General features: G+C 67.9%; 52 protein-coding genes (1 of these 52 running past the window's edge). All 52 read left to right on the top strand.

The window, feature by feature from the left end; genetic code table 11:
• Positions 1-1,191, top strand: partial view of a flagellar assembly peptidoglycan hydrolase FlgJ gene (gene flgJ / locus ACVOKU_RS03120; protein ID WP_197599950.1) — the 3' portion only. Its footprint begins 6 nt before the window's first position; the window shows 1,191 of its 1,197 coding nt (coding positions 7-1,197); its start codon lies off the left edge, out of view; the stop codon is at positions 1,189-1,191.
• A gap of 8 nt (positions 1,192-1,199) precedes the next feature.
• Positions 1,200-3,080 (top strand): flagellar hook-associated protein FlgK, encoded by a 1,881-nt coding sequence (gene flgK / locus ACVOKU_RS03115; protein ID WP_481559043.1) that lies wholly within the window; start codon positions 1,200-1,202, stop codon positions 3,078-3,080.
• The gene (flgL, locus tag ACVOKU_RS03110) at positions 3,077-4,279 is read left to right on the top strand and encodes a flagellar hook-associated protein FlgL (protein WP_053517905.1); all 1,203 of its coding nucleotides are present in this window, start codon (positions 3,077-3,079) and stop codon (positions 4,277-4,279) included. The genes flgK and flgL overlap by 4 nt, the downstream gene beginning before the upstream one ends.
• A gap of 370 nt (positions 4,280-4,649) precedes the next feature.
• Complete coding sequence (locus ACVOKU_RS03105; RefSeq protein ID WP_481559042.1) at positions 4,650-5,867, top strand: flagellin; 1,218 nt, start codon at positions 4,650-4,652, stop codon at positions 5,865-5,867.
• A gap of 72 nt (positions 5,868-5,939) precedes the next feature.
• Positions 5,940-7,172 (top strand): flagellin, encoded by a 1,233-nt coding sequence (locus ACVOKU_RS03100; protein ID WP_065176170.1) that lies wholly within the window; start codon positions 5,940-5,942, stop codon positions 7,170-7,172.
• Positions 7,173-7,258: 86 nt separating this feature from the next.
• Positions 7,259-8,437, top strand: a complete 1,179-nt coding sequence (locus ACVOKU_RS03095) for a flagellin (RefSeq protein WP_481559041.1) — start codon at positions 7,259-7,261, stop codon at positions 8,435-8,437.
• 436 nt (positions 8,438-8,873) lie between these two features.
• Positions 8,874-10,289, top strand: coding sequence for a flagellar filament capping protein FliD (gene fliD, locus ACVOKU_RS03090; RefSeq protein WP_065176168.1), 1,416 nt, complete (start codon positions 8,874-8,876; stop codon positions 10,287-10,289).
• Positions 10,290-10,416: 127 nt separating this feature from the next.
• A complete protein-coding gene (gene fliS, locus ACVOKU_RS03085; protein WP_481559040.1) occupies positions 10,417-10,833 on the top strand; it encodes a flagellar export chaperone FliS in 417 nt (138 codons plus the stop codon).
• A complete protein-coding gene (locus tag ACVOKU_RS03080; RefSeq protein ID WP_481559039.1) occupies positions 10,830-11,123 on the top strand; it encodes a hypothetical protein in 294 nt (97 codons plus the stop codon). The genes fliS and ACVOKU_RS03080 overlap by 4 nt, the downstream gene beginning before the upstream one ends.
• The gene (locus tag ACVOKU_RS03075; protein ID WP_053519588.1) at positions 11,120-11,698 is read left to right on the top strand and encodes a PilZ domain-containing protein; all 579 of its coding nucleotides are present in this window, start codon (positions 11,120-11,122) and stop codon (positions 11,696-11,698) included. The genes ACVOKU_RS03080 and ACVOKU_RS03075 overlap by 4 nt, the downstream gene beginning before the upstream one ends.
• A gap of 91 nt (positions 11,699-11,789) precedes the next feature.
• Positions 11,790-12,422 carry a response regulator gene (locus tag ACVOKU_RS03070; protein ID WP_053519589.1) on the top strand — a complete coding sequence of 211 codons (633 nt, stop codon included), beginning with the start codon at positions 11,790-11,792 and terminating at the stop codon, positions 12,420-12,422.
• Positions 12,423-12,691: 269 nt separating this feature from the next.
• On the top strand, positions 12,692-14,101 hold the full coding sequence (gene rpoN, locus ACVOKU_RS03065) for an RNA polymerase factor sigma-54 (protein WP_481559038.1): 1,410 nt from the start codon (positions 12,692-12,694) through the stop codon (positions 14,099-14,101).
• Positions 14,102-14,115: 14 nt separating this feature from the next.
• On the top strand, positions 14,116-14,493 hold the full coding sequence (locus ACVOKU_RS03060) for a response regulator (protein ID WP_053519591.1): 378 nt from the start codon (positions 14,116-14,118) through the stop codon (positions 14,491-14,493).
• Entirely contained in the window at positions 14,490-15,995 is a 1,506-nt protein-coding gene (locus ACVOKU_RS03055; protein ID WP_053519592.1) for a sigma-54 dependent transcriptional regulator, read from the top strand. The genes ACVOKU_RS03060 and ACVOKU_RS03055 overlap by 4 nt, the downstream gene beginning before the upstream one ends.
• Positions 15,996-16,254: 259 nt before the next feature.
• Entirely contained in the window at positions 16,255-16,620 is a 366-nt protein-coding gene (gene fliE, locus ACVOKU_RS03050; protein WP_053519593.1) for a flagellar hook-basal body complex protein FliE, read from the top strand.
• A 12-nt stretch (positions 16,621-16,632) separates the two neighbouring features.
• Entirely contained in the window at positions 16,633-18,279 is a 1,647-nt protein-coding gene (gene fliF / locus ACVOKU_RS03045; RefSeq protein WP_481559037.1) for a flagellar basal-body MS-ring/collar protein FliF, read from the top strand.
• A 7-nt stretch (positions 18,280-18,286) separates the two neighbouring features.
• On the top strand, positions 18,287-19,273 hold the full coding sequence (gene fliG / locus ACVOKU_RS03040) for a flagellar motor switch protein FliG (RefSeq protein ID WP_053519595.1): 987 nt from the start codon (positions 18,287-18,289) through the stop codon (positions 19,271-19,273).
• Complete coding sequence (locus ACVOKU_RS03035; protein ID WP_053519596.1) at positions 19,270-19,911, top strand: FliH/SctL family protein; 642 nt, start codon at positions 19,270-19,272, stop codon at positions 19,909-19,911. Before fliG ends, ACVOKU_RS03035 begins: the two co-directional genes overlap by 4 nt.
• Complete coding sequence (locus tag ACVOKU_RS03030; RefSeq protein ID WP_481559036.1) at positions 19,908-21,293, top strand: FliI/YscN family ATPase; 1,386 nt, start codon at positions 19,908-19,910, stop codon at positions 21,291-21,293. The genes ACVOKU_RS03035 and ACVOKU_RS03030 overlap by 4 nt, the downstream gene beginning before the upstream one ends.
• Before the next feature lie 3 nt (positions 21,294-21,296).
• Positions 21,297-21,764, top strand: coding sequence for a flagellar export protein FliJ (gene fliJ / locus ACVOKU_RS03025; RefSeq protein WP_065183030.1), 468 nt, complete (start codon positions 21,297-21,299; stop codon positions 21,762-21,764).
• Positions 21,761-22,852: a flagellar hook-length control protein FliK gene (locus ACVOKU_RS03020; RefSeq protein WP_481559035.1), complete on the top strand. Its 1,092-nt coding sequence runs from the start codon at positions 21,761-21,763 to the stop codon at positions 22,850-22,852. The genes fliJ and ACVOKU_RS03020 overlap by 4 nt, the downstream gene beginning before the upstream one ends.
• A 111-nt stretch (positions 22,853-22,963) precedes the next feature.
• Positions 22,964-23,482, top strand: coding sequence for a flagellar basal body-associated FliL family protein (locus ACVOKU_RS03015; protein WP_481559034.1), 519 nt, complete (start codon positions 22,964-22,966; stop codon positions 23,480-23,482).
• 10 nt (positions 23,483-23,492) lie between these two features.
• Entirely contained in the window at positions 23,493-24,497 is a 1,005-nt protein-coding gene (gene fliM, locus ACVOKU_RS03010) for a flagellar motor switch protein FliM (RefSeq protein WP_065176161.1), read from the top strand.
• Positions 24,494-24,829: a flagellar motor switch protein FliN gene (gene fliN / locus ACVOKU_RS03005; protein ID WP_053519602.1), complete on the top strand. Its 336-nt coding sequence runs from the start codon at positions 24,494-24,496 to the stop codon at positions 24,827-24,829. Before fliM ends, fliN begins: the two co-directional genes overlap by 4 nt.
• Complete coding sequence (fliO, locus tag ACVOKU_RS03000; protein WP_481559033.1) at positions 24,826-25,233, top strand: flagellar biosynthetic protein FliO; 408 nt, start codon at positions 24,826-24,828, stop codon at positions 25,231-25,233. The genes fliN and fliO overlap by 4 nt, the downstream gene beginning before the upstream one ends.
• A gap of 1 nt (position 25,234) precedes the next feature.
• A complete protein-coding gene (fliP, locus tag ACVOKU_RS02995; protein WP_074898838.1) occupies positions 25,235-26,017 on the top strand; it encodes a flagellar type III secretion system pore protein FliP in 783 nt (260 codons plus the stop codon).
• 93 nt (positions 26,018-26,110) lie between these two features.
• A complete protein-coding gene (locus ACVOKU_RS02990) occupies positions 26,111-26,380 on the top strand; it encodes a flagellar biosynthetic protein FliQ (protein WP_053519605.1) in 270 nt (89 codons plus the stop codon).
• A gap of 13 nt (positions 26,381-26,393) precedes the next feature.
• On the top strand, positions 26,394-27,185 hold the full coding sequence (fliR, locus tag ACVOKU_RS02985) for a flagellar biosynthetic protein FliR (RefSeq protein WP_053519606.1): 792 nt from the start codon (positions 26,394-26,396) through the stop codon (positions 27,183-27,185).
• Positions 27,186-27,348: 163 nt separating this feature from the next.
• On the top strand, positions 27,349-29,481 hold the full coding sequence (locus ACVOKU_RS02980) for a putative bifunctional diguanylate cyclase/phosphodiesterase (protein WP_481559032.1): 2,133 nt from the start codon (positions 27,349-27,351) through the stop codon (positions 29,479-29,481).
• Between the two features lie 72 nt (positions 29,482-29,553).
• Complete coding sequence (locus ACVOKU_RS02975) at positions 29,554-31,788, top strand: CocE/NonD family hydrolase (protein ID WP_481559031.1); 2,235 nt, start codon at positions 29,554-29,556, stop codon at positions 31,786-31,788.
• Between the two features lie 83 nt (positions 31,789-31,871).
• Positions 31,872-33,002 (top strand): flagellar biosynthesis protein FlhB, encoded by a 1,131-nt coding sequence (gene flhB / locus ACVOKU_RS02970; RefSeq protein WP_053520068.1) that lies wholly within the window; start codon positions 31,872-31,874, stop codon positions 33,000-33,002.
• On the top strand, positions 32,999-35,104 hold the full coding sequence (gene flhA, locus ACVOKU_RS02965; protein WP_481559030.1) for a flagellar biosynthesis protein FlhA: 2,106 nt from the start codon (positions 32,999-33,001) through the stop codon (positions 35,102-35,104). The genes flhB and flhA overlap by 4 nt, the downstream gene beginning before the upstream one ends.
• A gap of 145 nt (positions 35,105-35,249) precedes the next feature.
• The gene (gene flhF / locus ACVOKU_RS02960) at positions 35,250-36,902 is read left to right on the top strand and encodes a flagellar biosynthesis GTPase FlhF (RefSeq protein ID WP_481559029.1); all 1,653 of its coding nucleotides are present in this window, start codon (positions 35,250-35,252) and stop codon (positions 36,900-36,902) included.
• Positions 36,889-37,776 (top strand): MinD/ParA family ATP-binding protein, encoded by an 888-nt coding sequence (locus ACVOKU_RS02955; protein WP_481559028.1) that lies wholly within the window; start codon positions 36,889-36,891, stop codon positions 37,774-37,776. The genes flhF and ACVOKU_RS02955 overlap by 14 nt, the downstream gene beginning before the upstream one ends.
• A complete protein-coding gene (locus ACVOKU_RS02950) occupies positions 37,773-38,516 on the top strand; it encodes an RNA polymerase sigma factor FliA (protein ID WP_053520064.1) in 744 nt (247 codons plus the stop codon). Before ACVOKU_RS02955 ends, ACVOKU_RS02950 begins: the two co-directional genes overlap by 4 nt.
• 57 nt (positions 38,517-38,573) lie before the next feature.
• A complete protein-coding gene (gene cheY / locus ACVOKU_RS02945) occupies positions 38,574-38,966 on the top strand; it encodes a chemotaxis response regulator CheY (protein ID WP_053520063.1) in 393 nt (130 codons plus the stop codon).
• Entirely contained in the window at positions 38,966-39,571 is a 606-nt protein-coding gene (locus ACVOKU_RS02940; protein WP_481559027.1) for a protein phosphatase CheZ, read from the top strand. Before cheY ends, ACVOKU_RS02940 begins: the two co-directional genes overlap by 1 nt.
• Before the next feature lie 2 nt (positions 39,572-39,573).
• The gene (locus tag ACVOKU_RS02935; protein WP_481559026.1) at positions 39,574-41,406 is read left to right on the top strand and encodes a chemotaxis protein CheA; all 1,833 of its coding nucleotides are present in this window, start codon (positions 39,574-39,576) and stop codon (positions 41,404-41,406) included.
• Positions 41,407-41,552: 146 nt separating this feature from the next.
• Positions 41,553-42,293, top strand: coding sequence for a flagellar motor protein (locus ACVOKU_RS02930; protein ID WP_053520060.1), 741 nt, complete (start codon positions 41,553-41,555; stop codon positions 42,291-42,293).
• A gap of 1 nt (position 42,294) precedes the next feature.
• Positions 42,295-43,308, top strand: coding sequence for a flagellar motor protein MotD (gene motD / locus ACVOKU_RS02925; protein ID WP_481559025.1), 1,014 nt, complete (start codon positions 42,295-42,297; stop codon positions 43,306-43,308).
• A gap of 4 nt (positions 43,309-43,312) precedes the next feature.
• Entirely contained in the window at positions 43,313-44,095 is a 783-nt protein-coding gene (locus tag ACVOKU_RS02920; RefSeq protein WP_481559024.1) for a ParA family protein, read from the top strand.
• On the top strand, positions 44,092-45,087 hold the full coding sequence (locus tag ACVOKU_RS02915) for a chemotaxis protein CheW (protein ID WP_481559023.1): 996 nt from the start codon (positions 44,092-44,094) through the stop codon (positions 45,085-45,087). The genes ACVOKU_RS02920 and ACVOKU_RS02915 overlap by 4 nt, the downstream gene beginning before the upstream one ends.
• Positions 45,088-45,205: 118 nt before the next feature.
• On the top strand, positions 45,206-45,514 hold the full coding sequence (locus tag ACVOKU_RS02910; RefSeq protein ID WP_481559022.1) for an STAS domain-containing protein: 309 nt from the start codon (positions 45,206-45,208) through the stop codon (positions 45,512-45,514).
• On the top strand, positions 45,511-45,876 hold the full coding sequence (locus ACVOKU_RS02905) for a response regulator (RefSeq protein ID WP_005409521.1): 366 nt from the start codon (positions 45,511-45,513) through the stop codon (positions 45,874-45,876). The genes ACVOKU_RS02910 and ACVOKU_RS02905 overlap by 4 nt, the downstream gene beginning before the upstream one ends.
• Before the next feature lie 44 nt (positions 45,877-45,920).
• Positions 45,921-47,930 carry a chemotaxis protein CheA gene (locus tag ACVOKU_RS02900; RefSeq protein ID WP_053520424.1) on the top strand — a complete coding sequence of 670 codons (2,010 nt, stop codon included), beginning with the start codon at positions 45,921-45,923 and terminating at the stop codon, positions 47,928-47,930.
• Between the two features lie 345 nt (positions 47,931-48,275).
• Positions 48,276-50,519 (top strand): methyl-accepting chemotaxis protein, encoded by a 2,244-nt coding sequence (locus ACVOKU_RS02895; protein ID WP_481559021.1) that lies wholly within the window; start codon positions 48,276-48,278, stop codon positions 50,517-50,519.
• Between the two features lie 202 nt (positions 50,520-50,721).
• Positions 50,722-51,195, top strand: coding sequence for a hypothetical protein (locus ACVOKU_RS02890; protein WP_481559020.1), 474 nt, complete (start codon positions 50,722-50,724; stop codon positions 51,193-51,195).
• Between the two features lie 3 nt (positions 51,196-51,198).
• Positions 51,199-53,391 (top strand): methyl-accepting chemotaxis protein, encoded by a 2,193-nt coding sequence (locus ACVOKU_RS02885; RefSeq protein ID WP_481559019.1) that lies wholly within the window; start codon positions 51,199-51,201, stop codon positions 53,389-53,391.
• Between the two features lie 141 nt (positions 53,392-53,532).
• Positions 53,533-54,306 (top strand): flagellar brake protein, encoded by a 774-nt coding sequence (locus tag ACVOKU_RS02880; protein WP_053520423.1) that lies wholly within the window; start codon positions 53,533-53,535, stop codon positions 54,304-54,306.
• Between the two features lie 137 nt (positions 54,307-54,443).
• Positions 54,444-54,935, top strand: a complete 492-nt coding sequence (locus ACVOKU_RS02875) for a chemotaxis protein CheW (protein WP_074902654.1) — start codon at positions 54,444-54,446, stop codon at positions 54,933-54,935.
• Positions 54,936-55,070: 135 nt separating this feature from the next.
• A complete protein-coding gene (locus ACVOKU_RS02870; RefSeq protein ID WP_053520421.1) occupies positions 55,071-55,454 on the top strand; it encodes a hypothetical protein in 384 nt (127 codons plus the stop codon).
• Positions 55,455-55,556: 102 nt separating this feature from the next.
• Positions 55,557-57,671, top strand: a 2,115-nt coding sequence (locus ACVOKU_RS02865) for a methyl-accepting chemotaxis protein (protein ID WP_481559018.1), incomplete at its 3' end; no start/stop codon positions are given.

Genomic DNA, 57,671 nt, shown 5'->3' with positions numbered 1-57,671 from the left:
ATCACCCCCGCCTTCGAGCTGAATCCGGCCCAGCAGAACGACCCGGCCAGGATCGACAAGGTCGCGCGGCAGCTGGAAGGCCAGTTCGCGCAGATGCTGGTCAAGAGCATGCGCGATGCCAGTTTCGGCGACTCGCTCTTTCCCGGTGAGAACAAGATGTTCCGGGAGATGTACGACCAGAAGATCGCCGAGGCGATGACCCGTGGCAAGGGACTCGGGCTGTCGGCCATGATCACCCGCCAGCTGTCCGGAGCGACCGCCGAAGGACCGGCGCTGGATACCGGCATCGGCGCTGCGAAGGCCAGCCGGGCCTATCAGCTCAACGCGCCCGCCAAGGCGGCGCCGTCGCTGCCACTGGAGGACGCCGGCCAGGCCGTACGCATGCTGCAGCAGATGGCCGCAGGTGCACAGCAGGACGCATCGGCCGCCATCGCACCGATGGAACAGGCGCTGGACCTGATCGCCGGCCGCGAAAGCAGCAGCGTCCACCGGTCGCTGGGCACCGATGATCCGTACATCGCCGGGCTTGACGGCCCCGACTGGGCAGCCCGCAACGACCAGTGGGCCGCCACCGCCAGCAACCGTGGCAGCGGCACTACGACCGATGCGCTGGCGACCCGCACCGCGGTTGCCCAGCTGGGTGCGCATACCCCGGAAGGCTTCGTCGCCAGCATCTGGCAGCACGCACAGAGCGCAGCCCGGGAGCTGGGCGTGGACGCCCGCGCGCTGGTTGCGCAGGCCGCATTGGAAACCGGCTGGGGCAAGCGCCAGATCAAGCACGCCGATGGCAGCACCTCGCACAACCTGTTCGGCATCAAGGCCAATGGCTGGAACGGGCAGCGTGCGGTGGCCGGCACCCATGAGTACGTCGATGGCGTGCGCCGTAATGAAACCGCAAGCTTCCGCGCCTACACCTCGCCGGCCGAGAGCTTCGCCGATTACGTGCGCCTGCTGAAGACCAGCCCGCGCTACCAGCAGGCCCTGCAGGCCGGCACCGATGTGCAGGGCTTCGCCCGGGGCCTGCAGCGGGCCGGCTATGCCACCGATCCGCGCTACGCGGCCAAGATCGCCGCGATCGCCGGCGGCCCGACCATCGAGCGTGCCGTCGCCGCCGTGACCGATGCCGGCAGTCGCCTTGGCCAGACCTTCGCCAGCACCGCAACAGCGGCGCTGGGTATCACCCGTCGTTGAGGAACCCCATGTCCAGCGTACTTTCCACCGGTACCGGTGCCCTGCTCGCCTTCCAGCGCGCCCTGGCAACCACCAGCCACAATGTGGCCAACCTCAACACGCCGGGCTACAGCCGGCAGAAGGTCAATTTCGCCACGGCCGATCCGCAGAATTTCGGCTACGGCACGGTGGGCAACGGCACGCGCATCACCGACATCCGGCGCACTGCCGACCAGCTGGCGATCTCGCGCCTGCTCGACAGCAGCGGCGAGCTGGCACGCCTGAAGCAGTTGTCCGGCATGGCCGACCGAGTCAACGCCCTGTTCTCCGACGCCGCCACCAACGTCGCAGGCGTCTGGTCCAACTTCTTCGATTCGGTCAGCGGCCTGTCTTCCAATGCCTCCGGCACGGCCGACCGGCAGAGCATGCTGGACGGTGGCAAGGCCCTGGCCAACCGTTTCGTGCAGCTCAATACCCATCTGAACAACCTCAACAGCGAGGTCAACAACGGCCTGCTCGCCGGAGCGACCGAGGTCAACCGGCTGGCGCAGGAGATCGCCCAGATCAACGGCGCCATCGGCACCAACATCGCCAGCGCGGCCCCGGACCTGCTCGATCGCCGCGACCAGCTGATCTCGCAGCTGATCGGCTATACCGGTGGCACCGCGGTGATCCAGGACGGCGGCGTGATGAACGTCTACACCGCCGGCGGCAACGCACTGGTGGTCGGCACCACCGCCACCCGGGTCACCACCGTGGCCGATCCGTACCAGCCCGAGCGCCTGCAGCTGGCACTGGAAACGCAGGGCAACACCATCACCCTGGATCCCAAGGCCGTCGGCGGCCAGATCGGTGGGCTGATGGAGTTCCGCGACACCGTGCTGACCCCGGCGCAGGCGGAACTGGGCAAGCTGGCGATCGGCCTGGCCGACAGCTTCAACCAGGTCCACCACCAGGGCGTGGATCTCTACGGCCAGCTCGGCGGCGACTTCTTCAACATCGGCACGCCGCGGGTGACGGCCAACAGTGGCAACAGCGGGACGGCCAGCATCAGCGCCAGCTTCGGCGATCTCGGCAAGCTGGACGCGCAGAACGTCGTCCTGCAGTTCGATGGCACGCAGTGGAAGGCGAGCCGCGCCGACACCGGCGCCAGCATTCCGTTGACCGGCACCGGCACTGCGGCCGATCCGCTGATGATCAACGGCGTCGAGCTGGTGGTCGGCGGCACGCCGGCAATCAACGACCGCTTCCTGCTGCAGCCCACCGCCGGCGTGGCCGGCAGCCTGGAGATCGCCATCACCGATCCCTCGCGCATCGCAGCCGCGGCTGCCGTGAAGGGCGCCGCCGCCACCGCCAATACCGGTACGGGCAAGCTCAGCGGCGTCTCCGTGACCGATGCCGGCAACGCGGACCTGCGCAATCCTGCGGCGATCGTCTTCACTTCCGCCACCACCTACACCATCGATGGTGGCCCGCCGCAGACCTACACTCCGGGCCAGACCATCAGCGCCAACGGTTGGAGTTTCGTTCTCGACGGTGCACCGCGCACCGGCGACACCTTCAACATCACCCCGACCCCGGCCGGCTCTTCGGACAACAGCAACGCGGCAAGGCTGGCCAAGGTGGAGAGCGCCAAGGCGTTCAGCAGCGGCACCGTCACCCTGAACGGCGCACTGGGTGGGCTGACCACCCAGGTCGGCGCGGCCGCGCGCTCGGCCGAGTACTCGCTTGAAGCGCAGCTGGTGATCAACGAGAAAGCCCAGGATGCACGCGATGAGATCTCCGGCGTCAATCTGGATGAGGAGGCGGCGAACATGCTCCGACTGCAGCAGGCCTACCAGGCCGCTTCACAGCTGATCTCCACTGCCGACAACATGTTCCAGACCATCCTGGGAGCCGTCCGCCGATGAGCAGCCGCATCTCCACCGGAATGATGTTCAACCAGTCGGTGACGCTGATGCTGGCCAAGCAGGCCAAGCTCAATCACCTGGAGCAGCAGATCGCCACCGGCAGCAAGATCGTCAGCGCCAAGGACGATCCCGTGGCCGCGGGCACCGCCGTGGGCCTGGACCGCAGCCTGGCGGCACTCGAGCGCATGGGCCTCAACGCCGGCAACGTGCAGAACCGGCTGGGCGTGCAGGAGAACACGCTGGCCCAGGTCAACGACCTGATGGGCCGCGTCAGCGACCTGACGCTGCAGGCCAGCAATCCGGCGCTGAGCGCTGCAGACAAGAAGACCCTGATCACCGAGCTGAATCAGATCCGCGATGGCCTGCTGTCGCTGGCCAACAGCAGCGACGGTACCGGCCGCTATGTATTCGGTGGCACCCATGACGGCGATCCGCCGTTCGCCAAGATCGACGGCAAGGTGGTCTATCGTGGCGACCAGACCCAGCGCCAGGTGGAAGTGGGGCCGGACACCTACGTGCTCGACGCCCTGCCCGGCAGCGAGATCTTCATGCGCATTCCGACCGGCGATGGCTTCGTCGACGGCAGCGCCGCCGCAGGCAACACCGGCAAGGGCGTGCTGACCAACATCACCCGCGACGGCAGCGACAGCTGGAACGGCCAGGCCTTCAGCGTGCGCTTCACCGCCAGCGACCAGTACGAGGTGCTGGACGCAACGGGCAACGTGACCAGTACCGGCTCCCTGAAGCCCGGCGACGAACTGGAAGTGAACGGCGTGCGCCTGCAGATCACCGGCGCTGCCGAGCCCGGCGATACCTTCAACGTGCAGCCGGCCGGCAGCCGCGACATCTTCGCGACGATGGACAAGCTGATCGCCGCACTCGACGCCGATACCGGCAGCACCGCACAGCTGGCGGCGCAGCAGAACCAGCTGCAGAGTGCATTGCGCGACGTCGGCCGCGCGTCCGAGCGGATGATCGATTCGCGTGCTGCCGGCGGCTCGCAGCTCAAGGCGCTGGACAATGCAGCGGACATGCGCGAAGCCAACAGCGTGACGTTGAAGACCACCCTGTCACAGATGCGCGACCTGGACTACGCCGATGCCCTGAGCCAGTACCAGTTGCAGAGCACTGCGCTGCAGGCTGCACAGACGATCTTCTCGCAGATGCAGTCGATGTCGCTGTTCAACAAGATCGGCTGATCCGCTTCCCGCACACGCTCATGAAGGCCGCGATGCCCTGCATCGCGGCCTTTTTCGTTTCCGCAGCACCCTGCCGCTGCCTCGCCCGCCGGTGCGCCGCGCGCGTTCATTCACGACCCGCGCGCCCAGGTCCGCCCCACCCGGCGCTGCCAGCCGCGCCCGCCACCCCTGCCCGCCCCCCTTCCAGGGCGGTGAAACCCCGGAAAAACAGCGTCCTGCGGCCTTCTTCCGGCACATCGGAATTCACGCCTAAAGGTTGTTGACAAAGCGCCGTTATTCATTTGGCAACGGCGAAGCACACAGCCAAACAAAAAACAGGCGGCGCTTCGTTCCATTCACCTACGGGTTCCAAATAAGAGGAGACGACCCCATGGCACAGGTAATCAACACCAATACGATGTCGCTCAACGCTCAGCGCAACCTGAGCACCAGCGGCAACTCGCTGGCCACCACCATCCAGCGCCTCTCGTCCGGCCTGCGCATCAACAGCGCGAAGGACGATGCCGCCGGCCTGGCGATCTCGGAGCGTTTCAGCACCCAGATCCGCGGCCTGGACGTGGCCATCCGCAACGCCAACGACGGCATCTCGCTGGCCCAGGTCGCCGAAGGTTCGCTGAGCGAAGTCGGCAACAACCTGCAGCGCATCCGCGAACTGGCCGTACAGGCCTCCAATGCCACCAACTCCAGCAGCGACCGCAAGGCGCTGCAGGCCGAAGTGACCCAGCTGGTCAGCGAAATCGACCGCGTCGCCAAGCAGAGCGACTTCAACGGCACCAAGCTGCTCGACGGCAGCTTCACCAGCCAGCTGTTCCAGGTGGGCGCCAATGCCGGCCAGGCCATCGCCATCAACAGCGTGGTCGACGCCAAGGCCAACTCGCTGGGCGCGACGACCTTCGTCGACGCCGGCAGCGCCACCCTGGATGACGCAGCCGTCGATGCCGCCGCAGGTACGCTGGCCAACATCACGGTGGGCGGTGTCAGCATCGGCGACGTCACGTTCGACTACACCACCCCGCCGGGCGCGCCGGCCACCGCCGCCGAGATCGCTGCGGTGCGCAAGGTCAACCAGGACAACGCCACCAAGGCGCTGGCTGCTGCCCTGAACGGCAAGATCGGCGAAACCGGCCTGCATGCCGCGCAGTCCACCACCGCGGGCGAAGTCACCCTGACCTCGGTCAAGGCCGACAACACCGTGGCCGGTGTGACCGTGAAGATGGGGCCGACCGCCACCGCAACCGATCTGAACGCCCCCGCCGCCGGCACTTCCGCTGCCCACGTCGCCGACATCCAGATCGATACCGTCGCCGGCGCCCAGCAGGCCCTGGAGATCGTCGACAAGGCCCTGGAGTCGGTCAACAGCGTCCGCGCCGACCTGGGCGCTATCCAGAACCGCTTTACCTCGGTGGTCGCCAACCTGCAGACCTCTTCCGAAAACCTGTCGGCCTCGCGCAGCCGCATCCGCGATACCGACTTCGCCAAGGAAACCGCCGAACTGACCCGCACCCAGATCCTGCAGCAGGCCGGCACGGCCATGCTGGCCCAGGCCAACCAGGTGCCGCAGAACGTGCTCAGCCTGTTGCAGCGCTGACATGAGCCGCTCCCGGGGCACGTCGGGGGCGTCTGACCCAACTCACGTGCAACCGCTCAAGGACCTCTCCTCATGGCACAAGTCATCAACACCAACACGATGTCGTTGAATGCTCAGCGTAACCTGAGCACCAGCGGCAGCTCGCTGGCCACCACCATCCAGCGCCTGTCCTCCGGTTCGCGCATCAACAGCGCCAAGGACGACGCCGCTGGCCTGGCGATCTCCGAGCGCTTCGGCACCCAGATCCGCGGCACCGATGTGGCCATCCGCAATGCCAACGACGGCATCTCGCTGGCCCAGGTCGCCGAAGGCTCGTTGACCGAGATCGGCAACAACCTGCAGCGCGTCCGCGAGCTGTCGGTGCAGGCCGCCAATGCCACCAACTCGGCCAGTGACCGCAAGGCGCTGCAGGCCGAAGTGACCCAGCTGGTCAGCGAAATCGACCGCGTCGCCAAGCAGTCCGAGTTCAACGGCACCAAGCTGCTGGACGGCTCGTTCTCCAGCCAGCTGTTCCAGGTCGGTGCCAACGCCGGCCAGGCCATCGCCATCGACAAGGTGGTCGATGCCAAGGCCGACGCGCTGGGCAATGCCGTCTTCGACGCCAACACCATCGCCATCGACGAAGGCGATAGCGTCGCAGCCGATGCGGGCAAGGAAATCACCTATTCCGGCCTGACCATCGGTGGCGGCGGCCTGACCTCGGCGATCAAGATCGCCGACGTCAAGATCACCTCCACCGGCGACGCCGCCAAGGACCAGGCTGCCCTGGCCGCGGCGACCGTGACCGCGATCAACGCCAAGATTGGTGAGACCGGTGTCTACGCCGAACTCGACGGCACCACCGCCGGCCAGATCAACCTGACCTCGGTGAAGGAAAGCGTCGACAAGGACGGCAAGTTCGTCGCCATGTCGGCCACCGCGGGCACCAGCGCCGGCGTCACCGGCTTCGACAGCGCCGCCGCCACCGCCAGCACCGGCGCATCACCGGGCAAGCTGCTGAAGGACGTCGACATCAGCACCGTGAAGGGTGCCCAGCAGGCGCTGGAAGTGGTCGACAAGGCACTGGGCTCGATCAACAACACCCGCGCCGACCTGGGTGCGATCCAGAACCGCTTCACCTCGGTGGTCGCCAACCTGCAGACCTCGACGGAGAACCTGTCCGCCTCGCGCAGCCGCATCAAGGACACCGACTTCGCCAAGGAAACCGCTGAACTGACCCGTACCCAGATCCTGCAGCAGGCCGGCACAGCCATGCTGGCCCAGGCCAACCAGGTACCGCAGGGCGTGCTCAGCCTGCTGCGCTGATCCACACCGCGATCGACTCCCGGGCGCCTGCCAGACCGGCGCCCGGACCCTGAACCACGCACCACCTCCGCCAAAGGAAATGCACCATGGCACAAGTCATCAACACCAATACGATGTCGCTGAATGCTCAGCGCAATCTGAGCACCAGCGGCGCCTCGCTGGCCACCACCATCCAGCGCCTGTCCTCAGGCTCGCGCATCAACAGCGCCAAGGACGACGCCGCCGGCCTGGCGATCTCCGAGCGCTTCGGCACCCAGATCCGCGGTACCGACGTGGCCATCCGCAATGCCAACGACGGCATCTCGCTGGCCCAGGTCGCCGAAGGTTCGCTGACCGAGATCGGCAACAACCTGCAGCGCATCCGTGAGCTGTCGGTGCAGTCGTCCAACGCCACCAACTCGGCCAGCGACCGCAAGGCGCTGCAGGCTGAAGTGACCCAGCTGGTCAGCGAAATCGACCGCGTCGCCAAGCAGTCCGAGTTCAACGGCACCAAGCTGCTGGACGGCTCGTTCTCCAGCCAGCTGTTCCAGGTCGGTGCCAACGCCGGCCAGGCCATCGCCATCGACAAGGTGGTGGACGCCAAGACCGAATCGCTGGGCACCGCGACCTTCGCCACCGGCACTACGGCTGCCCTGGCAGCGGGCGGCGACGGCGCACGCATCACCGGTACCGTGATGGACGTGGATATCGGCACCGTCGAGATCAAGGCCGGCGCGACCACCGAAGAGGCCGCCAAGGCCGTGGCCACCGCCATCAACGCCAAGATCGGTGAAGCCGGCATTTACGCAGAAGCCAACAGCAACGGCACCCTGAAGCTGAGCTCGGTGAAGGAAGGCAAGGATGTCGTTGCCGCTGACATCGCGCTGGAGCGCAGCAACCTGACGGCCGCAACCGGCGTGTGGAGTGCAAAGACTGCAGTCGCGGCCTACGCCCCTGGCACCGCCACCGCTGCCAGCGTGCAGAAGCTGGACGTGAGCACCGTGCTCGGCGCCCAGCAGGCGCTGGAAGTGGTCGACAAGGCACTGGGTTCGATCAACAACACCCGCGCCGACCTGGGTGCGATCCAGAACCGCTTCACCTCGGTGGTCGCCAACCTGCAGACTTCGACGGAGAACCTGTCCGCCTCGCGCAGCCGCATCAAGGACACCGACTTCGCCAAGGAAACCGCTGAACTGACCCGTACCCAGATCCTGCAGCAGGCCGGTACGGCCATGCTGGCCCAGGCCAACCAGGTACCGCAGGGCGTGCTCAGCCTGCTGCGCTGATCCACGGCAAGAAGGTGCCGCTGCCGCCGGTCGAACCGGCGGCAGCGGCAACCCGACAGCCACGGCGCACGCAGGCGCGGGCCATGCCCGGCCCGGGACGCTTCCCGAACCGGCTTGGCATCGCCCGCCCCTGCGGACCTCTGTTTCAGCGCTGTACCTTTGACTGTACGCACCGGGCGGCTTCGTCTCCCCCCGATTGTCAGTAGCCTGATCCCTCCCCTGCTTTGGGGGAGGGTTTTTTGCAGACTCCCGGCAGCCTGCGTCGTCCCGACCGCACCCTGCCCCGTCACTCCTGCAACCTGCATGCCAAACCTGCCGTCCGGCACTGGCACGGCGCATGCATCAACGAAGTCCTCAAGACCCAGCGGCGCAGGCCGCTATTTTCGTTGACGACGGGCGGCCGCAGCGCGGCGCCCGGATTACCAGGAGAAACGACGTGGCAGACTTTGGATACGGTGGCATCGGCTCGGGCCTGGACATCTCCAGCATCGTCAGCCAGCTGGTCGCGGCCGACCGCAAGCCCGCCGACAATGCGCTGAACCTGCAGCAGTCCAAGACCAAGATGCAGCTGTCGTCGATCGGCACCGTCACCGCGGCCTTCGACAAGCTGAAGACCGCCCTCACTGCACTGAAGGCCACTACGGCCTTCGACACCCGCACGGTCACCGCCAGCAAGGGCGGCAGCGGCGGTACCGACGAGATCCTGACGGCCAGCGTGGCACTGTATGACGTCGGCACCAGCAAGGCAGCCGCGTCCAATGGCACGCACATCATCGACGTCAAGTCGCTGGCGACCGCACACAAGCTGATCGCCGACACCTCCGTGCCCAAGACCGATACGTTCGCCGCCGGAACCTTGACGTTGACCGTCGGCGTCGGCGACAAGGCCAAGACCATGAACGTGGAGGTCGAGGAAGGCGACACGCTGACCACGATCCGCAACAAGATCGACGCCGCCGGCCGCAAGGAAGGCGTGCAGGCCACTCTGATCAGCTCCGGCGACAACCAGTACCTGTCGATCGCACAGGAAAAGACCGGCGCGGCAAACGCGATCAAGCTCGAGTACGCCGGCAGCGACCCGAAGCTGGGAGCGCTGGTCGGCAGCCTGAAGCAGAACACCGCCGCCGCCGATGCCAAACTGACCATCGACGGCGTTGAAGTGGTGAGCGCCAGCAACACCGTGGCCGACGCCGTGCCGGGCCTGACTCTGAACCTGAAGAAGGAAGGACAGAGCACGGTCACGATCAGCACCGACACGGCCGCGGCGACCAAGGTGATGCAGGATTTCGTGACCGCGTACAACGCGGCCATCGCCGCCATCAACACCGAAACCAAGTACGACGCCAAGACCAAGGAAGCGGCGGCCCTCACCGGCGACGCGCAGATGCGCGGCGCCGCCAGCCAGCTGCGCTCGGTGATGTCGGGCGTACTCAAGTCGCTGTCCGGCGATGGCCTGGACGCCAAGGCGATCGGCCTGCAGACCCGTGGCTACCCCAATGCCGATGGCAGCCTGGTGCTTGATACCACCAAGTTCGCTGCCGCGCTTGCCAGCCAGCCGGAGAAGATCCGCCAGGCGATCACCGGCGATGCCGGCGGTGCCGGCCAGCTGTACTCGCTGGTCGACGGCTACGTGAGCACGACGGTCGGCAAGGAGGGTGCGTTCGTGGCCCGCACCAAGGGGCTGAACAATACCCTGGACAGCATCGACAAGCGCCGCAAGGACCTGGATACACGCATGGTCGGCGTGGAGGCACGGTACAAGAAGCAGTTCCTCGCACTGGACAGCCTGATGGGCAAGCTGCAGCAGAGCAGTTCGGCGCTGCAGCAGCAGCTGGCGCAGTTGAACGGTTGACGGACGTGCGCGGCACTCAAGTTTGGTGCCGAACGCACCGATAACGGACGCAACAGCAATCATCGCGGTACTGCCGGCAGTGATCGTCACGATCCTGCTGCAGCACCCAGCGCAAGGAGAATCACGAATGTACGGTTCCAGCCGTCAGTACGCCGAGCAGTACCGCCAGGTGGGTGTGACCAGTGCGGTCACCGATGCCGATCCGCACAAGCTGGTGGCCCTGTTGCTGGCGGGCGCGCTGGAGCGCGTGCGGCGCGCACTGGCCAGCCTCGAGCGCGGCGACCATGCCGGCAAGGGCAAGGCGATCGGCGAGGTCTGCGCCATCGTCGGCCACCTCAACGGCTCGCTGGACCATGAGGCCGGTGGCGAGATTGCCGGCAATCTTTCGTCGCTCTACGACTACGTGCTGCAGCGCCTGACCGAGGCCAACCTGCACAACGACCGCGCCGCCCTGGACGAATCGCTGCAGCTGCTGGGCGAGATCGACAGCGCCTGGAACGCGATTCCGCACGAACAGCGCCGTACGGCGGCGGTGGCATCATGAGCCTGCAGGCACTGCATGCGCAGCTGGACGCGTTCGAGAAGGCGCTGGGTGAAGATGCCTTCGACACCGCTGACAGCCTGCTCGAAGGCCATGACAGCAAGCTGCACGCGCTGTTGAGCCAACCGCTGGCGGCCGCCGACCATGCAGCCCTGACCGCACTGTTCGAACGCCAGCAGAGCCTGCTCACCCTGCTGCGCCATCGCCGTGACGCGGTGGCCGTGCAGCTGCACGATGGACGGCGCTCCCTTCGCGCCGCGCACGCCTACCTGCAGGCAGAATCGCTGGCATGACCCTCCTGCCGACCACGTCGCTGCATCACCCGGCCGAAAGCGAGCTGTTCGACGAGACGCTCAGCTGCGAACTGGCGCTGCCGGTCGAGTTCCAGGCCGGCAACGCGGCAGGACGTACCAGCAGCGCCGAAGGCCTGCTGCGCAGCCTGGCGCTGGTCGAGGACAGCCGTGTCGATGAACACGACGAGCGCAGCGAGGCCAGCCTTCCGCTGCAGCGGCTGGAAGCCAAGCTGGATCTGGCCATGGTGCTGCTGGGCCGGCTCGTGCGCCAACAGGGCCCGGCATTGACCCTGCGCCCGGTGCGCTGGTCGCGGCGCGGCATCCGCCTGCAGCTGGGCCCCCGCAGTGGCGCGGCGCCGGGCCAGGCCGGCGTGGTCCGCGTGCAGCCCAGCGACTGGCTGCCCGACCACATCGATCTGCCGGTGGAAGTGGTTGCCGAGGCCGCCGACGGCAGCGGAGGCCACTATCTCTGGCTGCGTTTCCATCGCCTCGGCGACGGACTGGAAATGGCCATGGAGCGGCATCTGTTCCGCCTGCACCGTCGTCAGGTGGCCGAAGCAAGGCGGGCGCGCTGAACCCTGCCCCGCCCGCCCGCAACGGATGACCCTTGGCTCGCCCGTTCAGCTAAGTTAAGGTGGACTCCCCTCCCGGACCTCCAGCGTGCCTGTGCGAGTTCTCATCGTCGACGATCACACCCTGGTCCGCGCCGGCCTGGCGCGGCTGCTGCAGGGGTTTGCCGACGTGCAGCTCGTGGCCGAGGCCAGCAACGCCGAGCAGGCCCTGCAGCTGGCCCTGCAGCACGCGCCGGACGTGGTTCTGATGGATCTGTCGCTGCCCGGACGCACCGGCCTGGAAGCACTCAGCGACATCCGCATGCGCGCACCCGGCACCCGGGTGGTGATGATGACCATGCACGATGATGCCGCCCACGTGCGCGACGCACTGGATCGCGGTGCCGTCGGCTTCGTGGTCAAGGATGCCGCTCCGCAGGAACTGGAACTGGCGCTGCGCGCTGCACACGCGGGCCAGGTGTTCCTGAGCCCGCAGATCTCGGCGAAGATGCTGGCGCCCATGCTGGGCCGCGAGAAGCCCACCGGTATCGCCGCGCTGTCACCCCGCCAGCGCGAGATCCTGCGCCGCATCGGCAAAGGCGAAAGCAACAAGGAAATCGCCGCCGATCTCGGCATCAGCGTCAAGACCGTGGAAACCCACCGCGCGCGCATGATGGAGTCGCTGGGGTGCCGCCGCGCCAACGACCTGCTGCTGCTCGCCGCCCGCCACCAGCACGAGCTGGAGTGACTACGCCATCCGGATGACGGGTTCCCGTCACCCCCACAGGCACTGACGGAATCCCGTACACGCCGGCACGACGCCCCGACCGCGTACGCAACAGGGAATCAAGGACTTGCGACCGGGGAACGTCAACATCCCGCGTCCATGTCAGGAAAACCCCTACACGCTGTCGGGTAATTCACTAACCACCTCAGGAACCCCCTGATTCCGGACCCGCCGGATCAGAAGCAAGATGCGTTCCACAAGGCGTCGGGGAGCGACGCCGGGGAACCACGATGAAGGCTGCACTCTCGGCCCAGCTGGGCCAACAACTTCACCTCACCCCGCAGCTGCTGCAGTCGATCCGGCTGCTGCAGCTGGACGGACTGCATCTGGAACAGGAAATCCAGCGCCTACTCGACTCCAACCCGATGCTGGAGATCGAGGATGCCGAAGCACCTGCACCCGAACCCGGCGACGCCGGCGCCACCACGCTGGAAACCGCGGCGTTCGACGAGCTGCCGGAGTCCTCGATGTGGGACGTTGCCGGCGCCAGCTGGCAGGACGGCGACGACGACCGGATGGCACGCATCGCGGCGGGCGAATCGAGTGATCCGCAGCTGCGCGTGCTGCAGCGGCTGGCACTGGACCTGGACGACCGCGAGCTGGCGGTCGCCGCCTTCTGGCTCGAGCATTGCGATGACACCGGCTATCTGCAGGCACCGCTGGCACAGCTGCAGCTGCTGGCCAGCGCCCAGTTCGACATCGCCGCCGATGGTGTCGAAGCGGTCCGCCAGCGCCTGCTGCATGGCGAGCCCGCCGGCATGGCCGCGCGGGACCTTCGCGAAAGCCTGCAGGCCCAGCTGCGCAGCCTGGACGGCGTGGTTCCCGCGCGGCATCTGGCCACCCGCATCCTTGCGGGCGCGCTCGAGCCGCTGGCCGCGCACGACTACCCCGCCCTCGCCCGCCTGCATGACGCCGAGATCGGTGACGTGCGCGAAGCAGTGCGACTGATCCTCTCGCTGCAACCCCGCCCGGGTGACAACCTGCTGCCGGAACGTAATGCCGTGGTGGTACCGGACGTGGTCGCCTGGCACGCCGACGGCCAGTGGAAAGTGGCCCTCAATCCGGCGACCAGCCGCCGCGTATCGATCAACACGCAGTACGAACAGGCGCTGGCCGACAGCAACGAGGCTGCACCGGCGCTGCGCGAGATGCTGCAGGAAGCGCGCTGGTTCAGCCGTGGCCTGTCGATGCGCTATGACACCCTGCTGCGTACCGCGCGGGTGATCGTCGAGCGCCAGGCCGCGTTCCTGGTCCGGGGCGAGGAAGCGATGGCGCCGCTGACGCTTAAGGAAGTGGCGGAGGAGATCGGCATGCACGAGTCCACCGTCTCGCGCATCACCACCGGCAAGTACCTGCAGACCCCGCGTGGCACCTTCGAGCTGAAGCACTTCTTCGCGGTGCGCCTGGAAGGCGCCAGCGTCTCCGGCCAGGCGGTGAAGGCCATGGTGCGCCGCCTGATCGATGCCGAGCCGGCCGGTCGGCCGCTGGCCGATGAGGCCATCGCCGCCCTGCTTTCGCGCCAGGGGGTGAACATTGCCCGCCGAACCGTCGCAAAATACCGAGAACAACTGGATATCGCCCCGGCCCGCGAACGGCGCCGGCTCAGCGCCAGGCAACCGCAGCTGGCCCGGGTGGGCTGAAAAGGATGTTGGACATGAACACGCTCACGGTCCTGCTGGTCGATGACCACGAAGGTTTCATCAACGCAGCGATGCGCCATTTCCGCAAGATCGACTGGCTGCAGATCGTCGGCAGTGCCGGCAACGGCCTGGAAGCGATCGAGCGCTCGGAGACCCTGCGCCCGCAGGTGGTGCTGATGGACCTGGCGATGCCGGAAATGGGCGGCCTGCAGGCGACACGCCTGATCAAGTCGCAGGATGACGCCCCGTACATCGTCATCGCCAGCCACTTCGATGACGCCGAGCACCGCGAGCATGCACTGCGCGCCGGCGCCGACAATTTCGTCAGCAAGCTGTCCTACATCCAGGAAGTGATGCCGATCCTGGAAGGCCTCAGGGAGGATCGATCGTGAGCGAGTCGCGCATCCTGGTGCTGGACAACGACGCCGTGCGTGCCGAACGCACCGTTGCCCTGCTGGAATTCATGGACTTCAATCCGCGCTGGGTTTCCGACGCGGCAGACTTCGACCTGGGGCGGCAGCGCCAGAGCGACTGGATGGCGGTGATCGTCGGCAGCCTCGACGACAGCGCCGCCAGCACCGCCCTCTACGCATGGCTGGGCGGCAGCAGCCTGCCGCCGCCGGTGCTGCTGGCCGATGGCGAGGCCAGTGCCTTCGCCCACCGCCACGGCCTGCATGAAGCCAACATCTGGCCGCTGGAGACGCCGCTGCGCCATGCGCAGATGGAAGCCCTGCTGCGCCGTGCCAGCCTCAAGCGCCTGGATGCCGAGCACCAGGCGGGCGCCGTGCAGGAGCAGGGACCCACCGGCAATGGTGCCGCTGTGAGCGCGCTGCGCACGATGATCGACCAGGTCGCGGCATTCGACACCACCGTCCTGGTGCTGGGCGAGTCGGGCACCGGCAAGGAAGTGGTCTCGCGCGCCATCCACCAGCGCTCGCCGCGCCGCGACGGGCCATTCGTGGCGATCAACTGTGGCGCCATTCCAGCCGACCTGCTCGAGAGCGAACTGTTCGGCCACGAGAAGGGTGCCTTTACCGGCGCGCTGACCGCGCGCAAGGGCCGCTTCGAAATGGCGGAGGGCGGCACCCTGCTGCTGGATGAGATCGGCGACATGAGCCTGCCGATGCAGGTCAAGCTGCTGCGCGTGCTGCAGGAGCGCAGCTTCGAGCGTGTCGGCGGCAACCAGACCATCCGCTGCAACGTGCGGGTGATCGCAGCGACCCACCGCGATCTGGAGAGCCGGATCGCCGACGGCAAGTTCCGCGAAGACCTGTTCTACCGCCTCAATGTGTTCCCGATCGACGTGCCGGCCCTGCGCGAACGGCGCGAGGATCTGCCGGCACTGGTGGAAACCATTGCCGCGCAGCTGGCGCGCACCGGCCGTGGCGAAGTCCGTTTCACTGCCGAAGCCCTGCAGGCGCTGGCGGGCTACGAATGGCCGGGCAACGTACGCGAGCTGACCAATCTGGTCGAACGCCTGGCGGTGCTGCATCCGGGTGGTTCGGTACGCGTGCAGGACCTTCCCGCGCGCTACCGGGGCGACGCCCTGCTGGCCCCCGTCAGCACCCCGGCGGCGGTACCGGCAGCACCCAGCGAAGAGCGATTGGACCTGCGCAGCTTCTCCTTCCACACCCCCGGCAGCGGCGGCCAGCCGTCGCTGGAGCACGGCATCGCGGTCAACCGTGCTGCGGCTGCCACGGCCCTGCCCGACGACGGCCTGGACCTGCGCAACCACATGGCCAGCATCGAGCTGGGCCTGATCAATGAAGCGCTGGAGCGGACGCAGGGGGTGGTCGCCCACGCCGCGCAGCTGCTGGGCCTGCGCCGCACCACCCTGGTGGAAAAACTGCGCAAGTACGGCATCGAACGCGAGCAGGCCGAACTGGCCAGCTGAGCGTGATCGCCAGCATGAAGGGGGCACGAACGCCTGGGCTTGCCCGGGCGTTCGTGTATCCGGCGGCCGCCGGCAAGGCCAAAAAACCGACGCCGGTTCACTGACACCGGCAGACGACGACAGCGTATCGGCACGCCAGCTCGCCCGTCCTCCGCCGAACGCAAACTTCCGTCACGTTTCTGAACCACTCAGGCGTTCCGGCACGGCACTTGCAGTGATCCCTGCAGATTCCCCATCCCTGTTCCTGGAACCGTTGCAGATGTCCCACTCCGTCACTTCGATCCTTTCGCAGATCCGCACCTACCAGTCCCAGATGGGACAGCCGGTGCTCAATCCGCTGGCTGAAGCGCCGCGCAGCAATGCCCTTCCTGGTGCGGTGCTGGATGCGCCGCAGGTGCAGCCGGCCAGCTTCACCGAGACCCTGCGCGGTGCGATTGCCGGCGTCAACAATGCGCAGCAGACGTCCGGCGCGCTGGCCAAGGCGTTCGAGATGGGCGAACCCGGCGCCGACCTGGCCAAGGTGATGGTCGCCTCGCAGCAATCCCAGATCGCCTTCCGCGCCACCGTGGAAGTCCGCAACCGTCTCGTCCAGGCCTACCAGGACGTGATGAACATGCCGCTGTAAGGAACTTGACGCATGGCACTGACGCTTTCCAAGGACAGCCTGAACGCCGAGAAGGCGGGGCAATGGTTCGACCGCCTGCAGAGCCTGCAGATCACCCGTCGGCTGGGGCTGATGGCGATGATCGCAGTGGCGGTGGCGGCGGGCCTGTTCGTGTTCTTCTGGTCGCAGAAGCCCGGCATGGTTCCGCTGTATACCGGCCTGGACCAGAAGGCCACCGCTGAAGCGACCGACCTGCTGCGTGCGGCGCAGATCCCGTTTGCCCTGGACCCGGCAACCGGTGGCATCACCGTGCCGGAGAAAAACCTGCATGACGCCCGCCTGAAGCTGGCCGGCTCCGGCCTGACCGACAGCGGCAAGCTGGGCTTCGAGCTGATGGAGCGCGATCCGGGCTTCGGTGTCAGCCAGTTCGTGGAAAGCGCGCGCTACCAGCACGCGCTGGAAACCGAACTGTCGCGCACCATCAATACGCTGCGACCGGTGCGTGATTCACGCGTGCACCTGGCCATCCCCAAGCCCAGTGCCTTCACCCGCCAGCGCGATGTCGCCAGTGCTTCGGTGACCCTGGAACTGCGCGGTGGCCAGCAGCTGGAGCGCAGCCAGGTGGATGCGATCGTGCACATGGTCGCCGCCAGCATTCCGGACCTGTCGCCGGAACGGGTGACCGTGGTGGACCAGAGCGGGCGCATGCTCAGCATCAGCGACCCGAACAGCGAAGCGGCGGTCAACGCCGCCCAGTTCGAGCAGGTCCGCCGCCAGGAGACCTCCTTCAACCAGCGCATCCGCGAGCTGCTGGAACCGATGACCGGCCCGGGCCGCGTCAATCCGGAAGTCAGCGTGGACATGGACTTCTCGGTCACCGAGGAAGCGCGTGAGCTGTACAACGGGGAGCCGGCCAAGCTGCGCAGCGAACAGATGAGCGAGAACACCACCAGCACGCCCGGGCCGCAGGGCGTGCCTGGCGCCACCAGCAACACGCCGCCGGGCCAGGCTGCGCCGCCGCAGACCGCGCAGGCGCCGAGCGAAAGCAGCAAGAACGCCACGCGCAACTACGAGCTGGACCGCACGCTGCAGCACACCCGCCAGCCGGCCGGCCGCATCAAGCGCGTGTCGGTGGCGGTGCTGGTGGACAACGTGCCGCGCCCCGGCGCCAATGGTGCACTTACCCCGCAGCCGCTGTCGGCTGCCGAACTGACCCGCGTGGAGGCACTGGTCAAGCAGGCCGTCGGCTTCAGCGCCGAGCGCGGCGATACGGTCTCGGTGATGAATGCCCCGTTCGTACGCGAGACCACGCCGGTGGAAGGCCCGGCCTGGTGGGAGCTGCCGTGGGTGCACGATGCCGGCCGCATGCTGCTGGGGGCCATTGTGGTGCTGGCGCTGCTGTTCGGCGTATTGCGTCCGGCGCTGCGTGCCATCACCGGCCAGGCGAAGAAGCACGACCCGCTGGCACTGGAACCGCATACCGCGGACGTGCAGCTGGTCGATGACGATGGCAGCCCGCTGCCGGCCCTGGGTGCCGAGCGCGCTGGCCTGGGTGGACCGGAGGCGCTGGCCCTGCCGGTGGACTCCTACGAGGAACGACTGCGGATGGCCCGTGAAGCCGTGAAGACCGACTCCAAGCGCGTGGCCCAGGTGGTCAAGGGTTGGGTGGCCAATGACTGAGGTACCGTTGACCGGAGTGCAGCGCGCCGCCGTGCTGCTGCTGTCGCTGGGTGAACTGGACGCGGCCGAAGTGCTGCGCCACATGGAACCCAAGGAAGTCCAGAAGATCGGCATCGCGATGGCCACCATGTCCGACATCACCCGCGAACAGGTGGAACGGGTGATGGACCAGTTCGGCCAGGAGCTGGGCTCCAAGACCTCGCTGGGCGTGGGGTCGGACGACTACATCCGCAACATGCTGGTGCAGGCCCTGGGCAGCGAAAAGGCCGGCAACCTGATCGATCGCATCCTGCTGGGCCGCAACACCACCGGCCTGGATGCGCTGAAGTGGATGGATCCGCGTGCGGTCGCCGACCTGGTCCGCAACGAGCATCCGCAGATCATCGCCATCGTCATGGCCCACCTGGAAACCGACCAGGCCGCCGATGCGCTGAAACTGCTGCCCGACCGCACCCGCGTGGACGTGCTGCTGCGCATCGCCACCCTCGATGGCATTCCGCCGAACGCACTCAATGAACTCAACGAGATCATGGAGCGCCAGTTCGCCGGCAACCAGAACCTGAAGTCATCCAACATCGGCGGCGTGCAGTGCGCGGCCAACATCCTCAACTTCATGGACAGCGGCCAGGACCAGGCGATCCTGGGCGAGATCGCACGCATCGACGCGCCCTTGAGTGGCCGCATCCAGGACCTGATGTTCGTGTTCGACGACCTGGTGGATCTGGACGACCGCGAGATGCAGCTGGTGCTGCGCGAAGTCAGCGGCGAGCGGCTGGGACTGGCCCTGCGCGGCGCCGACATCAAGGTGCGCGACAAGATCACCCGCAACATGTCCCAGCGTGCCGCCGAAATCCTGCTGGAGGACATGGAGGCCCGTGGGCCGGTGCGTCTGTCCGACGTGGAAGGCGCTCAGCGCGAGATTCTGGCCATCGTCAAGCGCATGGCCGATGAAGGCACCATCACCATCGGCGGCAGCGCGGAGGCCATGCTGTGAGCACGGTCGTGCGCTGGCTCGCCCCTGACCTGCTGGCCCAGCCGGAACCCGTGCTGGAACAGGAGGACGCGTCCGGGCATGCCGGGCCGGACCCCGAGCACGAGCCGGAACCGCCGCTGCAGTTGCCGACCCTGGAAGAGATACAGGCCATCCAGGACAGTGCCGAGAAGGAAGGCTTCCAGCACGGCCATGCAGAGGGCTATGGCCAGGGCCAGGCCGAGGTGCGCCGGCTTGCCGCGCAGATCGAGGGCATCCTCGACAACTTCAGCCGCCCGTTGGTCCGCCTGGAGAACGAGGTGGTCGGTGCGCTGGGAGAGCTTGCGGTCCGCATCGCCGGTGCCCTGGTCGGTCGCGCCTACGAGGCCGAACCGGCGCTGCTGGCACAGCTGGTCGGCGAAGCCATCGATGCGGTCGGCGGCAGCACGCGGGAAGTGGAAGTGCGCCTGCACCCGGACGACATCGCTGCCCTCGCCCCCTTGCTCACCCTGCCACCGCAACAGCGGCTGGTGGCCGACACCAGCCTCAGCCGCGGCGACCTGCGCGTGCATGCCGAGGCCGTGCGCATCGACGGCACTCTCGAAGCTCGCCTGCGTGGCGCGCTGGACGCGGTGATCCGCCAGACCGGAGCGAACGCATGACGCCCGAAACGCCACTGCCGCCGCCTGCGGCCGACTGGGCCCTGGCCCGCAATCTGCGCTTGGCCCGTCGCCTGGACGGGCTGCGCGTGGACACCGCGCACGGCCGTGGCCTGATCCGCGAAGGCGTGCTGCGCCGCGCGGTCGGGCTGACCCTGGAAGCGGTGGGCTGCGAAGCACCGCTGGGGGCCAGCTGCAAGGTCGAAGTGGTCGACGGTGGCTGGGTGGATGCCGAAGTGGTCGGCTTCGCCGGTGAGCGCACCTACCTGATGCCCAGCGCCGAACTGCATGGCCTGTTGCCCAACGCGCGGGTCGTGCCGTCGGCGCGGCGCGGCGGCGTGGAAGTGGGCGAAGGCCTGCTCGGCCGGGTGATCGACAGCGATGGCGTGCCGCTGGACGGCAAGGGCCCGATCCGTGCCGAAGGCCACGTCGGCATGGCCGGTGTGTCGATCAATCCACTCGCGCGCGAGCCGATCACCCAGCCACTGGATGTGGGCGTGCGCGCCATCAACGCACTGCTGCCGATCGGCCGTGGCCAGCGTGTCGGCCTGTTCGCCGGCTCCGGCGTCGGCAAATCGACACTGCTGGGCATGATGACCCGCTACACCGCTGCCGACGTCATCGTGGTCGGGCTGATCGGCGAACGCGGCCGCGAAGTGCGTGATTTCGTCGAAACCACGCTGGGCGAGGAAGGCCTGCGCCGCGCGGTGGTGGTCGCCAGCCCGGCCGACCGGCCACCGCTGGCGCGCCTGCATGGCGCCTACCGTGCAACCGCCATTGCCGAGTGGTTCCGCGACCAGGGCCTGAACGTCCTGCTGCTGATGGACTCGCTGACCCGCTTCGCGCAGGCACAGCGCGAGATCGGCCTGTCGGTGGGCGAACCGCCGACCACGCGCGGCTACCCGCCGTCGGTGTTCGCAAAGCTGCCCGCGCTGGTCGAACGCGCCGGCAACGGCGCCAAGGGGCGCGGCTCCATCACCGCGTTCTACACCGTACTGACCGAAGGCGATGATCCGCAGGATCCGATCGCAGACGCCGCACGCGCGATCCTCGACGGCCACATCCTGCTGTCGCGCCGGGTCGCGGACAGCGGCCTGTACCCGGCCATCGACGTGGAATCGTCCGTCAGCCGCGTGGTCACGGAAATCGCCGACGAACCGTGGCGCCTGCGCATCCGCAAGCTCAAGCGGCTGGTGTCGGCCTACTCGGCCAACCGCGACCTGATCGCCATCGGCGCCTACCAGCGCGGCAACGACGCGGCCACCGACGAAGCCCTGGAACGCTGGCCGGAAATCATGGAATTCCTGGGACAGGACGTGGCCAAGGCCGCGGATCTCCCGCACAGCCAGGCGGCGCTGCAGCGCCTGGTGGAAAACGAGGTGTAAGCGATGAACCAGTCCAAGCGTATCGACCCTCTGCTGAGGCGGGCACAGGAACATGAAGATGCGGTCGCCCGCGACCTGGCCGAGCGCCAGCGCCTTCTCGACACTCACCTGTCGCGTCTGGACGAACTGCGACGTTATGCCGAGGAGTACGCCAACGCACAGATGGCCGCGACCAGTCCCGCCCAGCTGTTGAACCGGCGCGCGTTCCTTGACCGCCTCGACAGTGCGGTGGAGCAGCAGCAGCGCACCGTCGACGGCAACCGCGAGAAGGTCGAAGCCGAACGCGCGCGCCTGATCCTGGCCAGCCGGGACAAGGCGGTGCTGGAGCAGCTGGCCGCGAGCTATCGCGCACAGGAAAAGGTGGTGACAGACCGCCGTGACCAGCGCGAGATGGATGACATCGGCGCGCGTCGCTCCCGCCTGGCACAGGCCGAGGACCAGGACGGCGCAGACACCGGAGGCCGTTCGTGACGCCCGCCGCGCTTTCCGGCAGCAGCACGACGACCCCTCCGCCCGGCGTGGGCAGCAGCCCGTCGCGCACGGCACGCAGCGAAGGCGGCAAGGACTTCGGTCAGCTGCTGCAGGGCGGCGCGCCCGTCCCGCCCACGGACAGCTCCGCGCCGACCGGCGTTGCGGCCACCGGCAGCGATGACGCCGCCAGCGTGCGGCCCCCCGCCAGCGATCAGGTCGAAAGCGAGGCCGCTGCGCCACCGGCCGGCAAGGGTGCGACCGACCAGGACGCGACGACGGAAACCGACGAGGCGCCCTGGCCGCCATTCGGTCTGGCCGGGCTGGTGCTGGCCGCTCCACTGCCCGCCGACCCTGCGGCCAGCATCCCACCGTCCGCCGCGAACACGGCGCCGCCGGCCCTGGCGGCGACCGCCGTCCCCCCATCGCCGGTTGCCGCGTCGCCTGCCGCCGTGGTGCAGTCACCCGCCACGGGCGTCGATGGCGAGGACGGCGCACTGTCCCTGCCTGTCCTGCCGACGGGCGACGCCGCGCTGGAGCGCAGCGGTGACACCGACAGCACGTTGCAGGGTGATCGTGCCCCGCCTGCACCCCTGCAGGCGCCCCTGCCCGCCGCGCTGCAGGATTTGAAGGCGACGCTGTCCAGCACCGCGGTCTTCAACGGCGAACCGACGCCGAAGCCCGTGCTTGGCGACGATGGATTCGACCAGGCGATCGGCGCCCGCCTGGGCTGGCTGGCCGACCAGAAGATCGGTCACGCCCACATCCGACTGAGCCCGGACGATCTGGGGCCGGTGGACGTACGCCTGCAGCTCAGCGGTGACAAGGTCCACGCCAGTTTCAGCAGCCCGCACGTGGATGTCCGCCAGGCGCTGGAAAGCAGCCTGCCACGCCTGCGTGAACTGCTGGGCGAACAAGGCTTCCAGCTGGCCCACGCCGATGTCGGCCACCAGTCGGGCGGCGGTGGCGCACCGGCCGGCCAGGCCGGGCAGGAGGCAGGTCGGGGTGACGGAGAACCGACGCGGGGTGATGCCAGCCTGCCGGCCACCCCGTTGATCCGCCAGCGTGGCCTGCTGGACGCCTACGCCTGACGTGCGCGACCGACGCAGGCCCTGCCGACGGATTTCCGTCGCACCCTGTTCCCGGTGCATCGGCACACCCCTTGCATATCCCGGTGAAGCAACCCTCAGGAGCTTCACCTCGTGGCCGCAGCCGCTGACAAAACCAAGAAGAACGTCGAAAAGGACAAGGCCCGCACGCCGCGCAGTCCGATCCTGATCACCGCGCTGGTGGCCGTACTGGCTGCCGCTGCCGCCGGTGGCGGCGTGTGGTTCTTCACCCAGTCCACGCAGGAAGAAAAGACCAGCCAGGCGCCGAAGAAGAAGGACGCCACGCCGGCACCGGCGCAGTACTTCGCGCTGGAGCCTGCGTTCGTGGTCAACCTCAATGGTCCCATCGACGGCCCGCGCTACCTGCAGCTGGAAGTGCAGCTGATGACCCGTGATCCGGCCGCGCTGGAGGCGATCAAGACCCACGCTCCGGCCCTGCGTGCACGACTGCTGATGCTGTTCTCGCAGGTCGAGCCGGCACAGATTGCCGATGTCGCCGGCAAGAAGAAGCTGCAGGCCGATTCGCTGGCCGAGGTGCAGAAGGTGCTCAAGGCCGAGACCGGCAGCAATGGTGCCGACGATCTGCTGTTCACCAGCTTCGTGACCCAGTAAGGGCCCACCGATGAATGATCTGCTGTCCCAGGACGAGATCGATGCCCTGCTCCACGGCGTGGACAGCGGCGCGGTCGAGACCGACCCGGAGCCGCCCTCCGGCGAAGCGCGTTCATACGACTTCGCCAGCCAGGACCGCATCATCCGCGGCCGCATGCCGACGCTGGAAATGGTCCACGAGCGCTTTGCACGCCTGTGGCGCATCGGCCTGTTCAACCTGATCCGGCGCTCGGCCGAACTGTCGGTGCGCGGCATCGAGCTGATCAAGTTCAACGACTACATGCATTCGCTGTATGTGCCGACCAACCTGAACCTGATCCGTTTCAAGCCACTGCGCGGCACCGGCCTGATCGTGTTCGAGCCGACCCTGGTGTTCGCCATCGTCGACAACTTCTTCGGCGGCGACGGGCGCTACCCCACCCGGATCGAAGGCCGTGAGTTCACCGCCACCGAGATGCGCGTGATCCATCTGCTGCTGAAGCAGACCTTCGCCGACCTGCGCGAAGCGTGGGCACCGGTGATGGACGTGGAATTCGAGTACATCAACTCGGAGATCAACCCGCACTTCGCCAACATCGTGACCCCACGCGAATACGTGGTGGTGTGCCGCCTGCATGTCGAGCTCGACGGCGGCGGCGGCGACATCCACGTCACCCTGCCGTACTCGATGCTCGAACCGATCCGGGAGCTGCTCGATGCCGGCATCCAGAGCGATCGCAACGACCGCGACGAAAGCTGGGGCCAGACCCTGCGCGAGCAGCTCAACATCGCCGAAGTGACCCTGTCCAGCGTGCTGGCCAGCAAGCGCATGACCCTGCGTGACCTGACCCGGCTGAAGGTCGGCGACATCCTGCCGATCGAGCTGAGCCCGCAGGTGCCGCTGTGCGTGGAGAACATCCCGGTGTTCACCGGCGAATTCGGCATCGCCAACGGCATGAACGCCGTGAAGATCACTGCTACCCATCCGCCGGGCACCCGCCCGCGCGTACCCGTCATCCAGGAAGACCCGCAATGAACGATACCGACGCCCTCGAACCGACTCCGGCCCAGTTCGGCACCCTGCACGCCGACGAGGCCTCCGGGGTCGATCTGAATCTGGACGTGATCCTCGACGTGCCGGTGACCCTGTCGCTGGAAGTCGGCCGCGCCCGCCTGCCGATCCGCAACCTGCTGCAGCTCAACCAGGGTTCGGTGGTGGAGCTGGAGCGTGGCGCCGGTGAATCGCTTGACGTGTTCGTCAACGGCACCCTGATCGCGCATGGCGAGGTCGTGGTGATCAATGACCGCTTCGGCGTGCGCCTGACCGATGTGGTCAGCCCGAGCGAACGCATCCGGAGACTGCGTTGAGCCTGCTGGCGTCCACCCTGCTGGGCGTCGGCAAGGCCGCCGCCCCGGTCGGCCAGCACGCGGCCTCGGCACCGGGCCTGTTCGGCGCGGTGCTGGCGCTGCTGGCCGTGCTGGCCCTGGTGGTCGGCCTGGGCTGGCTGCTCAAGCGCCTGCCCGGCAGCGGCTTCCGCCCGGCCGAAGGCATGAAGCTGGTGGCCAGCCTCAGCGTCGGCGCCAAGGAACGCGTCGTGGTGGTGGAGGTCAACGGCCAACAACTGCTGCTGGGCGTCACCGCCGGCAGCATCAACGCCCTGCATACCCTTTCCGAACCGCTGCCGCCGCCCACGCCGGTGCGCGTGCCGGACCTGAAGAACCTGCCGAATTTCGCCCAGCTGCTGCAGCAGCGGCTGCGCAAGGACCCCTGACATGCGTGTCATCCGTACCCGTCCAGCTACCCTGATCGCGTGGCTGCTGCTGATTGCCCTGTGCCTGCTGCCCGCGCTTGCCTTTGCCGCGCCGGGCGCTGCTCCGGCCACGCCACTGCCGGATGTCAACGTGGGCAGGATCGGTGGCCAGCCGGTCAGCCTGCCGCTGCAGACACTGCTGCTGATGACGGCGATCACCCTGATCCCGTCGATGCTGCTGGTGCTGACCTCGTTCACGCGCATCATCATCGTGCTGGGCCTGCTGCGGCAGGCACTGGGAACCGGCCAGACCCCGTCCAACCAGGTGCTGCTGGGCCTGGCCCTGTTCCTCACCGCGATGGTGATGATGCCGACCTGGGACAAGGCGTGGAGCAGCGGAATGGCGCCCTACCTCAACGGCCAGATCGACTTCCAGACCGCGTGGACACTGACCACCCAGCCGCTGCGCGGCTTCATGCTGGCGCAGATCCGCGAGACCGACCTGATGACCTTCGCCGGCATCGCCGGGCACGGCACCTACGCCAGCCCGGATGCGATCCCGTTCCCGGTCCTGGTCGCCTCGTTCGTGACCAGTGAACTGAAGACCGCCTTCGAGATCGGTTTCCTGATCTTCATCCCGTTCGTGATCATCGATCTGGTCGTGGCCAGCGTGCTGATGTCGATGGGCATGATGATGCTGTCGCCGATGCTGGTCTCGGCACCGTTCAAGATCCTGCTGTTCGTGCTCGTCGACGGCTGGGTGCTGACGGTGGGAACGCTGGCGGCCAGCTTCAATCCGGCGTGACCCGGACCGGCGTGATTGCAGGGGCCGCCCGCCATTGCCGGCGGCCGCATTGACCACCGCCGGGCAGGACCCGGCGCTACCGATGGAAAGACGATGTCTCCCGAACTTGCCCTGACCGAACTGCGTGGCGGCCTGATTGCCGTACTGTGGGTGGCTGGCCCGCTGCTGCTGACCGTACTGGTGGTAGGTGTGGTGGTCGGTGTCGTGCAGGCCGCGACCCAGCTCAATGAGCCCACCATCGCCTTCGTCGCCAAGGCGGCGGCGTTGACCGCCGTGCTGTTCGCCCTGGGCAGCCTGCTGATCGGCCATCTGGTCGAATACACCACGCTGCTGTTCCAGCGCATTCCGCACCTGATCGGCTAGGACGCGCACCGCGATGGATGCCGCCACCCAGATGGCTGCCGACGGCCTGCAGGCCTTCGGCATGATCGGCACCGTGCTGTGGACGATGCTGCGCATCGGCGCGGTAGCCATGGCCATGCCCATGGTCGGCACCCGTGCGGTGCCGGCGCGGATCCGCGTGGTACTGGCCGGTACCCTCGCCATCGCGCTCGCCCCGCTGCTGCCGCCCGTGCCGGAGTGGACCGGCTTCGATGCGGCCACCGTGCTGACCATCGCCCGTGAGCTGGCCATCGGCGTGGCCATCGGCTTCCTGCTGCGGCTGGTGTTCGAAGCTGGCGCGATGGCCGGCGAACTGGTGGCACAGGGCACCGGCCTGGCGTTCGCGCAGATGAGCGACCCCCTGCGCGGCGGCACCTCCGGCGTGATCGGGCAGTGGTTCTACCTGTTGTTCGGCCTGCTGTTCTTCACCGCGAACGGCCACCTCGCGCTGATCTCGCTGGTCGTGGACAGCTACCGGGCACTGCCGATCGGTGCGCCGCTGCCCGATCCGCACGCGTTCTTCAGCATCGCCCCGACGTTCCTGCTGACCGTGCTGCGCGGTGCGCTGACACTGGCCATTCCGTTGACGGTGGCGATGCTGGCGGTGAACCTGGCGTTCGGCGTGCTCGCCCGTGCGGCACCTGCGCTCAATCCGATCCAGCTCGGCCTGCCGGTGTCGCTGCTGCTGGGCCTGTTCCTGCTGGTCCTGCTGGCCGGCGAAATGGGGCCCCCGGTGCAACGACTGTTCGATGCGGCGTTCCAGGCTGCGGACGCGGTCACACACTGACGCTTCGATCACGCTCTGGTGCTTGCCGTCCCCCCGGGGGCGCGCGTTAGAGTGAATACGCGGCAACCGGGGGGATGCCGCGCCTGGCAGCCACATCCGGCTGCCTGCCACATGCATGCCCCACCGTAGTTTCCGTCGACAGGCAGGTCCGGGAGACTGACGAATGCTGGTAGGCACGTACAACGCATGGCTGGTGGCAGTCTCGCTGTTGGTGGCCGTGATGGCTTCCTACACCGCATTGGCGATGGCCGGACGTACGGTCACTGCACCCGGCAGGGGCGCGACCTGGTGGTGGCGGCTCGGTGGCGGCTTCGCGATGGGCCTGGGCATCTGGTCGATGCACTTCATCGGCATGCTGGCCTTCGACCTGCCCATTCCGCTGGGCTACGACCTGCCGATCACCCTGCTGTCGCTCGCCCTGGCCATCGCCTCGTCGGTGTTCGCGCTCTGGCTGGTCTCGCTGCCCACCCTGCCACATCCACGCCTGGCAGGCGGTGCCTTGCTGATGGGCACCGGCATCGCCGGCATGCATTACGTCGGCATGGCCGCGATGCGCATGCAGCCCGGCATCGACTACCACACGGGCTGGCTGCTGCTGTCGCTGCTGGTTGCGGTCGCTGCATCCTGGACCGCCCTCTACGTCGCCTTCCGCCTGCGCGCGCAGCGCACCCGGGTCGGCGACCGGCTGGCCGCCGCCGGCCTGCTCGGCCTGGCCATCGTGGGCATGCACTACACCGGCATGGCCGCCGCGCGCTTTCCACAGGGCAGCATCTGCGGCGCGGCGGTAGGCGATGGCCTGCAGAGCACCTGGCTGGCGATGCTGGTGGTGCTGTTGACCGTCGCGATCCTGGCGGTGGTGCTGGTGGTGTCCTGGCTGGACCAGCGGGTGGAAGCGCAGCTGCTGCGCCTTCGCAACGCGATGCTGAGCACCTCGCTGACGGATGCGCAGGAGGAATTGACCCAGGCCGCGCTGCACGACCCATTGACCCGCCTTCCGAACCGGCTGCTGCTGCAACGGCGCATCGTGCAGTCACTGGCCGAAGCCGAACAGGGCGGCAGCCGCTTCGCGGTGATGTTCATGGACCTGGATGGCTTCAAGCAGGTCAACGATGCCTATGGCCACCAGGCCGGCGATGCCCTGCTGGTGGCCGTCGCCGAGCGCACCCGCCAGCTGCTGCGACCGAACGACCTGCTGGCGCGGCTGGGCGGCGACGAGTTCGTGCTGGTGGTGCGCATCGACCATGACGAGGACCTGCCGACCCTGGCCCGGCGCATCCTGCAGGCGGTGGGAAGCGGCCCGCTGCTGCCCGACAACGAACTGCAGGTGACTGCCAGCATCGGCATCGCCATCTGCCCCGACCACGCCGCCAGCGAACGCCAGCTGATGGCCTTCGCCGACGCTGCGATGTACCAGGCCAAGGAATCCGGCCGAAACTCCTTTGTCCTGTTCGCGGATTGGATGAACGACAGCGCCGAACAGCAGTTCCGCCTGCTGGCCGACCTGCGCCGGGCGATCGGCAGCGAACAGCTGTTCCTGCACTACCAGCCGAAGATCCGCGTGGCCACCCAGAAGGTCGCCGGCGCCGAGGCGCTGATCCGCTGGCGTCATCCGGAACAGGGCCTGATTCCACCGGATCGCTTCATCCGCCTGGCCGAGCGCAGCGGCGCGATCAACGAGATCGGCCGCTGGGCGCTGGACCAGGCGTGCCTGCAGCTGCGGCGCTGGCACGACGCCGGCCACGAGGGCTGGTCGATATCGGTCAACCTGTCGCCGGTGCAGTTCAGCTCGCCGCACCTGCTGCGCGATGTGCGCGACGTGATCGAACGGCATCGCATCACGCCGCGCAACCTGGTGCTGGAGATCACCGAAAGCACCGTGATGCGCGACACCGACACCAGCCTGCGGCTGCTGCAGACGCTGTCGGTGCTGGGGGTCGGCATCTCCATCGACGATTTCGGCACCGGCTATTCCAGTCTGCTGTACCTCAAGCGCCTGCCGGCCACCGAGATCAAGATCGACCACGCCTTCGTGCGCGATCTCGAACACAGCGCGGAGGACGTGGTGATCGTGTCGGCGATCGTGGCGCTGGGCCATGCCCTGGACATGGACATTGTTGCCGAGGGCGTGGAAACGGCTGCCCAGCGTGCCTACCTTGAGCGGCTGGGGTGCGATTACCTGCAGGGCTACCTGCTCGGCCGCCCGGTCGATGCGGCCCGTTTCATGCAGCTGCACGACCTGCCGCGGCCACGGGTGGAGCTGGCGCAGAACCCGCCCCCGCCAGCCCCGCCGGGGTAACGCCGGACTCTGCGCGGCGGGCGGCCACCCACCGTATGATGGCCACGCGCCCGCCATTCCAAGGAACACCCTGTGACCTTACGCGCTCTGCTTGCTGGCCTGCTGCTGGCGATCACCTGCACCCGCGTGGCCGCCAGCGATCTGCGGTGGTCGCTGCCCCGCGATGCGCCGCTGGCACAGGTGGATGCGGCACTGCAGGCACTGGGCACGGAGTTGCTGCGGTCGGCAACGTTGACCGATGCACAGCGCTGCCATGCGCTGCTGGCCACAGGCCACGACGCCGAGGCACGCGCGATGATCGGGAAGCTGCGCGCGGCGCTGGCCGCTGCCGGCGATGGCGCGGCGGCCCAGCGCTGGATGCCGATGCTGCTGGCAAGCACTGGCGCGCGGGATGCGGAAGCGTATTCGCGCGCCTTCCATTCGGCCTTTGCTGGCCTGGATGATGTTGCCGCCGTGCAGGCCGATGCAGCGCTGGCCTTGCCTCCCGCTGCGGTACAGGCGCAGCTGACGCAGGCGCTTGCGGCACAGGCCGATGCCGCGACCGTGCCGCAGTCGGCCGCGCTGGAGCTGGTGCGCCTGCAGGCTGTGTTGCGCGCGCAGACCCTGGCTGCGGCACTCGCCCCTGCACTGCTCGACGCAGAACAGCAACGCCGCTTCGTGATCGACAGCGGAGTACGTATCCCCGTGGCCGAAGGGGTGGTGCTGTCCGCACAGCTGGCACGGCCCCGCAGCGCGTCTGCGCCGCTGCCGACGGCCATGCTGTTCACCATCTACACCGACCCGCCCAAGAACCGTCTGAAGATGCTGCTGGCCGCGGCCCATGGCTATGCCGGCATCGTGGTCGACGCACGCGGAAAAGGTCAGGGTACCGGCACCATCGCCCCCTACGAACACGACGGGGTGGACGCCAATGCCGCGATCGACTGGGTCAGCCGCCAACCCTGGAGCGACGGTCGGGTCGCCCTGTATGGCGGCAGCTATGAAGGATTCACCGCGTGGGCGGCAGCGCGCCATCACCATCCTGCGCTGAAGACCATCGTGCCCTACGTGGCTGCCATTCCGGGCCAGGGCCTGCCGATGGAGAACAACGTATTCCTCAGCGCCAACTACGGCTGGGCCTTCTACGTGGCCAATGGCCCGATGCTGGATACCGACACCTATGGGCAGCAGGGCCGGTGGTCACAGCTGCCCGCCCGCTGGTATGCCTCCGGCCGGCCCTACCGGCAGATCGACCAGATCGATGGCACCCCCAATCCCTGGCTGCAGCGCTGGCTTGCCCACCCCGCCTATGATGGTTACTGGCAGGCCATGGTGCCGTACGCCGAAGACTTCAGGGACATCGGCATTCCGGTGCTGACCATTACCGGCTACTACGACGACGGCCAGATTTCCGCGTTGCAGTACTTCACCGATCACATGCGCTACCGGCCGGACGCCGATCATGTCCTGCTGATCGGGCCGTATGACCACGGCGGTGCCCAGGCCGCCAGCAAGCCGATGCAGCTGCGCGGCTACACGGTGGACCCGGTCGCGCAGTTCGATACGCCTGCGCTGACCTTCCAGTGGCTGGACCACGTACTTCGCGGTGCCCCGCGCCCGGCGCTTCTGGCCGACCAGGTCAACTTCCAGCTGATGGGCAGCAACACCTGGGGGCATGCAGCCACCCTGGATGCCGCTGCCGGCGGCCATCGCACGTACTACCTGTCAGCGGCCGCAGAGGGCAACCATCACCCGTTGCAGGAACAGCGGCCAACACCGGGAACACTGCGGCAGACGGTGGACCTCGCCGACCGCGAGGAAGTCCGGCATGGCTACTATCCGTTCCCGATCGTGGCCGCCGGGGACGAGCCGGACACGGCACTGACCTTCCTCTCCGAGCCCCTCGCAGCACCGATGGACCTGATCGGACCCTTCTCGGGCGATCTGAAGGTCCGCATCAACAAGCGCGACATGGACTTCACGGTCACCCTGTACGAGCTGCTGCCCGATGGGCGCCGGATGCAGCTGTCCTACTACGTCGGCCGTGCCAGCTACGTCCGCGACCCGACCACGCGGCAGCTGCTGGTCCCGGGGCGATGGACCGACCTGTCCTTCGATCGCACCCGCATGGTCGCCCGCCGTGTGGGCGCGGGCAGCCGGCTGCTGGTGAAGGTGGACGTGCTCAAGGACGCCATGCACCAGGTGAACCACGGCACCGGACGCGATGTCAGCGACGAGTCGGCCGCCGATGCGGGCGCCCCGCTGCAGGTGGACTGGCACAGCGACAGCACGCTGAGCATCCCGCTGCGGCCGGCCCTGCCCGGCTAGCATCGACGTTGCCCCGGCGGTGAACCCCGCGCCGCGGAACAGTTCTTGCAGGCACCCCGGCATCCCCTGCCGCAGTGCCCGTGATGTCCGAGAACGAATCCGCCGGCGAAAAGACCGAACAACCCACCGAAAAACGTCTGCGCGAAGCCCGCGAACAGGGCAACCTGCCGCGTTCCCGCGAACTGGGCACCGCCGCGGTGTTCGGTGGCGGCGTGCTGGCGGTGATGGCCATGGGCGGCTCGATCGGCCGGGGCGCCACGCAATGGATGAAGCAGGCGTTGAGTCCCGAGCAGGGGCTGCGGCAGAACCCGAAAGAACTGTTCGGCCACTTTGGCGACCTGCTGCTGCAGTTCATGCTGGTAATCACCCCGCTGGTGCTGGTCTGCCTGCTGGCAAGCTTCGTCGCCCCGCTGGTGATGGGCGGATTGCGCTGGTCGGCCAAAGCGATGATGCCCGACATCAATCGTCTGAACCCGCTGACCGGCCTCAAACGTCTGTACGGACCGGAAGCCATCGCTGAATTCACCAAGTCGCTGCTGCGCGTGGCCTTCGTGGGCGTCGCCGCCGGACTGGTGGTGTGGAGCGGCTTCGACACCCTGCGCGGGTTGATCCACCACCCACTGGAAACGGCCATCACCGATGGCCTGGGCTTCACCCTGCGACTGCTGCTGGCCACTGCCGGGGCAATGCTGGTGCTGGCCGCGATCGACGCGCCTTACCAGCGCTGGAACTGGATGCGCAAGCTGAAGATGACCCGCGAGGAACTGAGGCGGGAAATGAAGGAAAGCGAAGGCAGCCCGGAGGTCAAGGGCCGCATCCGCCAGCTCCAGCAGCAGATGGCCAACCGCCGGATGATGGAAGCGGTGCCCACCGCGGACGTGGTGGTGGTCAACCCGACCCACTACGCCGTGGCCCTGAAGTACGAGGGCGGCGCCATGAACGCGCCCACCGTGGTGGCGCTGGGCGTGGACGAGACCGCCCTGCGCATCCGTGAAGTCGCCGACGGCAACAAGGTCGCCATCGTCTCCGCCCCACCTTTGGCACGCGCCTTGTATCGGGAAGGCCAACTCGGAAAGGAAATCCCCGTGAGACTGTATTCGGCCGTGGCCCAGGTCCTGTCCTACGTCTACCAGCTGCGCGCCTGGCGCACCGGCCCGATGCCGGGCGCCCCGCACATCGAGGTGGATGAATTCGGCAAGGGAGGCCGGGCATGAGCGCGCAGGCCTCGTCCGGATTCAACACCCGCCGGCTGCTGGAGATGATCCGCCAGGGCCTCGGCGCGCCGCTGATCGTGCTGGCGCTGCTGGCGATGGTGGTGGTGCCGCTGGCGGCGCCCGTGCTCGATGCGCTGTTCACCTTCAACATCGCCATCTCGCTGATGGTGCTGCTGGCGGTGGTGTACGTGAAGCGCCCGCTGGATTTCACCATCTTCCCGATCGTGCTGCTGGTCACCACCATGCTGCGGCTGGCACTGAACGTGGCCTCCACCCGCGTCATCCTGCTCAATGGCCAGAACGGCCACGACGCGGCTGGCAAGGTCATCGCCGCGTTCGGTGAATTCGTGATCGGCGGCAACTATGCGGTCGGCATCGTGGTGTTCGCCATCCTGACCATCATCAACTTCGTGGTCATCACCAAGGGCGCCGGCCGTGTCTCGGAAGTGACCGCGCGCTTCATCCTCGACGCCATGCCCGGCAAGCAGATGGCCATCGATGCCGATCTCAACGCCGGCCTGCTGACGCGCGAAGAAGCCAAGCTGCGCCGCGAGGAGGTCCGCGAGGAAGCCGACTTCTATGGCGCGATGGACGGCGCCAGCAAGTTCATCCGGGGTGATGCGATTGCCGGCATCCTGATCCTGTTCATCAACATGCTGGGCGGCCTCGCCGTGGGCGTGCTGCAGCATGGCATGCCGTTCGGCGATGCCGCTGCGACCTACACCCTGCTGTCCATCGGTGACGGTCTGGTGGCGCAGCTGCCGGCCCTGCTGGTTTCCAGCGCAGTGGCGATGCTGGTCACCCGTGCCTCGCGCTCGCAGGACATGGCACAGGCGATGACCGGCCAGGTGTTCGGCCAGTACCGTGCCCTGGCCATCACCGCCGGCATCATCGGCCTGGTCGGCCTGGTGCCCGGCATGCCCAACGTCGCTTTCCTGACGCTTGCCGCGATTCTCGGCTTCATCGCCTGGAAGCTGTACCGGAAGGGACAGGTTCCGACCCCGAACGACACTGCCGGCAGCGATGTAGGCGCGGTCAATGCACTGGGCCGACCGGCGGCGCCGGCCCCCACCGCGGAACTGAGCTGGGACGAACTGCGTCCGGTCGACCCGCTGGGGCTGGAGGTCGGTTACCGGCTGATTCCGCTGGTGGACAGCAACCAGGGCGGCGAACTCATGGCGCGCATCAAGGGCGTGCGGCGCAAGCTGACCCAGGACGTGGGATTCCTGATTCCATCCGTGCACATCCGCGACAACCTGGAACTGCCGGCCAACGGCTACCGCGTGCTGGTACATGGCGTGCCGGTGGCAACCGCCGAGATCCATCCCGACCGCGAACTGGCACTGGACCCCGGCAGTGCGCTCGGCCCGCTGGACGGCATCGCCGGCAAGGATCCCGCCTTCGGCCTGGACGCCACCTGGATCCAGCCGCACCAGCGTGCCCAGGCCGAAACCATGGGCTACACCGTGGTCGACCCGGCCACCGTAGTCGCCACCCATCTTTCGCACCTGATCCGCGAGCATGCGCCGGAGCTGCTGGGCCACGAGGAAGTGCAGCACCTGCTGGCCAACCTCGCCAAGAGCGCGCCCAAACTCGTCGAAGATCTGACGCCCAAGGCGCTGCCGTTGTCGGCCGTGGTGCGGGTGCTGCAGAACCTGCTGGTGGAACGCATTCCGATCCGCCAGCTGCGCAAGATCGCCGAAGCACTGGTGGAGCACGCGCCGTCCAGCCAGGACCCGGCCACGCTCACCGCCGCAGTGCGCACGGCGCTCGGCCGCTTCATCGTGCAGGAGATCGCCGGAATGTCGGCGGAGCTGCCGGTGTTCACCCTCAACCCGCAATTGGAACGTGTCTTGCAGGAGTCCACGCAGGGCAACGGCGCCGCGCTGGAACCCGGGCTTGCCGAGCGACTGCATCAGAGTCTGGCCGAATGTGTCAGCAAGCAGGAAGCCCGCAACGAGCCCGCGGTCGTGCTGGTTCCCGGCCCGGTACGTGCCGCGCTGGCACGCCTGGTCCGTCACAGCGTTCCGTCGCTGTCGGTACTGGCGTACAGCGAAGTGCCGGAGGACAAGCGCCTGAAGCTGGTCGGAACGATCAGCTGACGCCGCCCACCGATGCGTCAGAAAACAGACACCACCTTCGAACCACCGCAACAGACAGATGCCAAGGGGAACCCGTTCCGTGCAGACCACCGACCACCCGCGTTCTCCCACCACCCCCCCGCCGTCCCCGTCCCGTGACCTCAGCATGAAAATCAAACGATTCGTCGCCGCCGACATGCGCTCGGCCATGAACCTGGTGCGCAAGGAACATGGTCCCGATGCTGTGATCCTGTCCAACCGCCGGATCGAGGAAGGCGTCGAGATCGTCGCCGCAGCCAACTATGACGAGAGCGCGGTGCAACGCGCGCTGGAAGCCTCGCGGCGCGACGTGGCTCCGCCGCCGCCGAAACCGCGCACCGCTGCGGATGCAGTGATCGCCGCGGTCACCCGTCGCCGCTCCGCGACACCGGCCCAGCAGCCGGTGACGGCCACCACATCGGCCGTGGCCGCCCTCGCCCGCGCGGCCGTCGGTGCCACCGGCCGCACCCTGGACAGTGCGGACGAGATCGTGCCCACCCGCGGCAGTTCCGGCTTCGCTGCCACCCTGGCGCGTGCCACCGTCAACGATCCGGCACTGCCGGAGCAGATCTTCGCGCCGTTCGCGAGCGCCGTCGCGGCTCCCGCCCCGGCGCCCGCCAACCGCGCCCGTTTCCTGATCGACCCGCCGCTGGACGAGCATCACGAATCCCCCGCGCCGGCAGTGCTGCCGCCGCCGCTGCCGATCACCGCTGCGGCCACTGCGCAGGCCGAGGCCGTGCACCCCGAACCGCCGTACGCGCAGGACGTCGCCGAGACCACGCCCGCCCCCATCGCGGCCGCCGAAGCGGAAACCGCGCCGGCGCCGGCCCCGCTCCTTGCCCCGGCACCGGTACTGACGGTGGTTGCACAGGACGATGCCGAGATCCGCCAGCTGCGCCACGAAGTGGCCGGCATGCGCCAGGTCATCGAGCGCGAGATGAACCGCTTCACCGACGAGCGCCTGCGCGGCTGCCCGGTGCGGGCGACCGCCCTGGACCTGATGGACGAGTACGGATTCGATGCCGGGCTGGCCCGCGATGTGGCCATGCAGATACCGCTGGAAACCGAAGCCCACCGCGGCCGCGGGCTGATGCTGGGCCTGATCTCGCGCAGGCTGCCGATCGCGCCGGTCGATCCGCTGGAAGAAGGCGGCGTGATCGCTCTGGTCGGTCCAACCGGGGCCGGCAAGACCACCACCATCGCCAAGCTCGCCTCGCGCTTCGCCGAAAAACACGCGCCGCGCGACGTGGCCCTGGTCACCACCGACACACTGCGCATCGGTGCCCGCGAGCAGCTGTACGGCTATGGCCGCCAGCTCGGCATCGCGGTGCATGAAGCCAACAGCGGTACCGACCTGGACCAGCTGCTGGAGCGGCTGAAGGACTACAAGCTGGTGCTGATCGATACCGCCGGCCTGGGCCCGCGCGACCGCGCCCTGACCGCGCAGCTGCAGTGGCTGCGTGCCGCCCGCCAGGTCCGCACTCTGCTGGTGCTGCCGGCCAATACCAGCTTTGGCGACATGGACGAGGTGGTGCGCCGCTTCGGCGCGGCCAACCTGCAGGGCCTGGTACTGAGCAAGCTGGATGAGACCGGCCGCTTCGGCAACGCCCTGTCAGTGGCGGTAGACCACGCGCTGCCGATCACCTGGGTGACCGATGGCCAGGACGTTCCGGACGACCTGCACCGGGCCAGCGCGGCCAATCTTGTACTTCGCCTTGAAGATTTGCGCCGAGCGGCCGATATGCCCTGCAACCCGGAGTTGAACCATGCCGTCGCGTGAGTACGCCAAGCTGACCAAGACCTTCCCGCTGTCGGCCACCCGCAGCGAGCCGCTCGGCCCTGTGCGCACCATCGCCGTGACCGGCGGCAAGGGCGGCGTCGGCAAGACCAACGTCTCGGCCAACCTGGCCGTGGCGCTGGCCGGCATGGGCAAGCGCACGCTGCTGCTCGACGCCGACCTGGGCCTGGCCAACATCGACGTGATCCTGGGCCTGAATCCCACCCACACCCTGGCGGATCTGGTCGCCGGCCGCTGCTCGCTGGAAGACGTGATCGTCGAAGGTCCGAACGGCGTGCTGGTGGTGCCGGCCGCGTCCGGTCGGCGGCACATGGCCGAGCTGGCCCCGGCCGAGCACATCGGCCTGGTGAACGTGTTCTCCGAACTGGAACGCGAGCTGGACATCATGGTGGTGGACACCGCCGCCGGCATCACCGACGGCGTGCTGACCTTCTGCCAGGCCGCACAGGACACGGTTGTCGTGGTCTGCGACGAACCGGCCTCGATCACAGACGCCTACGCACTGATCAAGGTGCTGTCGCGCGAGCGCGGCGTGGACCGCATCCAGGTGGTGGCCAACATGGTGCGCGACCCCAACGAGGGCCGCGTGCTGTATGAAAAGCTGACCCGGGTCTGCGAGAAGTTCCTTGCCGATGTCTCGCTGAACTACCTGGGCTGCGTGCCGCAGGATGACTGGCTGCGCCTGTCGGTGCAGCGCCAGCAGCCGGTGGTCAAGGCCTATCCATCCAGCCCGTCGGCCCTGGCGATCACCGAGATCGCCCGTCGCACCGCCCGCTGGCAGGCCCCCACCGAGCCACGCGGTGGCGTTGAATTCTTCCTCGAGCGCATCCTCAAGCAACGCGGGGTGGCAGCATGAAAGGCGCGGCCCAGTACAGGGAAGTCCAGCGCTCGGCGGCGACCGAGGTCATCGCCCAGCACTCGGACCTGGTGCGGCGCATCGCCCATCACCTGGCCGCACGCCTGCCGGCCAGCGTCGAAGTGGACGACCTGATCCAGGCCGGCATGATGGGCCTGATCGAAGCCTCGCGCAGCTACGACGCCGACCAGGGTGCCTCGTTCGAGACCTATGCCTCGATCCGCATCCGCGGTTCGATGATCGACGAGATCCGCCGCGGCGACTGGGTACCGCGCTCGGTGCATCGGCGTGCCCGCGATGCGGCCGCCACCATCCGCCGCCTGGAGCAGACCACGGGCCGTGCAGCCAGTGCCACCGAGGTGGCGGCGGCCATGGACATGCCACTGCCCGAGTACCTGCGGCTGATGGAGGACGCCTCGCGCGGCCAGGTCCTCAGCCTGGAATCGCGCATCGAAGACCAGGGCGAACTGGACACCGTCGCCCAGGGCGGACCCACACCGCAGCAGGTCCTGGAACGTGGCGAGTTCGGCCGCGAACTGGGCAAGGCCATCGGCCATCTGCCCGAACGCGAACAGCTGGTGCTCTCGCTGTACTACGAGCAGGAGCTGAACCTGAAGGAGATCGGCGCGGTGCTCGGCGTGAGTGAATCGCGCGTCTGCCAGATCCACGGCCAGGCCGTGCTGCGCCTGCGCGGCCGGCTGAAGATCTTCGAGGCCGCGGATGCCGGGCTTGAAGAATGAACATGCCCGCGGCGGCCACGGCCACCGCAGGCGACTGAACAACAAAGGAACTCCGCTTTGAACAAGAACATGCGCATCCTGATCGTCGACGACTTCTCGACCATGCGTCGCATCGTCAAGAATCTGCTGGGCGATCTGGGCTTCACCAACACCGCCGAAGCCGAGGACGGGCATGCCGCGCTGTCGATGCTGCAGAGCCAACCGTTCGACTTCGTGGTCACCGACTGGAACATGCCGGTGATGACCGGCATCGAACTGCTCAAGGCCATCCGTGCCGATGCCAAGCTCAAGACCCTGCCAGTGCTGATGGTCACCGCCGAGGCCAAGCGCGAGCAGATCATCGAAGCGGCGCAGAGCGGCGTGAACGGCTACATCATCAAGCCGTTCACCGCGCAGACGCTGGAAGAGAAACTGGGCAAGATCTTCGAACGCCTGGCGGCCAGCGCCTGATGGACGCCACGGTCGACAAGAACGCCCTCGCCCTGCGCCTGCAGGAAGCCCTCGACGCGCTCGAATCCGGCGACGAGAGCGGTTGGCGCCAGCGCATCGACGCCCTGGTGGCTGCACGCACGCAGCCGATGATGAGCGGCCTGTCGCGGCTGGCCCGCGAACTGGGCCAGGCCTTGGGAGAACTGCCGACCGTCCCCAGCGAGGCGGGCGAGCTGGACGACGCCTGCGCGCGCCTGGACCACGTCGTGGCGATGACCGAACAGGCCACGCACCGCACTCTGGACCTGGCCGAAGAGTGCCGCAGCCTCACCGAACAGCTGCGCGCCGAAGGCCTGCAGCCGGGGCAGGATGCGCAGCTGGAGCGCATCCGCCACAACCTGACCGAGATTGCCCTGACCCAGAGCTATCAGGACCTGACCGGACAGATCATCCGTCGCGTGGTCGGCATCGTCCGCCGCGTGCACGAAGGCTTTGGCGCGCTGGGCCTGCCACCGGAGCAGCATCGCACCGATCCGGCGCTGGCCGGGCCGGCACTGAAGGGACTGGACCGCCACGCGGTCTCTCAGAACGACGCCGACGACCTGTTGTCGGACCTGGGACTGTAAGCATGAGCGCGGTATCCGACGACATCACCGCCGATTTCATCATCGAGGCACAGGAAATCCTGGATCGCCTCGGCGAACAGCTGGTGTCGCTGGAACAGGCGCCGCAGGACGCCGACCAGCTCAACGCCGTGTTCCGTGGCTATCACACGCTCAAGGGCGGCGCCGGCTTCCTCGGCATCACCGCCATGGTCGAGCTGTGCCATGCCGCCGAAGAGGCACTGGGCGCCGCCCGCGCTGGCCAGGCGGTGCTGCAGCCGCATCACTTCGATGCCGCACAGCAATCACTGGACTACCTGCAATCGATGCTGGATGCCGTGTCTTCCGGCAATGAACCCGGCTATGCCCCACCGGACCTGATCGCCCAGTTCGACGTGCACGGCGCTGCTGCGCCGGCCGCCGCCGCGCCCGCAGCGACCGCGCCCGCCGCCGGCGACCTGATCACCGACGACGAGTTCGAGGCCCTGCTCGATCAGCTGCACGGCAGCAACGCCCCCACCGCGGTGGCGACGCCGGCCAAGGCCGACGATGGCCTGATCAGCGAGGATGAGTTCGAAGCCCTGCTTGACCAGCTGCACGGCGGCGCCGCCCCCGGCGCGAAACCCGTGGCTGCTCCGCCGGCGCCTGCGCCTGCACCGCCCGCACCGCGCCCCGCGGCCGCCGCTGCCAAGCCCGCGGCCAACAAGCCGGTGGCCGAGGCCGAGCACACCGTGCGCGTGGATACCAAGCGGCTGGATGCGATCGTCAACCTGATCGGCGAGCTGGTGCTGTCGCGCAACCGGCTCAAGACCCTGCGTGCGCGCCTGCGCGACGAGGAACTGGACCGCGCCGTGTCGACCCTGGACATCGCCACCGCGCGCCTGCAGTCGGCAGTGATGCGCACACGCATGCAACCGGTCGGCAAGGTGTTCTCGCGCTTCCCCAAGGTTGCCCGCGATGTCGCCCGCTCGCTGAAGAAGGAAGTGGACCTGGAGCTGGTCGGCGCCGAAACCGAGCTTGACCGCAACCTGGTCGAGGCCCTGGCCGACCCGCTGGTGCACCTGGTCCGCAACGCCATCGACCACGGCGTGGAGATGCCCGATCTGCGCGAAGCACAGGGCAAGCCGCGCATGGGCCACGTGCGTCTGTCGGCCCAGCAGGAAGGCGACTACGTCAGCATCGAGGTGCAGGACGATGGCGCCGGCATCGATCCGGAGAAACTGCGCGCGAAAGCACGCGAAAAGGGCTTGATCGACCCGGAGGCGGCGGCCCGGCTGAGCAGCGAGGAATGCCTGCACCTGGTGTTCCTGCCCGGCTTCTCCACCAAGCAGCAGGTGACCGACATCTCCGGCCGCGGCGTCGGCATGGATGTGGTGCAGTCGCGCATCCGCGAGCTCAGTGGGCAGATCCAGATCCAGTCGGAACTGGGCCGGGGCAGCCGCTTCCTGATCCGCGTGCCGCTGACCCTGGCGATCCTGCCAACCCTGCTGGTGCAGGCCGGCGAGGACGTCTATGCGCTGCCGCTGGCGCGCGTGATGGAAGTGCTGCATGCACCGCGCACCTCGCTGGGCTGGTTCGATGGCCAGGCGGTGCTGGATCGTCGCTCGCACACCCTGCCGCTGGTCGATCTGCGCCAGTGGCTGGATGTGACGCCCGCCGCCTCGGCGCTGCTCACCATCGTGGTGCTGCAGGCCGGCGAGGCGCGCTTCGGCCTGGTCGTGGACCAGGTCCGTGGGCGCGAGGAAGTGGTCATCAAGCCATTGCCGAAGGCCCTGCGCGGCCTGCGCGGCTACGCCGGTGCGACGCTGATCGGCGATGGCCGGATGGCCCTCATCCTCGACGTGGATGGCCTGCGATGACGCGCGCCGGGCTTGGCCCGGCGCTACCGGAAACGGCCCTGCGCGGTAGCGTCGGGCCATGCCCGGCGAACCAGAAACTGTGACTACCGTCTGTACGCGATCGACCGGTGTCTCAAGTCCCATTCACACACGCCGATACCGGACCCATGGATAGACTCAGCCTCATCGGACTCTTTCTCGCCCTGGCCTCGCTGGTCGGCGGCAGCATCCTCAAGGGCGCCGGACTGGCGTCCCTGTGGTCGCCTGCGGCGTTCGTGATCGTCATCGTCGGCACCATCGCCGCGATCCTGCTGCACACCGCACCTGCCGTATTCAGGCATGCCTTCCGGATCGTGCGCTGGGTCGTGCGCCCGCCGCACAGCGATCGTCGCGAGCTGATCCAGCAGATCGTCGAGTGGAGCAACATCGCCCGCCGCCAGGGCCTGCTGGGCCTGGAAGCGCAGGTGGAAGCGCAGCAGGATCCGTTCCTGCGCAAAGGCCTGCAGCTGCTGGTCGATGGCGTCGAGCCCGAATCGATCCGGCACATGCTGGAGATCGAGCTGGGCAGCCAGGAACACCGTGACCAGGCCGCTGCCAAGGTCTTCGAGGGCATGGGCATCTATGCGCCGACGCTGGGCATCATCGGTGCGGTGCTGGGCCTGATCGCCGTCATGAAGAACCTGGCCGACCCCAGCAAGCTGGGGCATGGCATCGCCGCCGCCTTCACCGCCACCATCTACGGCATCGCGTCGGCCAACCTGCTGTTCCTGCCGATCGCCGCCAAGCTGAAGGGGGTGATCGCCCACAACAGCCGCGACCGCGAGATGGTCATCGAAGGCCTGATCTCGATCGCGCAGGGCGAGAACCCGCGGAACATCGAAACCAACCTGTCCGGCTTCCTGCACTGACATGGCCCGCCGCAGACACCACGAAGAGCACGCCAACCATGAAGCATGGGCGATCCCCTATGCCGATCTGATGACGCTGCTGCTGGCCTTCTTCGTGGTGATGTATGCGATCTCCTCGATCAACGAAGGCAAGTACCGGATCATGGCCGATGCGCTCACCGATGCCTTTGGTGGCGCGCCGCGCACCATCAATCCGGTGCAGGTCGGCAACAAGCAGGTGCAGGGGGGCGGCTGGGACAGTCCTTCGGTGATCAAGTCCGGCACCAAGATCGGCCCGTCCGCACCGGCACCCTCGCACGACCCTACCCTGCTGCCGGCCATGGCCTCGCAGATGCGCATGCCGGTCTCGGTGCACGACCAGCAGCAGATCGCCCGTGCCGAGCGCCAGCTCAGCAGCATCGCCGACCGGTTGACCGCCGCGCTGTCGCCGCTGATCGAGCGCGGCATGATCAGCGTGCGCCGCACCGAGCTGTGGATCGAAGTGGAGATCAACAGCGACATCCTGTTCCCGACCGGCTCGGCGGCGCTGGACGTGCACGCGCGCGGGACGCTGTCCAGCCTGGCCGGCGTGCTGCGCGATGTACCCAACAGCGTGCGGGTGGAAGGCCACACCGACAACGTGCCGATCGCCACCGCCACCTTTCCCTCCAACTGGGAACTGTCGGCCGCGCGGGCCGCCAGCGTGGTCCACCTGTTCGCCGACCAGGGCCTGCAGCCTTCGCGTCTGGCCATGGTCGGCTACGGCCAGTTCCGCCCGCGCGAGGACAACGACAGTGCGCAGGGTCGCAACCGTAACCGCAGGGTGATGGTCATCATCCTGGCCGATACCTCGCACTCGGTCGACCCGCTGGGCCAGCGCCTGAACGCCGCCAACGGCGCGGCCTACCCGTCCTCCGGGCCTGCGGCAACACCCGCCACAGTGCCCTCCCCGTCCCCCATTGCACCGGTGCAGTTGCCACCGGTGCCGGCTGGCAGCCGTGTCGGCGCCGCCGCTCCCCCGGCAATGAAGGAGTAAACCCATGCGCATCTGGGCAGTCGCCAACCAGAAGGGCGGAGTCGGCAAGACCACGACCACCCTGGCCCTCGGCCGCAACCTGGCCACGCAGGGCCATCGCGTGCTGCTGATCGATCTTGATCCCCACGCCTCGCTCAGCCGCGCCTTCGGCGTGCCGGTGGACCCGCCACCGACCGGCGTACTTGAGCTGTTCGGCACACCTCCAGCCGAGCTGTCCAGCCTCTGCCACACCAGCAGCGTCAGCGGCCTGGACTACGTCTGTGCACAGCCGGCGCTGGCCACGCTGGAGCGCCGCAGCGCCAACCAGCCGGGCCTTGGCCTGGCGCTGCAGAACGCGCTGGCACGGCACCAGGGCCAGCACGACTACATCCTGCTGGACTGCGCGCCCACACTCGGCCTGCTGATGATCAATGCGCTCGCGGCAGCGGACCGCCTGATCATTCCGACGCAGGCCGAGCCGCTGGCACTGCACGGGCTGGACGGTATGGTGCGCACCGGTGAGATGGTCGAGCGCTCGCGCCGGCGCCCGCTGCCGATCTCGATCCTGCCCACCCTGTTCGACCGCCGCACCCGCACCGGCAACGAATCACTGCGCAGCATGCAGGACCGCCACGGCGCACGCGTCTGGGAGGATGCGATTCCGATCGACACGCGGGTCAGCAACGCGGCCGGCCTGACCCTGGCGAGTGTCGGCGAGGAGTATCCCGGCCGCGGGCTCGCGGCCTACCGTCGCGCGCTGAACTGGATCCTTGGCGAGGATGCGCGCGCGCTGGAGCAGGCCGCATGAATACCACCGGCGTACTGGACGACTATCTGGACGAGCTGCTGGGCGAAGCGATTGCCCCGGTGGCGGCCAGCCCCGATGCAGGCAACGCGGCGCCCACCGCGGCCGCTGCCGAACGCGAGCCGACCTGGGACGACCTGCCGGAAGAGGTCATCTACGAAACCGGCAGCAGCGACGCGGTGCCCCTGGATGACGCCACTCTGGCGGCCGCCTTCGAGACTGCCAGCCAGTCTTCTGCACCGGTCGCTGCCGAACGCCAGCCGACCTGGGACGATCTGCCCGATGAGGTGATCTACGAGACCGACGGCGCGGAAAGCCCGTTGCTGGCCCACACCGACAGCCCCGCGCTGCAGGCCGCCTTCGAGGCCGCCGCCGGCGGCGAAGGGGGGGATCCGGTGCCGCCCGCGCGGCCGGTTCCCCAAGCACCCGCCGCCGCGCAGCCGGTAGCGGCCGCACCGCCGCGTGTTGCCCTCGATGCACCCGCCGCCAGCCGCCCTGCCAGCTGGCAGGAACTGCAGGCGCAGGCCCATCGACCCGCCAACAGCCCGCATCCGCAGCACCGCCGCGCGAACGAGCGCACCTCGCGCTGGCTGCGGATGCGCTGTGGCAGCCAGGCCTATGCACTGGAACTGCTGAAAGTGCAGGAAGTGGTACTGCCGGTACCCCTGCTGCCGCTGCGCGGCACTGCGCCGGCGATGCTGGGGATCATGAACCTGCGCGGCCAGGTGGTGCCCGTGATGGACCTTGGGCTGCACCTGGGCGCAGCGGCGGCCGAGGACGACGCACAGACCCGCATCGTGGTGCTGGAGGAAGACGGCGAGACCATCGGCCTGCGCGTCTCGGCCGTGGAAGACGTCGCCAATCTCACTGATTCGCAGATCGAGCCACCGGATACCGCCCGCATCTGCCAGATCTCCAACGACCTCTTCCGTGGTGTGGCCCGCGTCAGCCAACGGCCGATGATCCTGCTCGACGCCACCCGCCTGCTCAACTGAGGCGGGGTCCACGCGTTGCCCGGGCCCGTCGGAACGGGCACGCAGGGCCTCACCGCCCCCCTAAAGAACCCCTGGCGGGTGCCGATATGGATGACGGAACCGTTTGTCCGGAGCAACGATGAGCACTGTCGAACTGGGTGAGGATCTCGGCATCGAGACCAGCACCGAGCTCAAGAACCGCCTCGCCCCGCTGGTAGCGCAGGCTGGCGAGCTGACCCTGGATGCAAGCCAGGTCGGCCGCGTCCACACCGCCGCCGTGCAGGTGCTGTGTGCATTCGTGCAGGCCCGCCGCGAGGAGGGCCTGGACACCGGCTTCCACGGTTGCACTGCAACCTTCCGTGACGCCGCGCGCCTGCTGGGCGTCACCCAGGCCCTGGGCCTGGACGCACCCCATGACAACCTGAAATCTGTGGAGAACGCTGCATGAGCGCACGTATCTTGGTGGTGGACGATTCGGCGTCGATGCGCCAGATGGTGTCCTTCGCCCTCACCTCGGCCGGTTTTGCCGTCGAAGAAGCTGAAGACGGCGCGGTCGCGCTCGGCCGCGCGAAGGGACAGCGTTTCAACGCGGTGGTCACCGACGTCAACATGCCGAACATGGACGGCATTGCGCTGATCCGCGAGCTGCGCCAGCTGCCGGACTACAAGTTCACGCCGCTGCTGATGCTGACCACCGAGTCCGCCGCCGACAAGAAGTCCGAAGGCAAGGCCGCCGGCGCCACCGGCTGGCTGGTCAAGCCGTTCAACCCGGAACAGCTGGTCGCCACCGTGCAGAAAGTGCTGGGCTGATCGCCCCGCACCGTTCCCCTTCTTCGCTTCCGGATCACCACTGCATGAGCATGGACCTGCAACGCTTCCACGCCACCTTCTTCGAAGAGAGCCGCGAAGGCCTCGACGCGATGGAGGCCGGCCTGCTGGCCCTGGAGTCGGGGCAGCAGGACGCGGAGATCATCAACTCGGTGTTCCGCGCCGCCCACTCCATCAAGGGCGGTGCCGGTACGTTCGGCTTCGATGCCATCGCCGCGCTCACCCACGTACTGGAAACGCTGCTGGACGAGCTGCGCGCCGGCAAGCGCGCGCTGGAAGGCCACGCGGTCGATGCGATGCTGTCGTCCGTGGATGTGCTGCGTGCCCTGCTGCGCGAGGCCGAGCACGGCCAGGCGGCCGATCCGGCGGCGGTCGCCGCGGTGAAGGCGCGGCTGGAGGCAGTGCTGTCCGGCCAGCCGGCAGCCAGCGCCCCGGCCGCGGCTGCCGCCGCAGCACCGGTGGACGATACGCCCGAAGCCTGGCAGATCGGCTTCACCCCCGCGCCCTCACTGTTCATGAGTGGCAATGATCCGCTGCGCATCATCCGCGAACTGGAACATCTCGGCTCGCTGCAGGTCGCTGCGCGGCTCGAACGCCTGCCCGGCTTCGCCCAGCTTGACCCTCTCGAAGCCCATCTTGCGTGGGACCTCGGCCTGGTCGGCAAGGTGCCGCGCAGCAAGATCGAAGACACCTTTGCGTGGGTGCTGGACGACTGCGAACTGGACATCCGTCCGGCCGCGCCGCCGAGCCTGGCCACCCGCGCCCCCGATACAACAGCCAACGCCCCTTCCACGCCCGTTGCTGCAGTACCCCCCGTTGCCGCCGCCCCTGCCGCCAGTGGCACCCCTGGCACCAGCCAGGACGCGGAAACCTCGATCCGCGTCAGTGTCGACAAGGTGGACGCGCTGATCAATCTGGTCGGTGAACTGGTCATCACCCAGGCCATGCTCAAGCAGGTCTCGCATGCGCTGGATCCGGTGCTTGCCGAGAGCCTGTTCGCCGGCCTGGATCAGCTCGAACGCAACACCCGCGACCTGCAGGAAGCCGTCATCGGCGTGCGCATGCTGCCGGTCGACGCCGTGTTCCGGCGCTTCCCGCGCCTGGTCCGCGACCTCTCCACCCGCCTCGGCAAGCAGGTCCGCCTGCGCACCATCGGTGAAGGCACCGAACTGGACAAGGGCCTGATCGAGAAGATCGCCGATCCGCTCGTCCACCTGGTCCGCAACTCCATCGACCACGGGCTGGAAATGCCGGACGTGCGCAAGGGCGCAGGCAAGGACGAGACCGGCACCATCACCCTGGCGGCGTCGCACCAGGGAGGCCACATCGTCATCGAAGTCAGCGACGACGGACGCGGCCTGGATCGCGCCAGGATCCTCGCCAAGGCGGCCGAACGCGGCCTGAGCGTGCCCGACAATCCCACCGACTCGCAGGTCTGGGACCTGATCTTCCAGCCGGGCTTCTCCACCGCCGACGCCGTCACCGATCTCTCCGGGCGCGGCGTGGGCATGGACGTCGTCCGTCGCAACATCCAGGCGCTGGGCGGTGAAGTACAGATCGAAAGCAGCCTGGGCACCGGAACGCGTACCCTGATCCGGCTGCCGCTGACCCTGGCCATCCTCGACGGCATGACCGTGGCGGTGGCGGGCGAGACGTTGATCCTGCCGCTGGCCTATGTGCTGGAAGCCCTGCAGCCGCAGCCGGAGGACATCCGCAGCATGGCCGGCGAAGGGCGCGTGCTGCGCGTGCGTGGCGAGTACCTGCCGATCCTGTCCCTCAGCGAGTACTACGGGTACGGCGCCCGCATGCCCGGCAGCGAATCGCTGGTGGTGGTGGTGGAAGGCGACGGGCAGAAGATCGCACTGGAAGTGGACGAACTGGTCGGTCAGCAGCAGGTCGTGGTCAAGAACATCGAGAACAACTACCGGCGTATCGGCGGCGTGTCCGGCGCCACCATCCTCGGCGATGGCCGCGTTGCACTGATCGTCGACATCGGTGGGCTGGTGCGCTCGCTGCGCGTGCCGCAGGCCGCCTGAGTCCGAGCGCAGGCGATCCAGAGCCGCCGCCCCACACGGGCGGCGGCTTTCGTTTGTGTGCAGCCCGGCAGCGAGGCGAGTGCGCGCCTCCCGCTCCATTTCGTGAACTCCGTCGGCCCACGGCGCCGCCGGAAACCACCTGCGTGCAGGCCGGAACACGGCCCCTGCAACGCGTCCGCGCCGCCGCCCCTACGCACCCGGATGTGACGCCCATCCATAAAGTCCGCCGGCCGTGCGCCGCTATCTCGCAGTGACAGTCGTGACCGGACGCGCATCGGCTCCCGTTCGCGCTGCACTCCCCGGCCGGCACGCACGCCCGCCACTCTGCCCACCTGGAGCACCTGCATGAAGTGGTTCCACGATCTGCCCATCGCCCGCAAGCTGGCCGTGGGGTTCACCCTCACCACCCTGATGACCCTGCTGCTGGGTGCGTTCGCACTGTTGCGCCTGAGCCAGGCCAACGACCAGCTCGGGGCGATGGCCAGCAACGATATTCCGTCGGTGCAGCATCTGGGCGAAGCCCGCTCGCAGCTCGGTGAATTCCGTACCTACGAGCTGGCCCAGCTGACCATGCTGGACCAGCCGGACAAGGTGGCCGACTACAACAAGCGCATGGACGCCACCGCCAAAGCCGTACGCGATGAACTGGCGGCCTATGCCGCCTTGCCGGCCCAGGACAAGGAACGCGAACTGTATCGCGCCGCCTCGGCGCAGGTGGATCGCTACTTCGCCGCCAACAAGGCCATGCGTGACGCAGTGGCCGCCGGCGACGGCATCTTGGCGCAGCAGATTTCCGACGAGCAGTCGCGCCCGGCACGGCGTGAACTGTTCGACGCCCTGAAGGCACTGGGTGCCCACATCGCCGGCCTGATGGATGCACGGATCGCCGATGCCAACGCCACCCATCGTGCCAGCATGATCGCCATCATCGGCTGCATCGTGCTGCTGTCGTTGCTGGCCGCAGCCCTGGCCACGGTCATCTCGCGGGCCGTAACCGGTCCGCTCGGCAAGGCCGTGCAGGCCATCCAGGCCGTCGCCCGCGGCGACCTGAGCGTCAGCACCCGGGCCACCAGCAACGACGAGGCCGGCAAGATGCTGTCCGCCACCGCGGAAATGACCGCAATGCTGCGCCGCTTCTCCGAGCAGACGCAGCTGATGGCGCAGATGCATGCCGGACCGGATATCAGCCATCGCATCCCGGAAGACTTCCCGGGTGTCTACGGCCAGCTCGCCAGCGGCATCAATACGGTCATTTTCGAGCACCTGGACGCGATCCGCGATGCGATCGACGTACTCAACCAGTATGCCGTCGGCAATCTCGCACCGGACGCGCGCCGCCTGCCCGGCAGCCGCGCCATCCTGCATGAGTCGATGGATGCGGCCAAGTCCAGCCTGCTGGCGATCAATACGCAGATCCAGCAGCTCGCGGCCGCAGCCGCCGCGGGCGACTTCAGCCAGCGCGGCGACGCACAGCGCTTCCAGCACGACTTCAAGGTGATGATCGATCACCTGAACACCATGATGGAGGTCGCCGACAGCAATCTCGGCCAGCTCTCGCAGCTGCTGCAGTCGATCGCTGCCGGGGACCTCACCGCGCGCATGGACGGGCAGTTCAACGGTGTGTTCGCACGGATGCGCGACGATGCCAATGCCACCGTCACCCAGCTGACCCGCATCGTTGGCCAGATCCAGGCCAGCGCCTCCAGCATCACCCTGGCCGCCGGCGAAATCGCCTCGGGCAACAACGACCTGTCGCGCCGTACCGAACAGCAGGCCGCCAACCTGGAAGAAACCGCCGCCTCGATGGAGGAACTGACCTCCACCGTGCGCCAGAATGCCGAGCACGCCCGCCAGGCCAACCAGCTCGCCATCGGTGCCCATGGCGTCGCCTCCCAGGGCGGCGAAGTCGTCGGCCAGGTGGTCACCACCATGTTCGCCATCGAAGCCTCCTCGAAGAAGATCGCCGAGATCATCAGCGTCATCGACGGCATCGCCTTCCAGACCAACATCCTGGCCCTCAATGCCGCGGTCGAGGCCGCCCGTGCCGGCGAACAGGGCCGCGGCTTTGCGGTGGTCGCCAGCGAAGTACGCACCCTCGCCCAGCGCTCGGCCGCTGCCGCCAAGGAGATCAAGGGCCTGATCGACGACTCGGTGGGCAAGGTCGCCGATGGTTCTGCGCTGGTGCACAAGGCCGGCGCCACCATGGGCGAGATCGTCGCCTCGGTGCAGCGCGTGACCGACATCATGGCCGAGATTTCCGCGGCCTCGCAGGAACAGAGCGCCGGCATCGAGCAGGTCAACCAGACCGTGGTGCAGATGGACGAGACCACCCAGCAGAATGCTGCGCTGGTGGAGGAAGCCACCGCCGCTGCGCGGGCCATGGAGGAACAGGCTGTGCAGCTGGGTGAGGCCGTGGCCCGCTTCCGCCTGGAGTCACAGAACGAAGCACCGCTACCGGCGGTGGTCGTGGCGGCGCAGCGCAGAACGCCAGCGGCAGCTCCAGCGGCCAGGCCGGCCCCCCAGCGCGTCGCACGCGCCGCGGCGGCGCAGCCGGCGCTGGCACTCGACGGCGACTGGCAGGAGTTCTGACCTCATCGGAACCGGGACGCGTCGGATTCCTGCACGCTGGCAGGGATCCGACCCTGGACCGGCCCGGTCTGATCGCCGTGACTCCGCGCCGGTCGTCGCACCGCATCACAGTTCCAGCGTTGCCCCGGCCAATTGATTCAATTTTTCTTCAGGTTCAGCCGCCGCTCGCCGCTAACGGGACACGGTCCTACGCGAGCCAGCGATGCCAGCCAGCAACGACCCCGACCCAATACCGGTACAGCGTGGGCGAATGCTGGCCGGCGCGCTGCTGCTTGCCGCATGGCTGGGCTGGACCCTCGCCGCGCTATGGGCGCAGGCCAGCGCCTCACAGCCACCGGCCAGCCACTGGCGCGCCGTGGACGTGCTGGCGCAGCTGTCGCCCGCCGTGCTTGCCGCCAGCCACCAGCATCCCCTGCTGCTGCGGCAGTCCATCGTCTGTGGCTGCGCCCCACCGGCGCGCACACCCGACGGCATCGACCTGCGGGAGGCCCGCACGCCGCTGCCCTTCGAATGGCTGGTGCTGTACCAGCAGCGCCTTGTCTATGCCGGGCCCTCCCTTCTCGACGCAGGCTGCGGCGGCCGTCCGCTCGCGGCCGCTCCACTGGTTGCGGGGCTGCTGCGCAATGCGCAGGCGCCCGTGATCCTTTCCCATCATTGCCCATGCCACAAGGAGTAGCGCATGCATGCCTCCACCCGTAATACCGCCGCGCCGACCGGTCAGCCGACACCGCCTTACCTGCGCACGCTGGCCGGGGGTGCCGACCGCCTGTTCCTGCTGGTCAGTGCAGGGCTGGTCCTGGCCTCGCTGGCACTGGCCGTGCGCCATGGTCAATGGACACCGTGGCTGCTGGTCGCACTGCCCGCGCTGCTGGTCAGCGCGGTGCAGGTCCACCTGCAACCCGGCAGCCGCCTCAGCCGCTGCACGACAGCGCTGGCGTGGATGGTGCTGTCGGCCACCTTGATCCACCAGACGCACGGACAGCTGGAGACCCACTTCACGGTCATCGTGCTGATCGCACTGCTGCTGTACTACCGCGACTGGCTGCCGATCGTGGTGGCCGCCGTAGCGATCGCCGTGCATCACGTGCTGTTCTTCGCCCTGCAGACGCGCGGCCTGCCGTACCCGGTATTCGCCGCCGGCAGTGGTCTGGGCGTGCTGGTCCTGCACGCCCTGTACGTCACCGTCGAGGCCGGCCTGCTGTCGGTGATGGCCGTCCAGATGCGCCGCCAGCTGCTGCTGCTCGGCCACGACCCGCAGCAACTGGCACACCTGGCACGCGGCCTGGCCGACGACCAGCCCCTGCCCGAGGCGCTGCATGCCAGCCAGTTCCCGCAGGACTCGCTGGCCGCCGCCCTGGTCCAGGCCAGCACCCGGCTGCTGCAGCGCCGCCAGCGCGAGCTGGCGGCCAGTGGCGAATCGCTGCGCATCCGCAGCGCGCTGGACGATGTGACCACCAACGTGATGATCGCCGACCGTGACCGCAACATCGTCTTCGTCAACCGCCCACTGCAGAAAATGCTGGCCGCCGCCGAAGCCGACCTGCGCCGCGACCTGCCGCAGTTCAGCGCCGCCGACCTGCTGGGCCGCAACATCGACATCTTCCACCGCAATCCGGCCCACCAGGCCACCCTGCTCGACCGCCTCACCGGCACCTACCGCACGCAGATCCGCGTCGGCGGCCGGGCCCTGCAGCTGATCGTCAATCCGATCATCGGCGACGACGAACAGCGCCAGGGATTCGTGGTGGAGTGGGCCGACCGCACCGCCGAGATCGAGGTCGAAGAAGAACTCGGCCATATCGTCGATGCCGCCGCGCAGGGCGACTTCAGCGGCCGCGTCGGCACCGCCGGCAAGGAAGGCTTCTTCCTGCAGCTGGCGGAACGCCTCAACGGCCTGCTGGATGCCAACGCACGCAGCATCGAGCAGATCTCGCAGCTGCTGTCCTCGCTCTCGCGCGGCGACCTCACCGTGCAGATGCAGGGCGACTTCCACGGCGTTTACGCCCGCATCCGCGACGATGCCAACACCACCATCGCAGAGCTGACCCGCATCGTCGGCAGCATCCAGGCCGCCTCCAGCCGCCTCACCGGCGCCGCCGCAGGACTGGCGCAGGGCAACGGTCACCTGGCAAGCCGCACCGAACAGCAGGCGGCCAGCCTGGAGGAAACCGCCGCCACCATGGAGGAGTTGACCGCGACCGTGCGCCAGAACGCGGGACATGCGCGGCAGGCCAACCAGCTGGCGACCGATGCGGCGGACATCGCCGGCGAAGGGCGCACGGTCGTCGGCCAGGTGGTCACCACCATGTCCGCCATTGAAGCCTCCTCGAAGAAGATCGCCGAGATCATCAGCGTCATCGACGGCATCGCCTTCCAGACCAACATCCTGGCCCTCAATGCCGCGGTCGAAGCCGCCCGTGCCGGTGAGCAGGGCCGCGGCTTTGCCGTGGTCGCCAGCGAAGTGCGCACCCTCGCCCAACGCTCGGCGGGTGCTGCCAAGGAGATCAAGGGCCTGATCGACGCCTCTGTCGGCAAGGTCAGCGATGGCGCCGCACTGGTGCAACAGGCCGGCAGCACCATGCAGCGGGTCGTGGCCGCGGTGCAGCAGGTGAACCAGATCATGGGCGAGATCTCCTCCGCCTCGCAGGAACAGAGCATGGGCATCGAGCAGGTAAACCAGAGCATCGCGCAGATGGACGCCAGCACCCGCCAGAACGCCGCGCTGGTGGAGGCGTCCACCGCGGCCACCCACGGCATGGCCGAACAGGCACAGCTGCTGGCGGCCGCGGTAGCGCGCTTCCACCTGCACGGAGGGGGCGACAATCCGGCGGTGATGCAGCGTGTGCGGCAGATCGCCGGTATCGAGCAATGATGCCTTCGGCCCATTCCTTGGATCCCGGTCCGGCCGATGGAAGGTGATGAAACTCACACTTCATAATCCGGCGCGGTGGCCGATATCCCCATCGAGCCACGCGCCGGCGCGCGCAGGCGCCCGCCCCTGACCACAGATTCCATGTCCGACGGCAACGACACAGCAGTGCACGATGTCCATGCGGCCGACGCCGCGGATGAACGCTTCCTGGTCCGTAATCCGCGCCAGCTGCGGCAGCTGCTGCGCTCGCTGATCGAGCAGCGCTCCCTGATAAACGCGCATATCGACGGCCGCGATCGCTCGTTCCCGACCGCGCTGCTGGAACTGGACGAAGACGAGGACGTGCTGCTGATCGATGGCAGCCCGCAGGAGGCGTCCAACCGGGCAGCCGAGCAGGCCGATCATGTGCTGTGTTTCGCCCAGCTTGAGCGCGTGCTGGTGCGCTTCCGTCTGCAGGGGCTGCAGCGCGTGGACAATGACGGCCACGTCGCCTTCCGCGCTGCGCTGCCAGAGGAACTGATGCACCTGCAGCGGCGCGAACTGTACCGGCTGGAGACCCCCATCACCGACTCGCCCCAGCTGCTGCTGCCGGCTGCGGACGGACGCCCCGAGGCGTTGTCGATGCGCGTGGTGGACATCAGCGGCGGCGGCCTTGCCGTCGCGGTGCCCAGCGACTGCGCCGTGTTTGGCCTGCAGCAGCGCTACGCGGCGGTGCTGTCGCTGTCGGATGGGCCGGATCTGGATATCGAACTGGTGGTCTGCAACCTGCTGCCACAGCGCCAGCCCAACGGAACCGAAATCAAGCGCGTGGGGATGCGCTTCGACAGCCTGCCTCGCGGTGGCGACAGCGCCATCCAGCGCTACATCTTCCGGATCGACCGCCAGCGCAAGGCACGCCGGAACGGAGAGATGTAGCTGGCGCCGGCCGTGGCCTGGCGCCATCCGGTCCTCACCAGACGGGGATGTCCTGTCACGGCGCTGCCTAAAGTCCCCCCGCGCGGGGCCGATATCGAGCCTGACACCGGGACTTCCGGCAGAACCAGGACCCCTCGATGAACGACAAGACCCGCTCCGCCGCCAGCGCCGGCGGCGAATTCCTCAGCTTCACGCTCGGCGCCGAGCATTACGGCGTGGATATCCTCAAGGTGCAGGAAATCCGCGGCTACGATGCCGTCACCCGGGTGCCGGACGCACCGGACTACATCAAGGGCGTGATCAACCTGCGCGGCACCATCGTGCCGGTGATCGACCTGCGCCTGAAGCTGCGCCTGGAAAACGCGCGCTACGACGCCTTTACCGTGATGATCGTGCTCAATGTCGATGACCGCGTGGTCGGCATCGTGGTGGACAGCGTCTCGGACGTCATCCCGCTGTCGTCCGAACAGATCCGCCCGACCCCCGAATTCGGCGCTGCGGTCGATACCCGGTTCATCTCGGGCATCGGCACCCAGGACGACCGCATGCTGATCCTGCTGGACATCGAGACTCTGCTGGACAGCGCGGACATGGGCCAGCCGGCCCTGCTCGAAGACGCCGCCGCCTGAGTCTGCGTACCGCTTCACGTTGCTGTCACGAAACCCTTCAGTTCCCTGCGGCGGTGCCGATAGGGGGACAGAGGCCGGCCGCGCGGGAACGCGTACCACCGGCAAAAACCATCACCCTCCCGGAGAACCACCCCGATGAAGTCCCTGCTCGCGCTCGTTTCGGCTGCCGCCCTGGCCACCACCGCGTCGTCCGCCCTCGCCCAGTCCTCGGACATGATCCCGCCGGAACTGGCCCCGCGCTCGGTGGGCAAGGACGGCATGGTCTGCGGCAAGGTCGAGAAGGCCCGCTTCGCCGAAGGTTCCGAAGGCCAGCCGACGTTCCTATACATGGGCGGCGCCTTCCCGCGCCACACCTTCTCGGCGCGCATCGCCGGTGAAAACCGCAGCAAGTTCTCGTTCCCGCTGGAAACGCTGGAAGGCAAGACCGTGTGCGTGATCGGCAAGATCCAGCGTGATGCCTCGCGCGCCGAGATCGAAGTCAGCTCGCCGGCCGGCCTGAAGCTGGCCAACATCAAGTAATCCGCTGTCCGTCGCAGTCACGCCGGTCCTGGTGCCGGCGTGGCCGCCGCCGCAACCGGGCCCGATGCCCGTGCGCGTCTGCCTTAGGAGATCGCAACGCCCATGCCGTGGATCAACAACCTGAAACTGATGCCGAAGCTGATGGTGACCTTCGGCGTCATCCTGCTGGTGATGCTGCTGCAGGGCATCGTCGCCTATCGTGGCCTGCATTCGCTGAACAACGTCACCACCGAGTTGGCCGGCTCGCGCATGGAAAGCATCCGCCTGGCCGGCGAGATGCGCGGCATGCTGGGCGAGTACCGCAACAGTGCCTACCAGCAGCTGATCCGTGCCAGCGATGACGTCAAGGCCGACGCGCGCAAGCAGGCTGCCGCGCTGCGTACCCGCATGGACAGTTCCATCAAGGACTATCCGAAGCTGGTGGACAACGCCCAGCAGAAGAAGCTGTTCGACACCTTCGCCAAGGACTGGAAGGACGCCCTGGCCTCCTACGACAGCGTCACCGAGATGCTGGAACTGGACCTGCCGGACGACGCCATCGATACCTTCGTCGGCGAGACCCGCACCAAGCACCGCAAGGCCGCCGCGGCGCTGGAAGCCCTGATTGCCGAAGACAACCGCCTCGCACGCGCCTCGCGCGAACAGGCCGAATCGACCTATGCCGCTTCGTCGGTCCTGACCGTGATCGCCCTGCTGGGTGGCGCCGCCCTCGGCCTGGTGCTGGTGTGGCTGTTCGCCCGCGCCCTCGTCGGCAGCGTGCGTGGTGCCGTCTCGGTGGCCAATGATGTCGCCGGCGGCAAGCTCGACGGTCACATCGATGTCAGCCGCCAGGATGAAGTGGGCGAACTGATGCAGGCCATGCAGCGCATGCAGCGTGATCTGCGTGAGCGCATCGAGACCGACCAGGCCATCGCCCGCGAGAACCTGCGCATCCGGACCGCGCTGGATTACAGTTCGACCGGCGTCTACCTGACCGATGCCAACAACACCATCGTCTACAGCAACCGTGCCCTGCAGCAGACGTTGAGCCAGTACCAGGACGATGTGCGCCGCGACCTGCCTGACTTCGATGCGCAGGACTCGCTGATCGGCAAGCCGGTCACGGTGCTGGAACACCGTGGCGAGATGGACCCGTCCCTGCTGGCGAACCTCAAGCAGCACGGCGTGGCCCGTCGCCCGATGCAGTACGGTGATGCCCAGTTCGCCCAGGTCGTGTCGACCATCCGCAACGAGGACGGCGACACCGTCGGCTGCGTGGTGGAATGGCGTGACCGTACCCAGGAAGCGCAGGTCGAGGCCGAAGTGGCCCGGGTGATCGCCCGCGCCGCCGCCGGCGACCTGTCCGGCCGGATCGAAACCAGCGACAAGGAAGGCTTCTTCCTGCAGCTGGCCCAGCAGATCAACGGCCTGCTCGACGCCAACGCCGGCAGCATCGAACAGATTTCCGGCCTGCTCGCCGCGCTGTCGCAGGGTGACCTCACCGTGCGCATGCATGGCGACTACCAGGGCGTATTCGCTCGCATGCGAGACGATGCCAATGCCACTGCCGCGCAGCTGAGCGAGATCGTCACCCGCATCAAGCAGTCCAGCCGGGCAATCAGTACCGCCGCCGGCGAGATCGCCTCGGGCAACAACGATCTGTCGCGCCGTACCGAACAGCAGGCCGCCAACCTGGAAGAAACTGCCGCCTCGATGGAGGAACTGACCTCCACCGTGCGCCAGAACGCCGAGCACGCCCGCCAGGCCAACCAGCTCGCCATCGGCGCCCATGGTGTCGCCTCCCAGGGCGGCGAAGTGGTCGGCCAGGTGGTCACCACCATGTCCGCCATCGAAGCCTCCTCGAAGAAGATCGCCGAGATCATCAGTGTTATCGACGGCATCGCGTTCCAGACCAACATCCTGGCCCTCAACGCCGCGGTCGAGGCCGCCCGTGCCGGCGAACAGGGCCGCGGCTTTGCGGTGGTCGCCAGCGAAGTACGCACCCTCGCCCAGCGTTCGGCCGCTGCCGCCAAGGAGATCAAGGGCCTGATCGACGACTCGGTGGGCAAGGTCGCCGATGGTTCTGCACTGGTGCACAAGGCCGGCGCCACCATGGGCGAGATCGTTGCCTCGGTGCAGCGCGTGACCGACATCATGGCCGAGATTTCCGCGGCCTCGCAGGAACAGAGCGCCGGCATCGAGCAGGTCAACCAGACCGTGGTGCAGATGGACGAGACC

This window comes from Stenotrophomonas sp. STEN147 (genome assembly GCF_056757995.1).
The sequence above is the reverse complement of the archived record's forward strand: the minus strand, read 5'-3'. Positions and strand labels throughout refer to the sequence as shown.

Excerpts from the sequence above, each read along its gene's own strand:
- flgK (WP_481559043.1), top strand. The coding sequence starts at position 1,200 with ATGTCCAGCGTACTTTCCACCGGTACCGGTGCCCTGCTCGCCTTCCAG.
- flgL (WP_053517905.1), top strand. The coding sequence starts at position 3,077 with ATGAGCAGCCGCATCTCCACCGGAATGATGTTCAACCAGTCGGTGACG.
- ACVOKU_RS03105 (WP_481559042.1), top strand. The coding sequence starts at position 4,650 with ATGGCACAGGTAATCAACACCAATACGATGTCGCTCAACGCTCAGCGC.
- ACVOKU_RS03100 (WP_065176170.1), top strand. The coding sequence starts at position 5,940 with ATGGCACAAGTCATCAACACCAACACGATGTCGTTGAATGCTCAGCGT.
- ACVOKU_RS03095 (WP_481559041.1), top strand. The coding sequence starts at position 7,259 with ATGGCACAAGTCATCAACACCAATACGATGTCGCTGAATGCTCAGCGC.
- fliS (WP_481559040.1), top strand. The coding sequence starts at position 10,417 with ATGTACGGTTCCAGCCGTCAGTACGCCGAGCAGTACCGCCAGGTGGGT.
- ACVOKU_RS03080 (WP_481559039.1), top strand. The coding sequence starts at position 10,830 with ATGAGCCTGCAGGCACTGCATGCGCAGCTGGACGCGTTCGAGAAGGCG.
- ACVOKU_RS03075 (WP_053519588.1), top strand. The coding sequence starts at position 11,120 with ATGACCCTCCTGCCGACCACGTCGCTGCATCACCCGGCCGAAAGCGAG.
- rpoN (WP_481559038.1), top strand. The coding sequence starts at position 12,692 with ATGAAGGCTGCACTCTCGGCCCAGCTGGGCCAACAACTTCACCTCACC.
- ACVOKU_RS03060 (WP_053519591.1), top strand. The coding sequence starts at position 14,116 with ATGAACACGCTCACGGTCCTGCTGGTCGATGACCACGAAGGTTTCATC.
- fliE (WP_053519593.1), top strand. The coding sequence starts at position 16,255 with ATGTCCCACTCCGTCACTTCGATCCTTTCGCAGATCCGCACCTACCAG.
- fliF (WP_481559037.1), top strand. The coding sequence starts at position 16,633 with ATGGCACTGACGCTTTCCAAGGACAGCCTGAACGCCGAGAAGGCGGGG.
- ACVOKU_RS03030 (WP_481559036.1), top strand. The coding sequence starts at position 19,908 with ATGACGCCCGAAACGCCACTGCCGCCGCCTGCGGCCGACTGGGCCCTG.
- fliJ (WP_065183030.1), top strand. The coding sequence starts at position 21,297 with ATGAACCAGTCCAAGCGTATCGACCCTCTGCTGAGGCGGGCACAGGAA.
- fliM (WP_065176161.1), top strand. The coding sequence starts at position 23,493 with ATGAATGATCTGCTGTCCCAGGACGAGATCGATGCCCTGCTCCACGGC.
- fliN (WP_053519602.1), top strand. The coding sequence starts at position 24,494 with ATGAACGATACCGACGCCCTCGAACCGACTCCGGCCCAGTTCGGCACC.
- fliP (WP_074898838.1), top strand. The coding sequence starts at position 25,235 with ATGCGTGTCATCCGTACCCGTCCAGCTACCCTGATCGCGTGGCTGCTG.
- ACVOKU_RS02990 (WP_053519605.1), top strand. The coding sequence starts at position 26,111 with ATGTCTCCCGAACTTGCCCTGACCGAACTGCGTGGCGGCCTGATTGCC.
- fliR (WP_053519606.1), top strand. The coding sequence starts at position 26,394 with ATGGATGCCGCCACCCAGATGGCTGCCGACGGCCTGCAGGCCTTCGGC.
- ACVOKU_RS02980 (WP_481559032.1), top strand. The coding sequence starts at position 27,349 with ATGCTGGTAGGCACGTACAACGCATGGCTGGTGGCAGTCTCGCTGTTG.
- flhB (WP_053520068.1), top strand. The coding sequence starts at position 31,872 with ATGTCCGAGAACGAATCCGCCGGCGAAAAGACCGAACAACCCACCGAA.
- flhA (WP_481559030.1), top strand. The coding sequence starts at position 32,999 with ATGAGCGCGCAGGCCTCGTCCGGATTCAACACCCGCCGGCTGCTGGAG.
- flhF (WP_481559029.1), top strand. The coding sequence starts at position 35,250 with ATGAAAATCAAACGATTCGTCGCCGCCGACATGCGCTCGGCCATGAAC.
- ACVOKU_RS02955 (WP_481559028.1), top strand. The coding sequence starts at position 36,889 with ATGCCGTCGCGTGAGTACGCCAAGCTGACCAAGACCTTCCCGCTGTCG.
- ACVOKU_RS02950 (WP_053520064.1), top strand. The coding sequence starts at position 37,773 with ATGAAAGGCGCGGCCCAGTACAGGGAAGTCCAGCGCTCGGCGGCGACC.
- ACVOKU_RS02940 (WP_481559027.1), top strand. The coding sequence starts at position 38,966 with ATGGACGCCACGGTCGACAAGAACGCCCTCGCCCTGCGCCTGCAGGAA.
- ACVOKU_RS02935 (WP_481559026.1), top strand. The coding sequence starts at position 39,574 with ATGAGCGCGGTATCCGACGACATCACCGCCGATTTCATCATCGAGGCA.
- ACVOKU_RS02930 (WP_053520060.1), top strand. The coding sequence starts at position 41,553 with ATGGATAGACTCAGCCTCATCGGACTCTTTCTCGCCCTGGCCTCGCTG.
- motD (WP_481559025.1), top strand. The coding sequence starts at position 42,295 with ATGGCCCGCCGCAGACACCACGAAGAGCACGCCAACCATGAAGCATGG.
- ACVOKU_RS02920 (WP_481559024.1), top strand. The coding sequence starts at position 43,313 with ATGCGCATCTGGGCAGTCGCCAACCAGAAGGGCGGAGTCGGCAAGACC.
- ACVOKU_RS02915 (WP_481559023.1), top strand. The coding sequence starts at position 44,092 with ATGAATACCACCGGCGTACTGGACGACTATCTGGACGAGCTGCTGGGC.
- ACVOKU_RS02910 (WP_481559022.1), top strand. The coding sequence starts at position 45,206 with ATGAGCACTGTCGAACTGGGTGAGGATCTCGGCATCGAGACCAGCACC.
- ACVOKU_RS02905 (WP_005409521.1), top strand. The coding sequence starts at position 45,511 with ATGAGCGCACGTATCTTGGTGGTGGACGATTCGGCGTCGATGCGCCAG.
- ACVOKU_RS02900 (WP_053520424.1), top strand. The coding sequence starts at position 45,921 with ATGAGCATGGACCTGCAACGCTTCCACGCCACCTTCTTCGAAGAGAGC.
- ACVOKU_RS02895 (WP_481559021.1), top strand. The coding sequence starts at position 48,276 with ATGAAGTGGTTCCACGATCTGCCCATCGCCCGCAAGCTGGCCGTGGGG.
- ACVOKU_RS02890 (WP_481559020.1), top strand. The coding sequence starts at position 50,722 with ATGCCAGCCAGCAACGACCCCGACCCAATACCGGTACAGCGTGGGCGA.
- ACVOKU_RS02885 (WP_481559019.1), top strand. The coding sequence starts at position 51,199 with ATGCATGCCTCCACCCGTAATACCGCCGCGCCGACCGGTCAGCCGACA.
- ACVOKU_RS02880 (WP_053520423.1), top strand. The coding sequence starts at position 53,533 with ATGTCCGACGGCAACGACACAGCAGTGCACGATGTCCATGCGGCCGAC.
- ACVOKU_RS02875 (WP_074902654.1), top strand. The coding sequence starts at position 54,444 with ATGAACGACAAGACCCGCTCCGCCGCCAGCGCCGGCGGCGAATTCCTC.
- ACVOKU_RS02870 (WP_053520421.1), top strand. The coding sequence starts at position 55,071 with ATGAAGTCCCTGCTCGCGCTCGTTTCGGCTGCCGCCCTGGCCACCACC.